The sequence below is a fragment of the Roseovarius sp. genome, assembly GCF_040219995.1.
Taxonomy (GTDB): Bacteria; Pseudomonadota; Alphaproteobacteria; order Rhodobacterales; family Rhodobacteraceae; genus Roseovarius.
Map to the genome: position 1 here is coordinate 728,020 of NZ_JAVJUC010000014.1, position 57,671 is coordinate 785,690.

Consider the following 57,671-nt stretch of genomic DNA (forward strand, 5'->3'; position numbering starts at 1 on the left):
CGGTGGCCGATTTGATCGTGTTGCCATGCATCGGATCACAAACCCAGAGCACCTTCGCGCCTTCTTCCTCGACTGTGCGGATGAGGCGCGGCAGGTTGTCGGCGACCTTGCCCGCGCCGAACCGCGCGATCAGCGTGAGCCGCCCCGCCTCATTGCCCGGATTGAGCGTCGCCAGCAGCCGCTTGAGATCCTCGGAGGTCATCGTCGGGCCGCATTTCAGGCCAATGGGGTTCTGCACGCCGCGCAGGAACTCGACATGTGCACCGTCGGGCTGCCGGGTGCGGTCGCCGATCCACAGCATGTGACCCGAGCCCGCCAGCCATTTGCCCGAGGTGGAATCGAGCCGCGTCAGCGCCTCTTCGTATTCCAGCAGCAACCCCTCATGCGAGGTGTAGAAATCCACCGTCTGCAGCGTGTGCGCCTGCGCGCTGTCGATCCCCGCCGCCGTCATGAAATCCAGCGCATCAGCGATATGGTTGGCCATTTCGCGATATTTCGCGGCCTTCTCGCTCTCGGTGAATCCCAATGTCCACTGATGCACCTGGTGCATATCGGCATAGCCGCCCTTGGAAAACGCGCGCAGCAGGTTCAGCGTGGCCGCCGCCTGGGTGTAGGCCTGCAGCATCTTTTCCGGGTTGGGGATACGGGCCTCCGGGGTGAAGGCCAGTTCGTTGATGATGTCACCCCGGTAGCTGGGCAGTTCCAGCCCCTCGACCGTCTCGGTGGGCGCGCTGCGCGGCTTGGCGAACTGTCCGGCCATGCGGCCAACCTTCACCACCGGCACCTTGGCACCGTAGGTCAGCACCATCGCCATCTGCAACATCACCTTGAACGTGTCGCGAATGGCATCCGCCGAGAATTGATCGAACGCCTCGGCGCAATCACCGCCCTGCAACAGGAACGCCTCGCCGCGCGAGGCCGCGCCAAGCTGCGATTTCAAACGCCGCGCCTCACCGGCAAAGACCAGCGGCGGATACTGTGTCAGACGGGCCTCGACCGCCGCGAGGGCGGCGGCATCGGTATAGTCCGGCATCTGCACCCGCGGCTTCGCGCGCCAGCCCGATTTCTGCCAATCCGTCATTTCTCAGTCTCCGCTTTATCGAATGTCAGGCCCGGTCTATACTAAAGCCATGCCCAAGAGGCCATACAGGAGTTGCAGGAATCGCCTGCAATCGACACCTCATGTCTTGTCATTCGCGACGTTTTCGTGACACAGGCGAAGGATGGCCGGACTGTCCGGGGATTCGGAAGAGCTATGAAACCTGAGACCGCGAAAATTGATGTCGATGCGCCAAAAGCGCCCAAGCGCTTTATCTTCGTGCTGCTCGACAATTTCACCCTGCTGAGCTTTGCCTCGGCGGTGGAATGCCTGCGCATAGCCAATCGCATGGCCGAGGCGGAACTTTACAGCTGGGCGCTGACCGGGGATACCGAAGATATCGTCACCTGCTCCAACGGCGTTCGCTTCCACGTGGATTTCCCGCTTTCGGAACTCGGCCGAGAGGATGTGGTGATCGTCTGCGGCGGGGTCGACATCCAGAAGGCCGCCACCAAGAAGATGCTCAACTGGTTGCGCCGGGAGGCGCGCCGGGGGCTGCGCATGGGCGGCCTCTGCACCGCCTCCTATGTGCTGGCCAAGGCCGGGCTGCTTGATGGCAAACGCGCGACGATCCACTGGGAAAACCACGACGCCTTTCTCGAGGAATTCGACGAGGTGCAATTGACCAAGTCGGTCTTTGTCATCGACGGCAACCGGATGACCACGGCGGGTGGCACCTCCTCCATCGACCTGATGCTCAATATCATCGCGGACGATCACGGCGAAAAGCTGGCCAATGCGGTGGCCGATCAGCAGATCTATTCCTCGATCCGCACCGATCAGGACACACAACGTCTGAGCGTGCCGACCCGGATCGGTGTGCGCCACCCCAAGCTGAGCCAGGTCATCCAGATGATGGAGGCCAATATCGAGGACCCGATCAGCCCCTCGATTCTCGCGCGCGAGGTGGGTATGTCCACGCGCCAGCTGGAGCGGCTGTTTCGTCGCTACCTCAGCCGCAGCCCCAAACGATATTACATGGAACTGCGCCTGCAAAAGGCGCGCAACCTGTTGATGCAGACCGACATGACGGTGATCAACGTGGCCCTCGCTTGCGGCTTTGCGAGCCCGTCGCATTTCTCAAAATGCTACCGCGCGCATTACAACACTACGCCCTACCGCGAACGCGGGGCGCACACGTCACGCCTGTCTGTGTGATGCCAGACGGTGCGGCGCTTTCTTGAAAAGAAAGCGAACCGAAATCTTTTGAAGATTTCGGTCACCCTCAGCGCGTGATCCGATAGGCCGCGCCCTGCCCCACACTCAGGAACCAGATCGCACCATCAGGGGCCTCGACAATGTCGCGCACGCGCGATGTCTCGGGGCTCTCGAACCGCTCAACCTCGCGCAGTGGTGTGCCCTTGAGCCGCGAGATCATGTCGAACTTGAGCGAGCCCACGAAGATATCGCCGCGCCAGTCGGGGAACATGTCACCCTGATAGATCATCATGCCCGAGGGCGCGATGGACGGGTCCCAGTAATGCGCGGGCTGCTTCATGCCCTCCTTGTGGGTGCCCTCGCCGATCTTCGCACCGGAATAGTGCCGTCCGTAGGAAATCACCGGCCAGCCGTAGTTTGCGCCTTTCTCGACGCGGTTCACCTCATCGCCACCACGCGCACCATGCTCGACAACCCAGAGATTACCTGACCCGTCCAGCGCCGCGCCTTGCGGATTGCGATGCCCGTAGGACCAGATTTCCGGCTGCGCGCCAGATGTGTCAACAAAGGGATTGTCCTGCGGCACAGACCCGTCGCGCATGATCCGGATCACCGAGCCGTTCTCGCGGCCAAGATCCTGTGCCGAAGGCCTGTCGCCGCGCTCCCCTATGGTGGCATAAAGATAGCCGTCTGGCCCCTCGACCAGACGCGAGCCGAAATGCCGCCCGCCGGAGGATCCCGGCTCCATCTCGAATATCACCGAGAGGTCACTCAACCGATCCGCACCGGGTGCCAGCCGCGCCCGGGCGATGGCGGTGCCCGCGCCGCCGGACTGAGGCTTGGAATAGCTGAAATAGACCTCGCGACTCTGCGCGAAATCTCGCGGGATCAGCAGGTCGAGCAAGCCACCCTGCCCGCGCGCGGCAATCTCCGGCAGGCCGTTGATCGCGCGGCTTTTCCCATCGTCGATGTGTAGGAGACGCCCGTCGCGCTCGGTGATCAGGAAGCCGCCATTGGGCAGAAAGGCCAGAGACCACGGCGCGTCGAGGCCATCGACCATCTTGGTCACATTGAGCGGTCCGGCGCTCGTATCGAGCGCATGGGCGGGTGCTGCTGCGACACCAATAGCGAAGATGAAAGCGGTGAAACGGGTCATGGAAATCTCCTTTCCCGTCTCAAGATAAGCACCTCAGGCGCGTTTGCCACTCACTTGCGCGATATCGAGCAGATCAAGCACACGCGCCTCGATATCGGACGCATTCAGACGCGCCACCGAGTACATATCCGCCGGGCTCGCCTGATCGATGAAGATATCCGGCAGTACCATGGCGCGGAACTTGAAGCCTTCATCAAACACTTTAGCTTCACTCAGGAAGTGGTTGACATGGCTCGCAAATCCGCCGATAGCGCCTTCTTCGATGGTGATCATCGCCTCATGGTTCTCAACCAGATCGAGGATCAGTGCCTCGTCGAGCGGCTTGGCAAAGCGGGCATCGGCCACGGTCGGCGTGATCCCGCGCGCGCGCAACCCTTCGCTCGCCTCCATCACCTCCTTGAGCCGTGTGCCATAAGACAAGATCGCAACGCGGCTGCCCTCTTGAATGATCCGGCCCTTGCCGATCTCCAGAGGCTCACCGCGCTCGGGCATCGTCACGCCCGCCCCCTCGCCGCGCGGATAGCGAAAGGCAATCGGGCCCTCGTCATGTACCGCCGCCGTGGCGACCATATGCACTAACTCGGCCTCGTCGGCGGCGGCCATCACGACAAATCCCGGCAGGTTGGCAAGAAAGGCCACGTCGAACGCGCCGGCATGGGTGGCGCCGTCCGCCCCCACCAGCCCGGCGCGGTCGATGGCAAAGCGCACCGGCAGGCGCTGAATGGCCACGTCATGGACAACCTGATCGTAACCGCGTTGCAGGAACGTCGAATAAAGCGCGCAAAACGGCTTCATCCCCCCCGCCGCGAGACCGGCGGAAAAGGTCACGGCATGCTGTTCGGCGATACCCACATCGAAACAGCGCGACGGGTAGCGCTCAGAGAACAGATCGAGGCCGGTGCCATCCGGCATCGCCGCCGTGATCGCGCAGATTTTGTCATCGCGCGCCGCCTGATCGAGCAGCGCAGTGGCGAACACCTTGGTATAGCTCGGCGCGTTCGACGGGGCCTTTTTCTGCTCGCCCGTCACCAGATCGAACTTGGCGGTGGCATGGCCGCCATCGCGAGCGTGCTCAGCCGGCGCATAGCCCTTGCCCTTCTTGGTCAGCGCATGAATAAGGATCGGCCCCGTCGCCCGCGCCTTGACCGTACGCAGCACCGGCAAAAGCTGCTCCATATCGTGCCCGTCGATTGGCCCGACATAGGAAAACCCCAACTCCTCGAAGAGCGTACCGCCCACCGTCATGCCCTTGAGCATGTCCTTGGCGCGCCGCGCACCTTCCTGAAAGGGCGGCGGCAGCAGGGAAATCGCCCCTTTGGCGGCAGCCTTGAATTCCTGAAACGGCTCGCCCGCGTAAAGCCGCGAGAGATAGGACGACAGCGCGCCCACGGGCGGCGCGATGGACATCTCGTTGTCATTGAGGATGACGATCAGCCGCTTGCCCAGGTGGCCCGCGTTGTTCATCGCCTCAAACGCCATGCCCGCCGACATCGCTCCGTCGCCGATAATTGCGATGGCGTCGCCATGCCCGGTAGGACAAGCCCCGCCCAGATCACGCGCCACGGCAAAGCCCAGCGCGGCACTGATCGAGGTGGAGCTATGCGCGGCACCGAACGGGTCATAGGGCGACTCGGATCGCTTGGTAAATCCCGAGAGCCCATCCTTTTGCCGGATGGTGCGCATACGGTCGCGCCGCCCGGTCAGGATCTTATGCGGATAGCTTTGATGCGACACGTCCCAGATGATCTTGTCGCGCGGCGCGTCAAAGACATGATGCAGCGCGACGGTGAGTTCCACCACCCCCAGCCCCGCGCCCAAATGCCCGCCGGTTTCCGATACCGCCGCGATGGTCTCGGCGCGCAGTTCCTGCGCAAGTGTCACAAGCTGCCCGTCGCTCAACCGCTTGAGGTCGGCGGGGCTCTCAACCTGATCGAGAAGCGGTGTGGTCGGGCGGTCTGGCATAGGACCCCTCCTTGGGGGAATTGGCTAGCTCTTGCGCGAGATAACGAAGCGGGCAAGCTCCCGCAAGCCGTCGGCACGCTCTCCATAGAAAGATAGAGCGTCACAGGCCAGATCAACAAGGGCTTCCGCGCGGGTTTTCGCCCCCTCAAGCCCCAGAAGGGACACGAATGTGGCCTTGCCCGCCGCGGCATCCTTGCCCACGGCCTTGCCCACCTGCGCGGCATCGCCGGTCACGTCGATCACGTCATCCTGGATTTGAAAGGCGAGGCCAAGCGCGCGGGCATAAGCCAGCAGTGGCGCCGGATCGGCGCGGCCCATGCGGGCCCCCGCCGTGGCCGACCATTCGATCAGCGCGCCGGTCTTGCCCTCCTGCAACGTGATGATCTCATCAAGGGTAAGCGGGGTCTCGGCACTCTCGGCGGAAATGTCGCGGGCCTGCCCCAGCACCATCCCCTGCCCGCCTGCGGCCCGCGCGAGCGTATGGGTCAGCTCGGCGCGCACATCCGCGCCGAGGCCGGTTTGCGGATCGCTCACCATCTCGAACGCCAGCGAGTGCAGCGCGTCGCCCACCAGGATCGCGGTCGCCTCGTCCCACCGCACGTGCACCGTGGGCTGGCCACGCCGCAGATCGTCGTCATCCATCGCAGGCAGGTCGTCATGCACGAGGGAATAGGCGTGCAGCGCCTCAATGGCGCAGGCAGGCCAAAGCGCCACCGCCGTGTCAACGCCATGCAGCCGCGCGCTCTCCATCACCAGAAAGCCGCGAATGCGTTTGCCGCCACGCGTGGCATAACCCATGCCCTCGGTCACCGGACCGGGCGGAAAGGTGCCCAGCACCAGATCAAGCTGCGCCTGAATGGCACCAGCATCGGCGGCGAGCCTTTGCTGCATCCGCGTCAATCGCCCGAAACGGGCTGCGTCCCGGTGGGTTGACCGTCGCTGTCGAGGGTGATCGCGGCAACCTTTTCCTCGGCCTCCTTGAGCTTGGCCTCGCAGCGCTTCTTCAACTCCGCTCCGCGCTCATAAAGCGTGATCGACTCGTCAAGCGCCACATCGCCACGCTCCAGCCGCCCGACCACCTGCTCAAGCTCTTTCATTGCCTGTTCAAAGCTCATCTCGCTGACGGGGGTATCGGGCATGGGAGATCCTGTTGCTGAATTTGCCAGCATCACCTTAGACGGGCCGTGCGGCGGGTGCAATTCGGTTGACGCCGATAGGGGGCTGGGAAAGATTGGTCGTCATGTCACAACCCGGCTATCCTTCTGCCTCTCGCGCGCCCGATCCGGCGGCGCTGATGGCCGTTCAGGCGCGGCTGGCCGAGGCGCGCGCGAGGGAACCAGCGCTGGAGGAGGCCGACATCGACGAGGTGCTGCGCGTCGTGCCCGGCAAGCGCGTGGTGCTGGCAGGGCTGTGGCAGGGGCGTCCGGCGATTTTTCGCATGGTCGAGCCCAACGAGGTCGAGTGGCAGGCGCGCGAATGGCGCGAGGCCACCCGGATCTGGCCCCATATGCAGGGCGCGCGCTACCGCGTGGCAGAGCCGCTGGCGCATCTGCCCGAGGTCGGTATCATGGTGGTAGAGCGGGTGCCGGGCACCCCGCTTCTGGAGCATCTGTGGTCCGCGCCCCCCGATAGCCGGGCCGCCCTCATGCCGCGTGCGGCGGCATGGTTGCGCCGCTACACGGATGTGACCGAGGCGTGGCGCGAAACCAACACGGCGGGCTGGCTGGCGCGCGCCGAGCGCGCGGCAGCGGCCCAGCCCTTTGCCCGTTTGCGCGGGATCGAGGCCGATATTCTCGCGCATCTGCGGCAGTTGGCCACGATGCTTAATGGGGCAGAGTGGCGGATCGCCATCTGCCACGGTGATTTCCACCCCAACAACCTCGTGCTCGACGGTGAGCGCCTGACCGGCATCGACCTCGGGGCGTCATCGCGCATGCCGGTCACCAAAGACATCGCGCGGTTCCTCGCCCATATGGGGCGGCGCGGCATGCTGCCCTCTGGCCAACGTTATCTGGGCGTAGACATGCAGGGCATCGAGGCTTTCGTCGAAACCTTTGCCCTGACCGAGACGGAGCGCACCCGCACCCTGCCCTTCTTTCTGGGCATAGAGGCGCTGATCCGCGTAGAGAACAGGCAGATGAAAAACGGACGCATCCGCCACGCGCAAGAGATGTATGCCGCCCTGCGCGATGATCTTGCCGCGTTAACAGCCTAGCAGTTACCGCACCATCCAGGTGCCGTTCGGCCAGAAGGCGTGAAAGGCGAAGGCGAACATCACGTCATGCGGCACGTCGCGCCCCTGCCCGTCACGCACCCGCACCGTGCCCACGTCGCGGCCCTTGGCGATGGTGCCATGATCGAGCGCCGAGGCCTGACCCTTTTCCCATGAAATCGAAACGCCCGCCTCTTGCACGCCGCTCGCGTCGCGGATGCGGGTCAGCGGCCAGGCCCGGTCGCCCACGCGCACCACGCGTTCCAGCGGCGGGATGCCATGCGGCGGGTTCTCGCCATTATAGAGGAACGGCCGCGCGAAACTGTCATAGCCCTGATAGGGATTGCGTCCGTAGGAGCGGTTGAAGTCGGGCTCCGCCATCACCAGCCCTTCAGGATTGCGGGCGCGGAACTGATCCCAGCTTTCCATCCAGCTTGGCAATTGCCGCAACTCCAACCCGGTCATCTGCCCCACAATCCCCTCGCCGATGGCCTGCTGCCACCAGCTCTGGGTTTCGCGGTCATACATCACCATGTCGGAATGGCGCAGCTTGCCCGAGACGCCAAAGCTCAACACCTTGCCCTGCACCCGCCGGTCAAAGGTGATGCCGGAATTGCATAAGGGGCAGAAGGTTACCGCCACCGGAATACCGCCGATCTGATCGTTGACGATCTCATGCCATGTCAGATAGCGGATCGGATAGGCGCGCGGGGTCTGGCCGTCGATCTCGACGGTGATCACAGGCTCGGTGCCCGAGATGCGCCGCTCGTCGCCTGCGCGCAGAAATTTCGGATCATCAATCGCCGGGATGCCGTCCTTGGGCGGCCCCCCCGACATGATCTCGGACCAGTTGTCGATGTTGTTCTTCTGGAAATTCGTCTCCGGCCATTCATGCCGCCATTGGCTCGGGTTGGCCGTGGCCAGACCGGCAATCAGCAGAAGCGGCGTCAAAAATCCAATAAAGCGGGCCATGCGGGCACCTCAGGCGGCGGTGGACGGTGCCACGATCATGCCGCTTGCCCAAGATTCGGGCCAGCCACCCCCACGCGATTGTGAGGCGACGTCAGCCCTTGCCCGCCTGTTTCTTCTTCGCGCGGCTCAGTTCCCGGTCCCACATCCGGTCGCGCAAGACGCGTCGAAAGGCGCGCTCCAACTCCACGACTCCGTTTTTCTCATAGCAGCGGCCATGCGCGAGGATGATCCGCTCGGGGGCCCAGCCGATCATCTCCTCGACGCTATCGGCCATGGCGCGCTTGTCGCGGAACAACCAGCGGATGCCCGGCGGCGTCTTGCCGTCGCTGTCGTCGATGCCCTTGATCCAGGCGAGGGGACGGTGACGGGTAGGCAGCTTGGCGGTCTCGATGGCGGTGATCAGATCGGTCAGGATCAGGCTGCGGCTGGCATGGTGAAAGAATACCGTTTCGTGAAAGCGCGCGCTGCCCTGCACGATGCGTTGCTCCAACTGCCCCGCCCAAGGCCCTTCGGCCTCATCCGCGCGCAACTCGCGGTCAAAGCTGAGGCTCACCCCGACTTTCGCCGCCCGGTCCACCACGCCCGGCGCGGCCCAGCTTTTCGCCTTGGGCCAGGCCGCCTGCCAGTCCGCGATATGCGCAAAATGAAACGGGTTCGGCGCCACCAGATGACGCACCTCCCCGAGCGCATCGAGCTCCGCGCGCAAGCCGTCCGTCAGCCGCGTCGGCGAATGCACCCAAAGGTTCCCGTTCCTGAGCCGCACCACCGTGGCTCGGGTCGGATAGGGAAAGCCCCGGCTGCGGATGGCCGGGCCGTCGATCAGCCATATCCCGTCCCCCCAGGGCTTGAGGGTATCGAGCGGCTCATATCCGGTCCCGGCCATGCGCGTTACTCGATCACCGTGACCTCTTGCATCACATCCGGCTGGCCGACCACGGCCCCGTTATTGCCGCGCCCGCGCTTGATCGCGTCAACCACGTCCATGCCATCGGTGACCTTGCCGACGACGGTATATTGCCCGTTCAGGAACTCACCCGCGTCGAACATGATGAAGAACTGGCTGTTGGCTGAATCCGGGTTCTGGCTGCGCGCCATGCCCACGACCCCGCGCAGGAAACGCTCGTCTGAGAATTCGGCTGGCAGATCGGGGCGGTCGCTGCCGCCCATGCCCGCGCGGCTCATGTCACCGTCATCCATTTTACCGAACTGCACATCGCCGGTCTGCGCCATGAAACCCTCGATCACGCGGTGAAAGACGACGCCGTCATAGGCGCCTTCTTCGGCCAGTGCGGTGATCTGCTCGACGTGGTTCGGGGCGATATCCTCGAAGAGGTCGATGGTAACGGTGCCGTTGGCCTCGCCAGCGACTTCGATCTGCAAGCCAGTCGCCAAGGCAGGGCTGGCCAGCAGGGAAAAGGCAAAGGCTAGTTTATGCATCGGCGGCCACCTTGACGCTGATCATCCGGTCGGGGTTCGCGGGCGGCTCGCCCTTGGTGATCGCATCGACATGCTCCATGCCGGAAATCACCCGACCATAGACCGTGTATTGCCCGTTGAGGAAATGGTTGTCCTTGAAGCTGATGAAGAACTGGCTGTTCGCCGAATTCGGGTTCTGGCTGCGCGCCGCGCCCAATGTGCCGCGATCGTGCGGGATCTTGGAGAATTCCGCCTTGAGATCGGGCAGATCGCTGCCCCCCGTCCCGGCCATGCGCGGGTTGTAGTCCTTTTCCATATTGGCATGCTGCACGTCGCCGGTCTGCGCCATGAAGCCGTCGATCACGCGGTGAAAGGCCACGTCGTCATACTGCCCGGCGCGCGCCAGCTCTTTCATCCGGGCGCAGTGGTCGGGGGCGATATCGGGCAAAAGCTCAATCGTGACGGTGCCGTCCTTGAGCTCTATCAGAATGGTGTTCTCGGGGTCCTTGATCTCGGCCATCGGGCGCTCCTTCATTGAAATCTACCCGATACCTAAGACGAACGCGCGCCCTTGCCAAGCACGCAGGTTGACCTCTGCGCGCCCCCGCGCCAATAGGGGCGCGACATGGGAACAACACGGAGGCCGCCGCGCCATGACCTGGAAAACCCTCGACGACATGGATCTTGCGGGCAAGCGCGTGCTGGTGCGCGTCGATATCAACGTGCCGGTGGACAAGGGCATGGTGACGGATGCCACACGGATCGAGCGGATCAAGCCGACGATCACCGATATCCTCGACAAGGGCGGCAAACCGATGCTGATCGCGCATTTCGGGCGGCCCAAGGGCAAGGTCGTGCCCGACATGTCGCTGCGCGTCACCGTGCCCGCGCTGGAGCAGGCATTGGGCCGCAAGGTGCGGCTGATCGAAACGCTGGAGGGCGCCGAGAACCTCACCGAAGAGGCGCGCGCCGCCGATGTGCTGCTGTTGGAGAACATCCGCTTTCATCCCGGCGAAGAGGGCAACGATCCTGCGCTGGCGCAGCGTCTCGCGGCGCTTGGCGATGTCTATTGCAACGATGCCTTTTCGGCGGCGCACCGCGCGCATGCCTCGACCACCGCGCTCGCCCATCTGCTGCCGTCCTGCGCGGGCCGCCTGATGCAGGCCGAATTGCAGGCGCTGGAGGCGGCCCTCGGCGCGCCCAAACGCCCCGTTATGGCGGTGGTCGGCGGCGCCAAGGTCTCGACCAAGCTCGACCTCTTGGGCAACCTCGTGGAAAAGGTCGATTGCCTCGTGATCGGCGGCGGCATGGCCAATACCTTTCTCGCCGCCATGGGGCTCGACGTCGGCAAATCGCTGTGCGAGCACGACATGGCCCCAACCGCCCGCGAGATCATGCTCAAGGCGGGCGCTGCGGGTTGCGAGATCCTGCTGCCCGCCGATGTGGTCGTGGCGCGCGAGTTTGCCGAAGGGGCCGCGCATGAGGTGGTGGGCGCGCATGCCTGCCCGCCCAACGCCATGATCCTCGATGCCGGACCACAGGCCGTGGCACGGATCATTGCTGCGATTGACGCGGCCAAAACCCTGATCTGGAACGGTCCGCTCGGGGCGTTCGAGATCGCGCCCTTTGATACGGCAACCAATGCCGCCGCGAAACACGCCGCCGGGCGCAGCCGCGATGGCGCGCTCATTTCGGTCGCAGGCGGCGGGGATACCGTCGCGGCGCTGAACAAGGCGGGCGCGGCAGAGGATTTCACCTATATCTCCACCGCAGGCGGCGCCTTCCTCGAGTGGATGGAAGGCAAGGACCTGTCGGGCGTCGCGGCGCTCAAGGGTGAGGGGTAAGGGCAGGCACTTTGCCGTCCTTCGGCCTTTTCCCGGTGCTGGACACGGCTTGGCTTGCACGCCATGCCCCCTGTTAGCGCCACCACGATTGCAGGGCGCGCGCCCCTCGCCTAAGAGGGCGCAAAACGTATCGTGATTCAGGGGGACCAGCCATGTCGCAGGCCGAGCAAAGACAGAAACTCCGCGAAGGACAGGGCTTTATCGCAGCACTCGATCAATCGGGCGGCTCCACCCCCAAGGCACTGCGGCTCTACGGCGTCGAGGAAAGCGAATACGCCTCCGATGCCGAGATGTTCGACCTGATCCACGCCATGCGCGCCCGCATCGCACAGGCCCCGGCCTTTACCGGCGACAAGGTGCTCGGCGCGATCCTGTTCGAGATGACGATGGACCGCGAGATCGGCGGCAAACGCGCGCCCGATTTCCTCTGGCAAGAGCGCGGCGTCGTGCCGTTTCTCAAGGTCGACAAGGGGCTGGCTGACGAGACCGACGGCGTCAAACTAATGAAACCGATGCCGGATCTCGACGCGTTGCTCGCGCGGGGCGTCAAGGCAGGCATTTTCGGCACCAAGATGCGCTCGGTGATAAACGCGGCAAACCCGGCGGGGATCGAGGCCGTGGTGGAGCAACAATTCAAGGTAGGGCGGCAAATCCTCGGTCACGGCCTCGTGCCGATCATCGAGCCAGAGGTCACCATCTCCATCGCCGACAAGGCCGAGGCCGAAGACATCCTGCGCGCCGCGATCTTCGCGCAGCTCGACGCGCTGCCCGAAGATCAGGAGGTGATGCTCAAACTCACCCTTCCCGAGACCGACAATCTCTACGAGGCGCTCGTCAATCACCCGCGCGTGCTGCGTGTCGTGGCGCTGTCGGGCGGTTACAGTCGGGAAGAGGCCAACGCGCGGCTCGGCCGGAACACGGGCGTGATCGCCAGTTTCAGCCGCGCCCTCACCGAAGGTCTCTCGGCACGCCAATCGGATGCGGAGTTCAACGCGACCATCGCCAAGTCGATCGACGATATTCACGCGGCATCGGTCGCAGGCTGACCGCTCAGCGCTCAGGCATAGCCCATGTCGCGCGCCAGCATCGCGGCATGGGTGCGGTTCTTTGCCCCCAGCTTGCGTGACAGCGTCTTGAGATGCAGCTTGACCGTCACCTCCTGAATGTCGAGGTCCCGGGCGATTTCCTTGTTCGACTTGCCTTCGGACACCCCCACCAGAACGTCGCGCTCGCGCGGCGTCAGGCGCGGGCCCTCCTCGACCGGGGCATCCTCTTCGAGAAAGTCGAGCGGCGCGTAATTCTCGCCCACCAGCATGTGATGCACCGCCGCGATCAACGATTGCGGATCGAGCGTCTTGGGCAGGAATCCCGCCGCCCCCGCGCGCAGCGCGCGCCGCGCAACATCAGGCGGTGCGGTGCCTGACAGGATCGCCACCGGACAGCGCGCCTGCGCCTTCATCCGTGAAAGCCCGGTCAGGCCGTCCATGCCCGGCATCTGGAAATCCAGCAAGACGAGGTCAAACGGCGTCGACCGTCCGACCAGCGAAATCGCAGCATCGAAACTATCTGCCACTTCGACGACAAATCCACCCTGAAGCCGAAGAAAATCGGCGATGGTCTCTCGCACGAGATCGTGATCATCCGCCAGCAAGAGCCTGCCCATGTCGTCCCTTTCCATTCCTTGGCGACGCGGCTCGACACGTGTCGCCGCCGCTGCGCATGCACTTATTATGCCGCGCGCAAAATGATCACAATCATTTGATCATATTCTGGCATCGCATCTATCAAAACCCCGGATTTCGCAATCGCGGAATACCACCATGGGCTGTGCGGCCTCTCCATCGGCATAGGGGGATGGTCAACGCGGTGTAATTGATGAGACTGACGCATATAATTTCCGGAGACAACCATGTTCAAGTCAGTTTTTCGCGCGGTGTGCACCGCGATCCTTACCGGTCTGATCATCACGGCGCCGCCCGCCGTGACGCAAGCCCAAACCGAACCCAACCTGACCATCACCCACCCGCGACTAGACGCGCCCGTCATCCTGAGCCGCACCGACCTGACGGCCCTGCCGCAGACCGAATACGTCACGACAACGATCTGGACAGAGGGGCCGCAGCGATTTTCCGGCGTGTCGCTTCACGATCTCATGAGTCACCTGAAGATCGAGGCGGAACTACTGGAGTTCAAGGCGATAAACGACTATTCCATTACCGTGCCTGTCTCCGAGATCGGGCAGGACAACCCGATGATCGCCTATGCGCGCAACGACGAGCCGATGAGCCTGCGGGAAAAAGGGCCATTCTGGCTGGTCTACAACTATGATGCCGATCCGGCCTTTCGGACCGAAACGGTATATTCGCGCAGCATCTGGCAGCTGGACCGAATCACCGCCCGCTGACCCCTGCACGCGCGGCCTGGAATGAAACCGAATGAGTGTCACGACCGCCGCAAGCCTGCCCGCCCGGGATCGCCTGGCACTCGCGATCCTGAGCGCGTTTGCCGCGGGCTGCATGCTCGCAGCCGCGTTGATGACCATGCAGGTGCTTGGGAAACTCGACCAATACGGCAGCGCCAAGCAGGACAATCTGCAATGGACGATGTCGCAACTCGAAGTGGATCAGTTGCGCTTTCGCCTGTCACTTGAACGCCTGAGCGAATCCGACCCCGCCTCGACACAGAATACGCGCCGACAGTTCGACCTGCTTTACAGTCGGGCCATGACCCTGCAGCGCGGAGACGTTTATCGCACGGTGATCCGCGATGGCGCGATGGAGGATGATCTCGATCTGATGGTGGCGCTGCTGGCGCAGATGGTGCCGATCATCGACGCCCCGGACACCGAACTGTACGCGGCGAGTGACCGGCTCGCGGCTCTGGCCGGGCGCTTGACCGCGCCGATCCGCGCCGTCGCCACGCAGGCGATCACTGTCGATGCGCGTCGTTCGGACGCCGAGCGCACGGTGCTGACCTCGCAGATTATCACGCTGACCATCCTGATCCTGCTGATGGTGACGGCACTCTTTACCCTGCTGATCACGCTTTGGCGGCTTTACCGCAGTCACCGTCTGCGCGCCGAGGAAAGCCGCCGCACCACGAACCGGCTGGCGACGATCCTCAACACCTCGCAGGACGCGGTATTGGTGATCGACGCCGACGGTTGCCTGCGTGATACCAATGCCAGTGCACAGCGCATGTTCGACCTGCCCCGCAACGCCGAGAGCAATGTGCGCCTCGACGCGCTGATCTCGGGGCCCGACGGCAATGCGGCCGGTCTCCGGCTTGACGCGGAGCGCCTGATGGCGGCCTGTCGCGACGGGCCATACCGGTCGGACAGGCTGACCGGGCACAGCCTGACGGGGCGGCATTTCGCGGTGGAACTTTCTGCCGATCTTGCGCCGCGTGGGGATACGGCGGTCTGCATCTGCTTCGTGCGGGACATCTCGGCCCGACGCGCCGCCGAGGCCGAGATTGCAACCTCCCGCGATCGTGCGCTCTCGGGTGAGCGGGCGAAAGCGCGGTTTCTCGGCATGATCAGCCACGAGATGCGAACGCCGCTGAACGGCATTCTAGGGGCGCTCGATCTGTTGGGCGACACCGGCCTTGATGCCGAACAGGAGCGCTACGCCCGCATCATGCGCTCGTCCGGGCAGTTGTTGCTGACCCAGATCACCGACGCGCTAGACATGACGCAGGCCGAGGCGGGCAAGCTGCGACTGCGGCGCGGCGCCTTCGACCTGGACCGGCTGCTCGCCGATCTGGTCGAAAGCCAGAGCGCCGCCGCCACCGCACGCGGCAACCGGCTGCGCCTGCTCGCGCCCACGCATGGGCTGGGCCCTGTGGAAGGTGACCGCGACCGTGTTCATCAGGTGCTGCTCAACCTCGTCTCGAACGCGATCAAGTTCACCCGCGATGGCGATATCACGCTCGAGGTGTCCCGCGATCCCGCGGCCGAGATGGTCGAATTTCAGGTGTCCGACACCGGCGTCGGCATCCCCGAAGCAGACCTGCCAAAGGTCTTTGACGATTTCGTGCGCGTCGAGCCACGGGACATGGAACAGCCCGAAGGCACCGGGCTCGGGCTTGGGATCGCGCGGCAACTGGCGACCCTGATGGGCGGCAGCGTCGGGGCGGAAAGCGTGCTGGGCGAAGGCAGCCTGTTCTGGGTGCGTCTGCCGCTGCGGCCCACGGATCGCACCGCCCCACCGTCGGGCCGGGTCATGCCGACGCCCGCCCCTGCCCGCAAGGCAAAGGTACTTGTGGTCGAGGACAACCCGACCAACCGGCTGGTGGTCGAGACCATGTTGAGCCGTGACGGACATCAGGTCACGCTCGCAGCGGACGGAATTGAGGGGGTGCAGGCGGCGCAAGCCGCGACCTTCGATCTCATCCTGATGGACGTGAACATGCCGCGGCTGGACGGGATAGCGGCAACGCAGGCGATCCGCGCAGGCACGGGCCCGAGCGCACGCACGCGCATCGTGGCGCTTACCGCCCATGCCGGGGCTGACACGGCCAAAAAGCTGATCGAGGCCGGGGTCAACGAGGTCGAGACCAAGCCGCTCAGCCGCGAGGCCCTGCGCCGCCTGATGGCGCGCAATGACACCGGTTTGCCCGTCACAGAGCTGCTGCTCGGGCAAGGGGAAACCACACCGCCCTGTCTCGACCATGGCTATCTCGATCAGCTGGGCCACAGCCTCTCGGCTGATCGTATCGCCGAAATCCTGCGCAGCTTCGAGGCGGAGGGTGCAGCGCTGATGGGCGATCTTTCCAGCGAGCGGTCTCTGCCGGACGACGCGCTGATCACGCGGCTGCACCGGCTGGCAGGCACCGCAGCAACCTGCGGCGCGCGCGCCTTTCAGGCACATCTGGCGGCGGCAGAGGCGGCCGTGCTCCGGCGCGATCATGCCGCCCGCGCCGCCCGTCTGGCCGAACTGCCACCCCTCTGGCAAGTGACCCTGGCCGAAATCGACCGCTACCGCGATGCGGCATGAGCAAACCAAGGGTCCGCACGAGAGGTGCGCAGGTCCGCGTCAGGCAAAACCAGCGCCGGTCCCACCCTCACGAAGAGTTGCCTTTCCCTTAGCATACGATAAGTTCGACAAAGGTCAGGGTTAAACCGACCGCGCGCCGGGCCGACGCCCGCGCCAATAAAACAAGGTGCGAACGCATGTCGATCCTGAAACAACTCATGGTGCTCTGCGTTCTGGGCGCGCTCGCCTATGGCGGCTATGAGTATTACCGCACCGAACTCGCCCCTGCCCCGCCCTCCGAGGCGGAGAGCGGCGGGCCACGCCCCGCCACAGTCGAGCTGGCCCTCGCCGAGACCCGCACCCTGCGCCGCACCGTCGAGGCCGTGGGCACCACCCGCGCCCTGCGTTCGATCGAGATCGTGCCCGAGGTCGATGGACGCCTTGTCGAACTGACAATCTCCCCCGGCACGCGCGTTGAGAAAGGCGATGTACTGGCCCGGCTCGAAGACACCATCGAGCGCGCCGATCTTTCGGAGGCCGAGGCCGTGCTCACCGAACAGCGTCAGGCACTCGAGCGTGCCCGACAGCTGCGCACGACAAATGCCGTCTCGCTCGCCACGCTGGAAGAGGCCATCGCCCGCCTGGCCGAGGCCGAGGCCGATGTCGACCGCGCCCGCCGCAGGCTGGAGGATCGCCGCATCACCGCGCCGTTCGGCGGCGTCGTGGGGCTAACCAACTACGACTCCGGTGCGCGCGTGGAAGAGGGGCAAGTCTTGACCCGCCTTGACGATCTGAGCGAAGTCGAGGTCGAGTTCTCGCTGCCCGAGACGGTCTTTGCCCAAGTGCACCACGGCCAGCAGGTGATCGCCCGCAGCGCCGCCTTTCCCGAGCGCGACTTCACCGGCACGATCGACGCGGTGGACAGCCGCATCGACCCGGTGAGCCGTGCCTTTCGCACCCGCGCATTGGTGCCCAACCCCGACAGCACCCTGCCCGCCGGCATGTTCCTGTCGCTCACCCTGATCCTGTCGCAGGACGACCGCGTCACCGTGCCGGAAGAGGCGATCATCTTTCAGGCCGCTGAAACCTATGTGTTTGTCGCCCGGGACAACGTCGCGCAGCGCCGCGTGGTCAAGACCGGACAACGTCAGGACGGGCGCATCGCGATCCTCTCGGGCCTCGACGAGGGCGAGGCCGTGGTGGTGCGAGGCCTGCAGCGGGTGCGCGACGGCAGCCCGCTCAAGGTTCTCGAAACCGACGATGCCGCCACCGCCTCTGCCGAGGCGGAACCGGAACAGCCGACATGACCCTCTCGGACATCTCGGTCCGCCGTCCCGTCCTTGCGGCGGTGATGAGCCTGCTGATCGTGATCTTCGGCCTCGCCGCACTGCGCTCGCTTCCGGTGCGCGAATTGCCCGATGTCGACAATGCTGTCGTCACCGTCACCACCACCTATCGCGGTGCCGCACCCGAGGTGATCGACACCGATCTGACCGAGACCATCGAGGGCGCCATCGCCACCATCTCGGGCATCCGCACGATCAGCTCCGAAAGCCGTCAGGGCCGCAGCCGCGTGACCATCGAGTTTGACAGCGGCGTCGATATCGACGTGGCCGCCAACGATGTGCGCGACGCCGTGGGCCGGGTGCGAGGAGAACTGCCGGAAGAGGCGGATGAGCCCGAGGTCGTCAAATCCGATGCCGATGCTGACCCGGTGATGCGCATCGCCGTCACCTCGGACCGGATGACCACCGCCGAGATCACCGACTACGTCGACCGGCTGGTCGTTGACCGTATTGCCACGCTCGACGGTGTGGCAAACGTGAATCTGGTGGGCGAGCGGCCCTTTGCGGTGCGCATCTGGATCGACCGGCGCGCGCTCGCGGCACGTAACCTCACCGTTTCGGATGTCGAGGCAGCGCTGCGGCGCAACAATATCGAACTGCCTGCGGGCGAGGTGGAATCGTTCAACCGTCAGCTCTCCGTGCGCCTCAACAGCCGCCTCGACAGCATCGAGGATTTCCGCGCCATCGTGCTCGACCGCGTGGCGGGCTACCCGGTGCGCCTGGGCGATGTGGCACGGGTGGAGCCGGGCGTGGCCGATGACACCACCGTCGTGCGCACCAACGGCACCGACGCCGTGGGCCTGTGGATCCTGCGTCAGAGCCAGTCGAACACGCTGGAAATTTCCAAGGCCGTGCGCGCCGAGATGAAGGCGATGGAACGCAGCCTGCCCGAGGGCATGAAGATCATCGTCGGCTCGGATGATGCGCTTTTCGTCGGGGCCTCGATCCGCGAAGTGGTGACCGCGCTCTTCATATCACTGGCGCTGGTGGTGGCGGTGATCCTGCTCTTTTTGCGCAGCATTCGCGCCACGCTCATTCCCGCCATTACCATCCCCGTCGCGTTGATCGGCAGCTTTCTTCTGATCGGCATCTGGGGATTTTCGCTCAACACCCTGACGCTTCTGGCGCTGCTTTTGTCGATCGGCCTTGTGGTCGATGACGCCATCGTCGTGCTGGAAAACATCCAGCGCCGGATCGAAGAGGGCGAAAGCCCGCTGGTCGCGAGCCTCAAGGGCGCGCGGCAGGTGACCTTTGCCGTCATCGCCACCTCGCTCACGCTGATCGCGGTCTTCGTGCCGCTCTCGTTCATGCCCGGACAGGTCGGGCGTCTGTTTGTGGAATTCGGCTGGGTCATGGCGGGCACCGTCGCGATCTCGACCTTCGTGGCGCTGACCGCCTGCCCTGCACTGGCCTCCAAGGTGCTGCGCGCGCGCAAGGCCCGCAAGGATGGCCGCGCGCATGGCACCCCCTTCATCCAGCGCGCCTATCGTGCGCTTCTGACTCGTGCCATCGGCATGCCGCTGGTGGTCTTGCCGGTCACCTTGGCCATCACGGCGGGCGCCGCGCTTTTCTACGACGGTCTGCCGCGCGAACTGGCCCCGCGCGAGGATCGCGGCGTCGGTTTCGTGCCGCTCACCGCACCGCAGGGCTCAACCGTGCCGCATTCCGACATGGCTGCGCGCCAGGTCGAGGAGCTGCTCGTGCCCTATGTCGAAAGCGGCGAGATTGAGACGGTGTTCACCTTCACCGGCTGGGGCGGGCGTGCGTGGCGTTCCTTCGTGGTGTTCCGCCTCGCGCCCTGGGAAGAGCGCGGCCGCCCGGTGTCGGCGCTGGTCGGCGATCTCGCCCCGCAAATGAGCCAGGTGACCATCGCGCACGGCTTTCCGGTGACACCTGCGGGCCTTGGGCTGCGCGGTAGTTCAACCCCCGTGCAGGTGGTGATCGGCGGACCGGATTTCGAAAGCATCGAAGGCTGGGCCACCGAATTTCTCAAACGCGCCGAGGGCGTCGAGGGGCTGGTGAACCCGGAAATCAACTTCGAGGAAAACCTGCCGCAGCTCGATATCGAGATTGACCGCGAACGCGCCGACGACCTGGGCATCTCCGCTGACGTGATCGCCACCACGCTGCAAACCATGCTGGCCTCGCGCGAGGTCACGACCTTTGTCAGCCGGGGCCGCGAATACCCGGTTCTGGTGCAGGCCGAGGACGAGGATCGGCGCACCCCCACGGATATCGAAAATATCTTCATCCGCGCTTCCGACGGCGAGACGCTGGTGCCCTTGGGCGCACTGGTGACGCTCAAGGAAAACGCTGCTGCCCCGTCATTGCGCCGCTTCGACCGGCTGCCCTCGATCCAGCTTTCGGGCGCGCTCGCCCCCGATGCGGAACTGGGCGACGTGCTGGCGCAGCTTGAAACCATCGCCACCGAAATCCTGCCCGCCGAGGCCAAGCTAGGCTATGACGGGCAGTCGCGCACCTACAAGGACACCTCGGGCGGGCTCGGCGTGGTGTTCGTGCTGGCGCTGGTGATCGTCTACCTTGTGCTCGCGGCGCAGTTCGAGAGCTTCCTGCACCCCGTTGTCATCATGCTCACCGTGCCCACCGGCGTGGCGGGCGCGATCTATGCCATGGTCGTGGGCGGGCTGTCGCTCAATGTCTACAGCCAGATCGGGATCATCCTGCTGATCGGCCTGATCTCCAAGAACGGTATCCTGATCGTCGAATTCGCCAATCAGCTGCGCGACGAAGGCCGCGAGGTGCGCGACGCGGTGATCGAGGCCTCGGTGCTGCGCCTGCGCCCGATCATGATGACCGCAATCTCTACCGTGCTGGGGGCGCTGCCGCTGGTTCTGGCCAGCGGCGCGGGTGCCGAGAGCCGCATTGCCGTGGGCACGGTGATCATCGCCGGGCTCAGCCTCGCTACGCTGCTGATGCTCTTCGTGACGCCGATCCTCTACGATCTTCTGGCACGGTTCACACAGCCAAGGGGGACCATCGAAAAGGCGCTGGAGGCCGAACTTGCGGACCATGCCCCACAGCCTGCTGAGTGAATTCCTGCCAGTTTTCAAAGCCGTTCAAAAATTCCCCTCGTCCCGGTCTGGCAATCCGCTACCTGCGATGCGATACCAAAGTTACTGGTGCCGGGGGGTATGCGTGACGTGAGAAAGTCCTGTTTTCCAAAGGCTGCACTGGTGGCGATCGCCCTGTGCCTTGGCACGGTACCAGCCGTGGCACTCGACTTCGGCTTTGCAGCACCGGGTGCGCCCGACAGGTTTGAGTCGCGCCTGCGCGACGCCTCGCTCAGCCTCTCCACAGCCCAGGCGGACGGCAGCACCGCCCAGGACCTGTTCGCCGCCGCACAGGCCGATTACGGACGCCTTACCGGCGTGCTCTATGCCGCGGGCTATTACAGCGGCGTGGTGCGTATCCGCGTCAACGGGCAGGAGGCGGCCAGCATCCCGCCACTGCGCGCGCCCGATCAGATCGACCGGATCGACATCATCGTCGAACGCGGCCCGGCCTTCTCCTTCAATCGCGCTCGGGTGGCCCCGCTCGCCCCCGGCACCCAACTGCCAGATGGTTTCGCCACCGGCCAGCCTGCCAAGGGCCAACTCATCGGCGACGCCACCCGCACCAGCATCAGCAACTGGCGGGATGCCGGTCATGCCAAGGCAGACGTGGACGCTCAGACCGTCATCGCCGATCACGCCACGCAATCGCTTGATGCCGATATCAGCCTCGATCCCGGGCCGCGCCTGCGCTTCGGCACCCTGCAGATTGAACAGGAGGGGCGCCCATCCCGCGTGCGCGAGGCGCGTATCCGCGAGATCGCGGGCCTGCCCACCGGCCGTATCTACTCGCCCGCCGAACGCGAACGCGCTGCAAACCGCCTGCGCCGCACTGGGGCGTTCCGCTCGGTGGTGATGCGCGATGCCGACGCCCCCAACCCTGACGGTACGCTCGACATGCGCACGCAGGTCGTGGACGCCAAACGCCGCCGCATCGGCGCGGGCGCGGAACTGTCATCGCTCGAAGGGATCACGCTCTCGGGGTTCTGGTTGCACCGCAACCTGCTGGGCGGTGCCGAGCGACTGCGCCTCGACGCGATGATCGGTGGGATCGGCGGCGATTCGGGCGGCGAGGATTTCCGACTCGGCGCGCGGCTTGACCGGCCTGCCACCTTCACCCCCGATACCGGGGCCTTTCTGCTGGCCAATATCGAGGACAACAACGAACCCGATTATAGCGAACGCAAGGCCGAAATTGGCGGCGGCCTGACCCATATCTTTTCCGACGAGTTGACCGGCGAGGCGGGCATCACCTACCGCTATTCCGAGATCACAGACGATCTGGGCAACCGCGAATTGCAGCATCTGCTCTTTCCACTGCGCGCCACATGGGATCGCCGTGACGACCCGCTCAACCCCACATCGGGGCTCTATCTCGACGTCTCTCTGACCCCGTTCATCGGGCTGGATGAAGGCGGCGGCGCGGGCACACGGCTCTATGTCGATCTGCGCGAGCATGTCTCCTTTGGCGCGAATGACCGCTTCACATTGGCAGGGCGCGCGCAACTGGGCTCTGTCACGGGGGCGGATATCGACGAGGTGCCTGCCGACATGCTGTTCTATTCAGGGGGTGCCGGCACGGTGCGCGGCCAGCGGTATCAATCGCTCGGGGTGGATCTGTCGCCCACCGTCACCGTCGGCGGGCGCTCCTTTCTCGGCTTCTCCGGCGAGGTGCGCACGATGGTCAGCGACAGCATTCAGGCCGTGGCCTTTGCCGATACCGGCTTTATCGGTCAGGACGCGTTCGGCACCGGCCGGGGCGAATGGCACAGCGGCGCGGGCATTGGCGCGCGCTACTTCACTGCCGTGGGCCCCATCCGGGTCGACCTCGCGACCCCCATCGGCGAGAATGCAGGCGAAAACCTCGAACTCTATATCGGGATTGGACAGGCATTCTGATGCGCGCGCTACGGCTCATATCGCTGGCTCTCACGCTTCTGGCAGCCCCCCTGCACGCGCAGGAGGACGAGGACGGGCGCGGCTTTCTGCAATCACTGATCGAGGACAATCTCTCGGTGGCGGGGCGCGAGGTGCGGATCACCGGCTTTGCCGGGGCGCTGTCGTCGCAGGCCACGCTCGAGACCCTGACCATCGCCGATGATGACGGTGTCTGGCTGCGCCTCGGCGACGTGACACTCGACTGGACGCGCTCGGCGCTTTTGGCCGGACGCGTCGAGGTCAACAGCCTGACCGCCGCCGAAATCACCCTCTCACGCCTGCCGGGCGGCGAGGCGCCGGTCACCCCCGAGGACGCCGAGGCCAAGCCCTTCGCCCTGCCCGAACTGCCCGTTTCGGTCAATATCGGCGAGATTTCCGCCGAGACGCTGACCCTCGGCGCGCCCATTCTTGGCGAGGAAATCCGGCTCGAACTCTTCGGCAGCCTGTCACTTGGCAGTGGCGAGGGCACGGTTGATATCGAGGTCAATCGCCTCGACGGGCGCGGCGAAATCTCGCTTGAGGCGGGCTTTGACAATGACAGCCGTGTGCTCGCCCTCGATCTCACCCTTGATGAGGCCCCGGGTGGGATCGCCTCGACGCTGCTGAAACTGCCCGACAGCCCGGCCATCGCCCTCACCGTTCAGGGCGAGGCCCCGCTTGATGACTACGCCGCCGATCTGCGGCTCGCCACCGACGGCACCGACCGGCTGACCGGGCGGCTGACCTTGCAAGGCACCGAAGACGGCATGCGCTTCAATGCCGGGCTCGACGGCGATCTGACCCCCCTCATGGCCGAGGAGTACCGTGCCTTTTTCGGCGGGCAAAGCACGCTCAACCTCACCGGGGCGCGCGCCCCCGATGGCGCGCTCGACATCGACCGGCTCAGCCTTTCGGCGGCGCAGCTTGCGCTCGACGGCACCCTGGCGCTCGATGCCGCAGGCTGGCCCACGCGGTTTGATCTCGACGGCAATATCGGCGATGGCACGACACCCGTACGCCTTCCCGTCGCGGGCCCGCCCGTGACACTTGAAGAGGCCACGCTCAGCGCCCGCTACGACGCGGCCCAAGGCGACCGCTGGCGCGCCACCCTGGACGTGACCGACCTCAATCAACCCGATCTCCGGCTCGACAGCGCCACGCTTTCGGGGCGCGGCACGCTGCGGCGCATGCCACCACGCGGGGTGACCGCGCTCGCCGAATTCGACATCTCCGGCCTTGATCTCGCCGATGCGGCACTTGCCGAGGCCGCAGGCACCACCCTATCCGGTCATGCCAGCATTGACTGGAGCGAAGGCGCACCGCTGCTGCTGCGCGCGCTGCGCGTGGCCTCGGGTGCCGCCACCCTTGCCGCCAATGGCCGGGTCGAGGCGCTTTCCGAGGGCTTTCCGATCTCCGGCTCCGCTCAGATAGAGGCGCCCGATCTGGCGCGTTTCGCCGCCCTTTCCGGGCAGGATCTGGCGGGGGCCGCCAATGCCACGCTCGCCGGATCCGGCAGCCTTCTGGGCGGCGATTTCGACATCACCCTCGATGCCTCGACTGACGGCCTTGCCGTTGGCATCCCGCAGGCCGATCCGCTGATCGCGCCCGAAACCACGCTTTCGCTCAAGGCCATGCGCGACACGACGGGCACCACGCTCGACCGCTTCGAGTTGGAAAACCGCCATCTCACCGCCAGCGCGTCCGGCAAACTCGACAGCACCTCCGGCAGCCTCGACGTTTCGGCCAACCTGTCCGACCTCAGCCTCGCCGACCGCCGCCTCGACGGCCCCGCCGAAACCCGCGCGCAGGTGACATGGGCCGCAGGCGACGATGTCACCCTCACCGATCTGGTAGCACAGGCCATGGGCGCGCGCATCACCGGCACGGCATCCCTCTCCCCCGAGGCCCCGGGCCTGCCCGCCTCCGCCCAGATCAAGGCCGAGGTGGCCGATCTCTCACGCTTTGCCGCGATCACCGGCCAACCGCTCGAGGGCCGCATCGACGCCACCTTCGGCGGCGGCGGCACGATTGAGACGCAAGCCGTGGACATCACGCTCGAGGCCACAACCTCGGGCCTCGCCACCGGCATCGCGCAGCTTGACGGGATCATCGCCAGCGACGGCACGCTTCTCATCGAGGCGGCACATGACGACGGCACAGTCACCCTGCGCGACCTGCGCCTCGCCTATGACGCCGCGCGCATCAACGCCTCCGGCTCGGGCATCATCGCCGAGCAAAGCGGACAGCTCGTGTTCGATGCGAACCTCTCCGATCTGGCACTGATCGACGAACGCCTCAGCGGTCCGGCCGAGGCGCGCGGTATGATCGCCCGCGACGCAGACGGTGCGATCACCGCCACCGGCTTGGCCGCGCAACTCATGGGCGCCACGCTCGACGCCACCGGCACGGTGCAACCTGATCCCGAGGCGTTTGCGGCCACTGGCAATGTCGCGGCCAGGATCAACGACCTTTCACGTTTCGCCGACCTTGCAGGCCGCCCCCTGCGCGGCAGCCTCGACCTGACGGCAGAGGGCGAAACCAGCGACAGCGGCGACGCGCTATCGCTCAGCACCACTCTGGAGGGTCGGAGCCTCGCCACCGGGATCGCCCAGTTGGACCAGATCATCGCGGGCCGCCTCTCCCTCACCGCCCAGGCAGGCCGCACGCCCGAGCGGATCGAGATCCGAAACATCGCGCTTGAAACACCTCAGATCAGCCTCACCGCAGCGGGAGACGGCGCGGGCGGCCCCTTGAGCATCGACGCGCGGCTCGCCAATCTTGGCCTCTTCGCGCCAGAGTTTTCCGGGCCACTGTCGGCCAATGGCACCGTCACGCTGGAGGGTCCCGAGGCGCGTCGCGTCAGCCTCGATCTCGACGCCACCGGGCCGGGCGGCACCACCGCCGCCGTCTCGGGGGATGTGATCGACCACGGCGCGCGCCTCGATCTGGCAGCGTCCGGCGCCCTGCCCCTCGCGCTGGTCAACAGCTTCATTCAGCCCAATGCGATCAATGGCACCGCCCGCTATGATCTGCGGGTGAGTGGCGCGCCCGCGCTGGCCTCGGTCTCGGGCACCGTGACCACCCAAGGCACGCGCGTGGCGCTCCCGGAAACCGGGCTTGCCATTGACGATCTGAGCGGCACCGCCAATCTCGGACAATCCCGTGTCCAGACCGACTTCACCGCCCGCATGCGCGACGGCGGGCAAGTCACGGTCACCGGTCCGGTCTCGCTGACGCCTGGCTTTGACGGCGATCTCAGCGTCGGTCTCGCCGGTCTGGTGCTGACCGATCAGCTGATCTACACCACCACCGCCAATGGCGAGGTGACGCTGAACGGCCCGCTGACAGGCGGCGCGCGCATCGGCGGCGCGATCACGCTGGACGAGACCAATATCCGTATTCCTTCCGGGCTTGGCCCCGCTTCGGTCTCGCTGCGCGACCTGCAGCACGTCAACGAACCCGCCGCGTCGCGCGCCTCCCGCGAGCGCGCGGGTCTGATCAAGACCGAGGACAGCGGTGGCCCCTCGCGCCCCTTCGCGCTTGACCTTTCGATCAGTGCACCCAATCGCATCTTCGTGCGCGGTCGCGGTCTTGACGCCGAACTGGGCGGGCGTCTGCGCATCCGGGGCACCACCGCCGACGTTGCCCCCGACGGGTTTTTCGAACTGATCCGGGGTCGGTTCGACATACTTGGCAAGCGCCTGGACCTCACCGAGGGGCGCGTCACCATGCAGGGCTCGCTCGACCCATACCTGCGCTTCGTGGCCGAAACCGAGGTCGAGGACACCGTGCTTCAGGTCATCATCGACGGGCTTGCCAGCGCGCCCGAAGTCACCTTCGCCTCCAACCCCGACCTGCCGCAGGAAGAGGTCGTCTCGCGCCTCATCTTTGGCCGCGGGCTCGACAATATCTCGCCCTTCCAGGCCGCGCAGCTTGCCTCGGCCGTGGCAACCCTTGCAGGCAATGAGAATGCCGATCTGGTGGGCAACCTGCGTGGGGCCATCGGCCTTGCCGATCTCGACGTCACCCAGACCGAAGAGGGCGACACGCAGGTCAGCGCCGGGGCCTATATCTCCGACAACATCTATACCGAGGTCACCGCCGACAGCACCGGCAAGCAGCGCATCAACCTCAATCTCGACGTCTCGGACTCGGTGACGGTCAAGGGCGGGGCCTCGAATGATGGCGACACCGGCGTCGGTATCTTCTTCGAAAGAGACTACTGACACGTCAATGCACGAAATTTGAGCGGAAAAGACTCGCCTCCTGGCAGCCCCATCTGCCACAGTGATCCGGTGCGACAGGGTTCAGGGAGGGTCTCTTGCGTTATATTCCGCTGCTCATCAGTTTACTGCTCGTGCCTGCAGGCATTGTTGTCGCTCTCTGGCTGCCGTTCTGGGGCGGGGTGCTTGCGGCCCTCGCAGCACTTGTGGCCGCCATCGGCCTCTACGATGTCTTTCAGACCAAGCGCGCGGTGCTCAAGAATTACCCGATTTCGGCCCGGCTGCGCTTTCTCTTCGAGCATTTTCGCCCCGAGATCCGCCAGTATTTCCTTGAAAGCGATCACGAAGAAACCCCCTATTCCAGAGAACAGCGCGCCCTCGTCTATCGCCGGTCCAAGGGCATCGAGGGACTGCGCCCCTTCGGCACGCTGCGCAATGTCAACGCGGTGGGGCATGAATGGATCAACCATTCCATGGCCCCTACCCATCTCGACAGCCACGATTTCCGCCTGCGCATCGGCGGCCCGGATTGCACGCAACCCTATGACAGCTCGCCGCTCAATATCTCGGGCATGTCCTATGGCGCGCTGTCGCCCAATGCCATCGAGGCACTCAACTGGGGGGCCAGGATCGGCGGTTTCGCCCATACCACCGGCGAAGGCTCGATCTCGCGTTTTCACCGCAAGCATGGCGGCGATCTGATCTGGCAGATCGGCTCGGGCTATTTCGGCTGCCGCACGCCCGAGGGCGCGTTCAATCCCGAGATGTTTTCTGAGACCGCCGCCGACGATCAGGTCAAGATGATCGAGATAAAGCTGAGCCAGGGGGCCAAGCCCGGCCATGGCGGCATTCTGCCCGGGGCCAAGGTGACCGAGGCCATCGCCGAAGCGCGCGGCGTGCAGGTGGGCGAGGACTGCATCAGCCCGCCCGGCCATTCCGAGTTCTCCACCCCCGAGGGGCTGTGTGCGTTCATCGCCCGCCTGCGGTCACTTTCGGGCGGCAAGCCGGTGGGCCTCAAGCTCTGCGTCGGCCATCCGTGGGAGTTCTTCGCCATGGCCAAGGCGTTTCACGAGACCGGCATCACCCCCGATTTCATCACCATCGACGGGGCCGAGGGCGGCACCGGCGCGGCACCGGCAGAGTTCGCCGACCACAAGGGCGCGCCGATCCGCGAAGGGCTGATGCTGGTGCATAACACGCTGGTCGGCATGGGGCTGCGCGACCGCATCCGGCTCATCGTCTCGGGCAAGCTGATCAGCGCTTTTGACCTTTGCCGCATGTTCGCGCTCGGCGCGGATGGCTGCAACATCGCGCGCGGCTTCATGTTCGCCGTCGGCTGCATTCAGGCACAGGTCTGCCATTCCGGCAAATGCCCCACGGGGGTGACCACGCAGGACCCGGGCCGCTACCGCGCTCTCGTGGTCACGGAAAAATACCAGCGCGTGGCCAATTTCCACCGCAACACCATGATTGCCCTGAAAGAGGCTGTGGAATCCTCTGGTCTGCGCGCCCCGCAAGAGTTCACGCCGCACCACCTGATGATCCGCGTGAACAGCCGCGAAGTACGCTCGGCGGCCAGCCAGTATCTCTGGCTGGAACCGGGTGAATTGCTCTCAGGCACCGTCGATCACCCGGCCTTCACCAAATATTGGGACCGCGCGCGCGCCGACACGTTCGCATTTGCGTGAGTTTGCCAGAGACCCGTACAGGTCTGGGTTGCAGACAGGCTTTGGCCTGTTGCTGCCGTTGCCGTGAGCCGCGCATCGACGGGCCGCGGTACGGCGATCCAACGATAGTTTCCTAGCACTTTATATCAGCCAAGCCCGAAAAACATACGAGCGCAGAGCAGGTTGCAGCCAAATCGCCGTGCCGGGGGGCGGCCCGGCGATGCGCGGCGGCCTTCGGCCTTGATTCCGCGCATGTGTGTAGCGGTCAACGGCAACAACAGGCCATAACCACCCCTACCCGTCCAGCGCCTGCGCCAGATCGGCGATCAGGTCGCCGGCATCCTCAATCCCCACCGACAGGCGAATGAGCGTCTCGGGTATGCCGGTATGCGGCTCGATGGTGTGGCGATGCTCGACAAGGCTCTCGACGCCCCCCAGCGACGTCGCCCGGTGAAACAGCCGCAACCGCCCCACCACGTCGAGCGCGCGCGCCTTGTCGCCCTTGACCAGCGCCGAGAGCAGATACCCATAGCCGCCCTGCATCTGCCGCGCCGCAATGGCATGCCCCGCGTGGCTGGCCAGCCCCGGATAATAGACCGCCTCAATATCAGCGCGCCCCTCCAGATACTCCGCCACTGCCATCGCATTCTCGCACATCCGCTCCATTCGGAGCGGTAATGTCCGCATCCCGCGCATCAAGAGCCACGCCTCGAACGGGCCGATGATGGCACCCGCGTCATGCCGGTCAGTGGCGATCTCCTGCCACATCGCCTGCCCCGGCTCGCGGCAGGACAAGACCCCCGCCAGCACATCCGAATGCCCGTTCAAGGCTTTCGTCGCCGAATGCATCACGATATCGGCCCCCAGATCGAGCGCCCGGGTCAGCACCGGCGTCGCCGCCGTGCCATCGACCACAAGCACCGCGCCCGCCTTATGCGCCATACCCGCCGCCGCCGCGATATCCACGGTCTTGAGCCACGGGTTCGACGGCGTCTCGATCCAGACCATGTCGGCCGAGGACCGGCACGCCTCGGCCAAGGCAGCAGGATCCGCCGCGTCGATCTCATCGAGTATGATCGCGCGGCGCACGCAATAGTCACGCACCCATTTCAGCGTGCCCCAGTAGATGCCGTTCTGCATCACCACCCGCGCGCCCGAAGGCAGCGCCCGAAAGACCGCTGCGATGGCCGCCATGCCACTTGGAAACAGCAGGCTCGCCGCCGCAGCTTCCAATGCGCGCACCACCTCCTCGCACTGCCGCACCGTGTCGTTCTGATCGCGGCCATAGACATTGTCGGGCCGCATCAGCCCATAGTCGGCATCGCGCAAATAGGTCGTGGCCAGGCTGATCCCCGGCACCACGCCCCCGGTCTGCGCCTCCACCGCGCCTGCCGCCTGTGCGGCGATGGTCGCGGGCTTTTGGTCTTTCTCGGTCATTCAGTCTTCTTTCCGTCCCTCTAGATCAAACAGCCGTCCCGGCCCCCATCCGAGCGCATCCACATCGGCGCGCCGCAACATGTCCCACAATAGCGCCTGATTGGAGCTGATCACCGGCAGTCCAAGCTCTTGCTCGACCGCCTCGATGATCCCGAAAGTGCGCAGATTGGTGCAGCTTGTAAAGACCGCCTGAACACCCGTCGCCCCCCCGGCCTGCACCATCGCGGCCCGGGTCGAGCTTTCGGCGATGCGCGCCACCGTCCAGTCCTCCTTCTGACCGAAACTCGCCTCGCTCACCACGGTGATCCCTTGCGCGGCCAGCGCGTGGCGCATCGGGCCGTTCACCTCGGCCACATACGGCGTGACCATCGCCACGCGGGTCACTCCAAGCGCCTTGAGCGCCGCAATCACGGCGCTCAACGGGTTGGTGACGGGCGTGCCGGGTTGCGCCTTCTGCATGCGCCGCGCCACCTCCTCGGGGCCGATTACGGCACTGGCAGAGGTGCAGCCATAGCCAAGCGCCGACAGCCCCTGCGGCAAAAGGGCGGCGGTACATGTCATCTGCGGTGCCATCGCCTGCAGATCCTCGGGCGTGACATCGGCCTGCGCCGGAATGCGGGTGTGCAACAGATTGACGTCGCGCCCCGCAAGAATGCCGCGCGCCTCGTATTCCAGCGTCTCGTCGGTGCTCAGCACGATCAGCCCAAGCCGCCGCCCGGCCCCTGCGCCCAGATCAAGATCATAGTCCATCACATGCCCTCCGGTCGGCTGATCGTCCCGCCCGACACGGCGGCGCGCACACCCGTCGTGCCAGCACAGGACGTGGGCAAACCGCGCGCCACCCGCACCGCCAAATGCGCGAAAGCCTGCGCCTCCAGCATGTCGCCGTCAAGCCCCACCGCCTCCACCGGTTCCACCGGGCAATCGAGCGAGGCCGCCAGCATGCGCATCATAACCGGATTGTGCCGCCCGCCCCCGGTCACCAGCAGACGCGCGGGTGGCTCCGGGCAATGCTCCATCCCGCGCAACACCGCCGCTGCCGCCATGCCGGTGAGCGTCGCCACCGCATCGGCATCGCCCAGTTCCGAAACCAACCCGATCATCTCGGAAAACGTGTCGCGATCCAGCGATTTTGGCGGCATGCGCAGGAAATACGACTCGTCCAGAAAGAGTTCCAGCGCGCCCTGCGCCACCTGCCCCCGCCGGGCGAGCGCGCCGTCCCGATCATAGGGCTCACCGCGCCGCGCCATCATCAGATCGTTGATCGGCGCATTGGCCGGGCCGGTGTCAAAGGCCAAAAGCGCGCCCTCCTCCTCAGGCCGGGTCCGGCGCGGATCGACCCATGTCAGGTTACCCACCCCGCCAAGGTTGAGAAACGCCAGCGGCGCCTCGGCCCCGATCCAACGCGCGCAGGCGAAATGAAAGAACGGCGCCAACGGCGCGCCCTCGCCGCCCAGCCGGATATCGGCGCTGCGGAAATCCCAGACCACCGGCAGGCGCAAAGCCTCGGCCAGCCGCGCGCCATCCCCCAACTGATGCGTGCCGCGCCCCTGCGGCTCATGCGCCAGCGTCTGACCGTGAAACCCGACCAGTGCAGCCCCTGAAAGACTGCTCAACACCTCGAGATGCGCGCGCTCCACCAGCGCCCCGGCCTCGGCCAGATCCTCTCCGGGCCATTTGCCGAGGGCGGCGGCCAGCACGGCCTGCTCCCCCGGCAAATAGGCGCGATAGGCGCTCGGGCCAAAGCCAAAGATCACCTCGCCATCGGTCTCGACCATGGCCGCATCCACCCCGTCAAGCGAGGTGCCCGACATCGCCCCCAAAGCCCAAAGCCGCCCCGCCTTCAACATGGCCTTTTCCTTCGCCCAATGACTGCATATACATGCCGCGCAACGACAAGCGGGACAAGCCTTATGACCTACCACCCCAAATCCGATTTCATGCGCGTGATGATCGAGCGTGGTTACCTCTCGGATTGCACCGATTATCAGGGGCTGGACGAGGCGCTGACCAACGGCACGGTCACCGCGTACATCGGCTATGACGCCACGGCGAAATCGTTGCATGTCGGGCACCTGCTGAACATCATGATGCTGCGCTGGCTGCAAAAGACCGGGCACCGGCCGATCACCCTGATGGGGGGCGGCACAACCAAGGTCGGCGATCCCTCGTTCCGCTCTGATGAACGGCCCCTCCTCGGCCCCGATCAGATCGCCGAAAACATCACCGGCATGAAACGCGTCTTCGCGCGCTACCTCGCCTATGGGCAGGGGCCGACCGATGCGCTCATGCTCGACAATGCCGAATGGCTTGACGGGCTGAACTATCTCGAATTCCTGCGCGATATCGGGCGGCATTTCTCGGTCAACCGGATGCTCTCGTTCGAATCCGTCAAATCCCGGCTCGACCGCGAGCAATCGCTCAGCTTCCTCGAATTCAACTACATGATCCTGCAAGCCTATGATTTCCTTGAACTCAACCGCCGCTACGGCTGCGTGTTGCAGATGGGCGGCTCGGATCAATGGGGCAACATCGTCAACGGCATCGACCTTACCCGCCGGGTGATCGACCATGAGGTTTACGGCCTGACCTCACCGCTGCTGACCACCTCGGACGGGCGCAAGATGGGCAAATCGGCGGGCGGCGCGATGTGGCTCGATGCCGAGATGTTGAGCCCCTACGAATTCTGGCAATTCTGGCGCAACACCACCGATGCAGATACCGGGCGGTTCCTCAAGCTCTACACCGAATTGCCGGTCGAGGACTGCGAGCGTTTGGGCGCGCTTGCGGGGTCGGAGATCAACGAGGCCAAGATCATCCTCGCCAACGAGGTAACGACGCTGCTGCACGGGGCCGACGCGGCGCAGGCCGCCGAGGCGACCGCCCGCGAGGTGTTTGAGAAAGGCGGCGTAGGTGATGACCTGCCCACGGTCGAACTGACACCTGCGGAATTGGGCGACGGGCTCTCGATCGTGCAACTGATCGTGCGCAGCGGGCTCGCCAAATCCGGCAAGGAGGCGAAGCGCCTGATCGCCGAAAACGGCGCGCGCCTCGACGACGCGCCCCTCACTGATGCCGGGCTGATGATCGACGCCACCGCCCTCGCCGCGCCGATCAAGCTCTCGGCCGGCAAGAAGCGCCACGCGCTGATCAAGCTCATCCCCTAAGCGGGTCGCGCGACCAAGGGATTTTGAAATCCCTTGGTCAAGCCGCTTTCAAGCGGCTTGCAACGCGGTTTCGAAACCGCGTCTAAAGGCGTTTGCAAACGCCTTTCCCCTACCGTCCATCTCAGCCACGCGCCGCGAGCGCGTCATCAAGAACCGCGCGTACCACCTCGGAGGGCACATCAGACGTCACGAAAGCGTCACCGATGCCGCGCGCGAGAACAAAGTGCAGCGCCCCATCAACGACTTTCTTGTCCTGCCCCATCAGCGTTATTAGCCCATCCGCATCCGGCAATTCTCCCTCAATATCAGACAGATCAACCTTCATCTTCATGTCGCGAAGATGGGCGCGCACGCGGCTCGGCTCCTCCTGCGGACACAGCCCCAGACGCGCTGACAGCTCGAAGGCCAGCGCGCAGCCGATCGCCACCCCCTCGCCATGCAGCAGCCGCGCGCCATCATAGCGGGTCGCCGCCTCCAGCGCATGACAGAAAGTGTGGCCAAGGTTCAGCAGCGCCCGGTCGCCCTGTTCGGTCTCGTCGCGCATCACAATCTCGGCCTTCATCTCGACCGAGCGTTTCACGGCATGGATCCGCGCCGCCATATCGCCCGAGGCGGCACATGAAGCATTTCCCTCAAGCCATTGGAAAAAATTACGATCCCCCAACAATCCGTATTTCACCACCTCGCCGTAACCGGCGAGGAAATCGCGCTCCGGCAGGCTGTCCAGGACCTCAGTATCGGCCAGCACGAGGCTCGGCTGATGAAAGGCTCCGATCAGGTTCTTGCCCTGCGGCGCGTTGATCCCGGTCTTGCCGCCCACCGAACTGTCGACCTGCGCAAGCAGGCTTGTCGGCACCTGCACGAAGCGCACCCCGCGCCGCAGCACGGCGGCGGCAAAGCCCACCAGATCGCCGATCACGCCGCCGCCCAGGGCGACCACCACATCGTTGCGCTCGACCTTCTGCTCCAGCAGCCATTCGACTGCGCGCTCGAAATGCGGCCAGGATTTCGTGGCCTCGCCCGGTGGCAGGCTTAGCGCTACGGAAGAAATACCGTGCTCGGTCAATCCCGTGCGGAACGTCTCGAGATGCAGTGCCGCGACGGTCTCGTCGGTGATGATCGCAACGCGCGGCCGCCGCAGCAATGGCCCGATCAATGCGCCCGCGCGTGCCAGCAGACCCGGACCGATGTGAATGTCATAGGCCCGCCCCTCAAGACCCACATGCACGACCTCGCTCATTTCACTGCCTCCAGAACATCCCTGCGCGTCACCAGCGCCGCCTCGACCTCAGCCGCCATGTCGTCGATCGAATATCCCGGATCGCCGGCCACGCTCAAATCCGCCAATGCATAGATCGGCGCACGCGTTTCATATATCTCCCGAAGCGTCTCATATGGATGAGCTGTGCGCAGCAAGGGTCTGGTATTCTTTCCTTTTACCCGTGACCACAGCAAGCTCAGATCGGCATTCAGCCAGACCGAGACGCCCTTGTCGGACATCATCTGCCGGTTCCTCTCGGACAAGAAGGCGCCCCCACCGGTCGACAGGATACCGCGCTGTGTGTCGAGCAACCGCTCGATCACCTCGCTTTCGCGCGCACGAAAGAATGTCTCGCCATCCCTTTGGAATATCTCGGAAATCGTCATGTTGGCGGCTTTTTCTATTTCTGCATCCGAATCCAGAAACGGCACAGAAAGCCGGGTGGCCAAGGCCTTGCCCACGGCTGTCTTGCCTGCCCCCATCATGCCCACCAGCACGACAGTTTTCTTCAGATTCCAATGCGTTCCGCCCGACACGCTCGGCGCTCCCCTGCCAATTCACACAGTTTTTCACTCAATGACGTGATCTTGCGCAAAAGGCCAGTTATAACTTGGTCAAAACTCACATCCGAGCAGACAGAGGTTTCCATGTTGCGATTGATCAAATGGCTGTTTTATCTGGCCATTCTGGGTTTCATCGCCCTGGTGGCCTATGCCTATATCGGGCCCTTTTTCGGGGCCGACTTCTCGCCGCCGCAAACCGAGATTCGCGAGGATGTCATTCTTGAGACGCAGTAGCCTCACGCTGCTTGCCACGCTTTGGGCAACCCTCGGCACAGCACAAGAGCCGCTCTCGGCGATTGACTGGTTGAACGATGCCGAGACCGTGGCCCTCGGCAGGCCCTATGCCAAACCAGACGAGCCACCCGCCGCCGATCGCGTCGTGGTGCCCGGTGTCACCGTCACCGCGCTCGACGCACCGCGCGCGGATGCGGTCGGTCTCTTGCCGGGCTCGACCACGGGACTGCCCTCCACGCTTTGGCAAGACAGCGCGACCGAGGCGATTCTAGAACGGCTGAACGATCTGCCGGACGTGCCGCTGCCCGCTGTCCAGGCGCTCTATTACACGCTCCTTCTGGCAGAGGCCCACGCCCCTGAAGATGCTGGCAGCGGCGCACCTTTCCTCTCCGCCCGCCTCGCCGCGCTGCGCCGGTTCGGCGCGGTGGAACCCGCCCTCGCGCTGGTCGAGCGGGCCGGTGGGGCAACCCCGGCGCTCTTTGATCAGTGGCTCGACCTGGCGCTGCTTGATGGCAGCGAGGAGCGCGCCTGCGCGGCACTGAGCGAGGCACCGCATCTGAGCCGACGGCTCGCTGCGCGCATCTATTGCACCGCGCGCGATGGTGATTGGGACACGGCGGCGCTCACCTATCACGGGGCCACCGCCACGGACGGGCTGAGCGAGACCGATGCCACGCTCCTCGCCCTGTTTCTCGATCCCGGGATGATCGAGGATATCGAACCGCCTGCCCCGCCCGCACAGATCAGCCCCCTGCAATTCCGACTGTTCGAGGCGATTGGCGCTCCGCTCTCGACGCGCAACCTGCCGCGCGCCTTCGCGATGGCCGATCTGCGCGGCACTGCAGGCTGGAAAGCGGAACTCGAAGCCGCCGAACGCCTCGCCCGGACCGGAGCCTTGCCTGGTGCGCAGCTTCTGGGCCTCTATACTGCGCGCAAACCGGCCGCCTCCGGCGGGGTCTGGGACCGGGTCTCGGCGGTGCAGCGTCTGGACAATGCGCTCACCGATGGCGATCCCGCCGCCGTCGCGCGGGCCATCCCGGCTGCGTGGCAGGCTGCACGCGCGGTGCGGCTTGAGACCATCTTTGCCGAACTCTTTGCCGAACGCCTCCTGAAGGTTGATCTCCCCCCCGAGCTTGAGGCCCAGGCCTTTGACATCGCGCTCTTGTCCAGCATCTACGAGACAGCGGCACAGACCCTGACACCAACCAACGCCCGCCAGCGCTTCGCGGCCGGGCTGGCCCGCGGTGCCCCGTCCGAGGCCGACGCCACGCGCCCGGTCGAACAGGCGGTCGCGCGCGGTTTTGCCCGCGTGGCCGCCGCGCCTGCACATCAGGTGCTGATCGAAGAGGGACGGCTGGGCGAAGCGATCCTGCTTGCGGCCCGAGAGCTGGACAGCAACGCAGGCAGCGGCCGCGAGACGCTCAGCGCAGCACTCGGGACACTGCGTGCCGTCGGGCTGGAGGATACGGCACGGCGTGCAGCTCTCCAGATGCTCTTGCTGGAGCGCCTGAGTTGAGCAGCGCAACACATTGGATTTCCACGTTTCTCGAGGCGCAAGCCGCAGAGCTCGGAGCCGCCGCCAACACCCTGTCGGCCTATCAGCGCGACCTGCGCGATTTCGAGGCATGGATGAGCGGGCGGGCACATGATCTTTCCTCGGCCACGCAGGACGATATCGAAGCCTACCTGATCCACTGCGATGCGCAGGGGCTTGCGCAATCGACCCGCGCGCGCAGGCTCTCGGCGATCCGTCAACTCTACCGCTTTGCCTTCGAAGAGCGGCTGCGCAGCGACAATCCGGCAATCCGCATCAAGGGACCGGGGCGCGCACAGCGCCTGCCCAAGACGTTGAGCGAGGACGAGGTCAGTCGCTTGCTCGACACCGCACCGCAATTCGGTCGCAACCCGTCGGACCGCTGCCGCAATGCCTGTCTGATGGCGCTGCTCTATGCCACCGGCATGCGGGTGAGCGAATTGGTGACGCTGCCCCTGTCGGCGGCACGTGGCGACCCCGACATGCTTCTGGTGCGCGGCAAGGGGGGCAAGGAACGCATGGTGCCGCTGTCGCCGCCCGCGCGCCACGCGCTCGCCGACTGGCTGGCGCTGCGCAACGCGCAAGAGGATGAAAAACGCGCTCAGGGGAAGACTGCCTCGGCCTATCTCTTTGCCTCGAGCGGAAAGGCCGGACACCTGACACGTCACCGGTTTTATCAACTGATCAAGCGCTTGGCGGTCAAGGCTCATGTCGATCCGGGCAAGGTGACACCCCACACCCTGCGCCACGCCTTTGCCACGCATTTGTTGGCCAATGGTGCCGATCTGCGGGTCATCCAGACGCTTCTGGGGCATGCTGACGTCGCGACGACCGAAATTTACACCCATGTGCTGGAGGCACGGCTACAGGCCCTCGTTGAGGACCATCACCCGCTCGCGACCGCCGCACGGCGCAAGGCGGGTGGAAGCACCTCTTCCGACGGCCAATAGCCTGTGCCAAGCGCCGTGTCATAGCCCTGCGTCAGACCCGCCGCCCGCATCGCCGCCTGCGTGCCTTCGTGATCGTAGGGCAAGCGGTGCAGCGTCGCACCCCCTCCGTCCAGAATGGCAAAGGCGGTCTCAGATCTGCCGTCATTGGGCGGCATGCCGATCGCACCTGCATTGATCCAGTCCACAGGACCGATCCGCCGGGTGAATGCAAGGCCGCAATGTCCCGCCAAAACACATGAGATATCGCCAATAACACTCTTTATATAATTAATTTCCTCGATGAAGTCGTCATCATGCGACACCGGCCAGAGAAAGCGGCTGATGTCACGGGCACCGCCGTGAATGACCGCATGCCGCCGCCCGTGATGGGCAAAGGTGATCATGTCCGGAAGCGCCGCCATCCAGTCGCGTGCCGTGTCGCTGATCGCCGCCTCAGCCTGCGCATACCATCCGGCCGAAAGCCTGTCACACAGCGTGCCCGCTTCGAAGCCACAGCCGCAATCACCAGCACGCGCGGCCAGTTGCCGCTCGCAATTGCCGGCAACCACGGCGCAACCAAGATCGCGAATGGCAGCCACCGTCTCGGCGGGCTGCGCGCAATAGGCAACAACATCGCCGGTGCAGATCACATGCTTCGTCGCAATTGCACGCCGCGTCGCTTCGGCGATCAAGGCCTGCGTGGCCTGCAGGTTCGAGTACGGCCCGCCAAAAATCAGCAGCGGGCCGTCCAATTCGCCCAAATCCCGCACCTGCATCACGCCTGCTCCCTTGATTGCGGGCCGATCAGCCCCCATAACCCGATCAAGCATAAGGAATATCACGCAAATGGAAGCGACGCATCCCGTTCTCGACCTGACCTTCTGGATCACGGCAGGGTCCATCCTCTGCCTGCTGGTCCTGTCGGGGTTTTTCTCGGGCAGTGAGACGGCACTCACTGCTGCCTCACGCGGCAAGCTGCGTGCGCAGGCCGAAAAGGGCTCTCGCGGGGCGGATACCGCGCTCAAGATCACCGAGGACAACGAACGCCTGATCGGCTCGGTGCTTCTGGGCAACAACCTCGTCAACATCCTCGCCGCCTCGCTCGCCACGGCGCTCTTCACCCGGCTCTTTGGCGAAAGCGGCGTGGCGCTGGCAACGCTGGTGATGACGCTGCTTGTGCTGATCTTCGCCGAGGTGCTGCCCAAAACCTACGCCATCACCAATGCCGAGGTCGCGGCCTCGCGGACAGCCCCGATCATCGTCTGGGTGGTCAAGGTGTTCTCGCCCGTCGTCTCGGCGGTGCGCTGGCTTGTGCGGCTGATCCTGCGCGGCTTTGGCGTGCAGACCGATCCCGACAGCCATATCCTCGCGGTGCGCGACGAAATCGCAGGCGCGCTCTACCTCGGTCAATCCGAAGGCGTCGTCGAGAAAGAAGACCGCGACCGTATCCTGGGCGCGCTCGATCTGGGCGAGCGCGCGGTCGAGGAAATCATGCTTCACCGGTCGCGGATCGAGATGATCAATGCCGAGGCCGACCCCGAGGCGATCCTCGATCAGTGCCTCAAGAGCAACCACACCCGCCTGCCGCTCTATCGCGATGATCCCGACAACATCGTCGGCGTGGTCCATGCCAAGGATCTCTTGCGCGCAATGCACAGCCTTGTCACCTCGTCCGAGGAAGGCGCCGCCGAGGCGTTGCGCGCCTTTGACGTCCAGAGCATCGCGCGCGAGCCCTATTTCGTGCCTGAAACCACCACGCTCGACGATCAGATGCGGCAATTTCTGCGGATGCGCAGCCACTTCGCGCTGGTGGTCGATGAATACGGCACGCTGCAAGGCCTGATCACCCTGGAGGATATTCTGGAAGAGATCGTCGGCGAGATCACCGATGAATTCGATCCCGACGCCGAACACCCCATTCGCAAGACCGAGGATAACCAGTTCCTGATCGACGGCGCGATGACGATCCGCGACCTCAACCGCGCGACCGACTGGACCCTGCCGGACGATGCCGCGAATACCGTGGCGGGGCTGGTGATCCACGAGGCGCAGATGATCCCGGCAATCGACCAGACGTTCATCTTTCACGGCTTCCGCTTTCAGGTGGTCGCGCGCAAGGACAACCGGATCACCAAGCTGAAGATCCGCAAGCTCTGAGCAAATCCGGCGGGTCGTATTTGCGTCACGCGCTCCGTGTGGTGGAGTGACCGGTCTCTGGCGCAGGTGTTGCCCCCTCCGAGAGTGAACAGCGCCCGGTTTGCGCCATCGCCGCGCTCAACTCGGTGCTCAGCACGTCCCACAGACGCCGAAGCCCCTCCTCGCCGGCCGCCGCAATGGCGAATTGCAGGATGCGGCCCAAAAAGGTGAAATCCGCCCCCTGGCTCAGCGCCTTGAGCACATCCTCGCCCGAGCGCAGCCCGCTGTCATAGAACAGCGGCATGTCAGGGCCCACAGCACTGCGGATGCGTGCGAGCGCGTCGATAGGCGGCGGCGCGCTCTCCAACTGCCGAGACCCGTGGCTGGAGACCTGAATGGCATCCACACCCGATGCGGCCAGCCGCACCGCATCCTCAACATCCAACACCCCCTTGACCACCAGCTTGCCCGGCCACATCTCCCGCAGCCGCGCCAGCGTGTCCCAGGTGGCGCGCGCGCGGCTTTCGGTGCGGTCGAAGGCATAGCCCGGCATCTGGAAATTCGCCATCTCCGGGCGGCCATGCAAAAGCGTGCGCAGTGACCATGACGGGTGCAGCGCGAAATCGAGAAATTGCCGGGGGCCAAGACGGAACGGCATGGTAAAGCCGTGGCGCAATTCGCGCGGGCGGCGGCCCAGTTCCGGCACGTCCACGGTGAGGATCAGCACCTCGTAGCCCGCATCGCGCGCCCGCTCGGCCAGGCGAAACGTGCCGCTGCCATCGCCACTGAAATAGAGCTGGAACCACGCCTGCCCCTCGGCCACTTCAATCAGCCTTTCCAACGGGGTAGAGGCCACAGTTGACACGCCCAAAGGCACCTTTTCGCGCGCTGCCAAACGCGCCAGCATCAGGTCGGCACCGGGGCCAGACAGGTTACACATACCCATCGGCGCAATGCCGAAGGGCCGCCCGGCCCGCCCGGCAAACAGGGGCACGCTCAGATCACGCGCGCTCACATCGCGCAGGATGCGCGGGGTGAGCGGGATCGCATCCAATGCCGCGCGATTGCGCACGGCCCCCGTCTCGCGCCCCGCCACTCCGTCGATGTAGTCGAACACCATCCACGGCAGACGACGGCGGGCCAGACGCCGCGCATCCTCGGCGCTGTGGATATGCGCGGCACGCCCCAACAGATCAGCGCATCACATGCACCGCGCAGGGCGCATGCCGCACGACCCGCGCGGCGGTGGAGCCGAGAAAGTAATCCCGCAGCCCCGGCTTGTGCGAGCCGATGACGATGCAATCCGCCTTTATCTCGGTGGAATAGTCCACGATGGTCCGATAACTGTGGCCCTTCTTGAGCACCGGTTTGACCTCCGGATGCTCCGCCAGCTTTTCGGCCATGCGCGTGCGCGCCATCTCGAACCCGGCGCGCACCATCTCTTCGTCAAGATAGGCCCCGACCGCGCCACTCGGCGTCTCGTAGACGTGCAGCGCAATGATCTCGCCGCCGTCGTGTAGCAGCGCACGGGCGATCTCCAGCGTTTCCGGCGAAAGCCCATGGTCGAGCGCCATCGGAACGAGAATACGTTTATACATGCTGTCAGCTCCTTTTGCAGATGCCCCGCGCTATCCGGCAGGGTCGAGAACGATCTTGGGCGCGGCCACCCGGCCCGCGCGCAGATCGGCAAAGGCGGTGGTGCCGTCAGACAACCCGCGCGCCTCGATCCAGTCGAGCGGGCCGAGCCGCCCGTCATAGATCGCCTGAGCGGTGTCGCGGAAATCCTGCGCGGTGTAGGTATAGGTCCCGATGAAGGTGATCTCCTGCAAGGTCATCCGCCGGATATCGAGCCCGCCTGCATCCTCACCCAGCCCGACATGCGCGATCACCCCGCCTGGTGCGGCACAGGCCGAGGCGGCGGCACGGGTCGCGGCATAGCCCACGGCGTCGATCACCAGACCGAACTGCCCGCGCGCCTCGTCCACCACATGCAGCCCGCAGCGCTCGGCCAGATACGCCCGGCGCGCCGGGTTCGGCTCGGACAGGGTGACATCCGCCACCCCCTGCGCCACCAGCGCCAGCGCCGCCGCCAGCCCGATGGCCCCGCCACCGATCACCAATGCTGCCTCAGGCACGCCCTCTTTGCGCGCCGCAATCGCCAGCCGCACCGCGTGCCAGCTGACCGCCAGCGGTTCGGCCAGCGCGGCCTTGGCCAGTGGCACATCCGGCGGCACCGGGACAAGATTGCGCGCAGGCATCGCGACGTATTCGGCAAAAGCCCCCTCGCGCGGCGGCATCGAGATGATCTGGCGGGCCGCGCACAGGTTCTCGCGCCCCGCACGGCAAGCGTCGCAGGCCCCACAGGTCACCAGCGGATTGATCGTAACCCGCTCGCCTTCGCGCGGTCCGCCCACGATCACCCCCGCCGCCTCATGCCCGAGGATAAGCGGCGCAGGGCGGCGCGCGTCATGGCCCAGATAGGCGTGCATGTCCGACCCGCAAATGCCCACGGCCAAGACCCGGATCAACTCCTCGCCCGCACGCGGCTCAGAATCCGGCACCTCGCGCAGCACGAGGGTTTCGGGGCCTTCATAGATCAGTGCCTTCATTTCGCGGTGAACCCCCCATCGACCATCAGAACCTGCCCGGTCACGTAGCGCGATGCCTCGGAGCAGAGGAAAAGCAGCGGCCCGTCCATATCCGACAGGTCTCCATTGCGCCCGATGCAGGTCTGCGCCGCGTTCCTTGCCGCGCGGTCCGAGTCGCCAAAGACCGCCTGTGTCAACTCGGTCGGGAAAAACCCCGGCCCGATGGCATTGGCGGTGATCCCATCGCGCGACCACGCCTCGGCCATGGCGCGGGTCAGTTGCCCGATGCCCGCCTTGCTCGCCCCGTAGGCAATGCCACCGGGAAAGGCGCGCGTGGTCTGGAGAGAGGCGAAATTGACCACCCGCCCCCAGCCATCCGCGCGCATGCCGGGAACCAGCGCCTGCGTCAGGAAAAACGGCGCGGTGAGGTTGAGCGCAAGCGTGGCGTCCCAGCCCTCGGGTGTCACCTCATCGGCAGCCTGCCGTGTGTTCACCCCGGCGGCATGCACCACGATCTGCGGCGCACCAAAAGGCGCGCGAATGGCGGCCACCGTCTCGGGTAGCGCGTCGCGGTCCGCCACATCGGCCACGACATAGGCTGCATGTTCCCCTGCCTCCGCCGCCCAATCCCGCAAGGCGTCCTCGCGCCGGGCGACACCCACGACGCGGGCACCCGCGCGGGCCAGCACCAGCGCCGCATGCCGGCCCAGACCGGAACTCGCCCCGGTGACGCAGGCGACCCGGCCCTTCACACTGAAGAGGTCGTCAGCCATTGGCGGTCAGATCAAAGGTCTCATCGGGGAAATACTTGGCCAGCCGCACATCGGCGGCGCGGGCATGCCCCTCCATCCCTTCGAGACGCGAGATGCGCGCCGTCGCCTCGGCGATGGATTTCGCACCTTCGCGCGTGGCCCGCTGCCATGTGACGATCTTCATGTATTTATGCACGCTCAACCCGCCGGTATAGCGCGCCGCGCCCGAGGTGGGCAGCACATGATTAGTCCCCGCCGCCTTGTCACCATAGGCCACCGTCGTTTCCTCGCCCAGAAACAGCGAGCCATAGCAGGTCAGCCGATCCAGCCACCAATCAAGATCGCCGGCCTGCACCGTCAGGTGTTCGGGCGCGTAGGCGTCGGAGGTGGCCGCCATCTCCTCACGGTCGGCACAGAGGATCACCTCGGCATAATCGCGCCAAGCGGCTGCGGCGTTTTCGGCGTTCACCTCCGGCAGATCAGCGATCAACCCCGGCACCCGCGCCATCACGTCCTCGGCCAACGCGCGATCGTCGGTCACCAGCCAGACCGGCGAGTTATAGCCATGCTCGGCCTGGCTCACCAGATCGGTCGCCACGATATGCGGATCGGCGCTGCTGTCGGCAAGGATCAGGCTATCGGTCGGCCCGGCGATCATGTCGATCCCCACCCGGCCGAACAGAATACGCTTGGCCTCGGCGACGAACTGATTGCCGGGCCCCACGAGGATATTGGCACGTGGCAGGCCAAAGAGGCCAAAGGTCATCGCCGCCACCCCCTGTACCCCGCCCATGGCAAGGATCTGATCCGCCCCGCAGATATGCGCGGCATAGACAATCGCCGGGTTCACGCCCACATCCGGGCGCGGCGGTGAACAGGCGGTGATATGACGGCAGCCCGCAACCTTGGCGGTGGTCACGGTCATGATCGCGCTCGCGATATGGCTATAACGCCCGCCCGGCACGTAGCAGCCCGCCGCATCCACCGGGATCGCCTTTTGCCCCGCGATCATCCCCGGCACCACCTCGTGCTCGACATTGGCGACAGTGGATTTCTGCATCTCGGCAAAACGGCGCACATTGTCATGGGCAAAGCGGATATCGGCCTTGAGCTTTTCAGGGACCAAGGCGCAGGCCGCCTCGATCTCGGCTTGCGTCATCAAGACATTGCCCTCGTATTTGTCGAACTTGGCGGCATAGTCCAGCGCCGCCGTGTCGCCCCCCGCCTCGATATCGTTGAGAATGGCAATCACCGTGTCATGCACATCGCCCGCGTTCGAGCCGGAGGTGAGGCGAGCTTTCTTGAGGTATTCCAGAGCCATATCGCAGAGGTCCTATTTGTAGATGTCAGGCAAAAGCGTGGTTGAGACGGCGGGCACATAGGCGATCAGCAAGACCACCACGAACATGCCCAACACGAAGGGCACCGCGCGCCATGCGATCCGCAGGATCGACTCGCCGGTGATGCCCGAAACGACGAAGAGATTGAGACCAAGCGGCGGCGTGATGAACCCCACGCCAAGCGCCGTGATCATCATGATGCAGAACTGGATCTCGTTCATGCCGATATTGTCGGCGAGCGGCTTCAGGATCGGCGCGAGGATCACGATATTGGGCGTCGTCTCCATCACACAGCCCGCCGCGATCAGGATGCCGATCATCAAGAGAATCAGCAGCCAGGGCTCATCGGTCAGGCCGGTGACGGCGGTGACAAACCCCTGCGGCACACCCATGATCGCCAGCGCCTCGGCCAGCGGGGCCGAAAAGGCGATGATCGGCAGGATCACCCCGTTCACCTTGGCCGAACTCACCAGCATCGCCGGAAAATCCGCAAGGCTCAGCGTGCGCAGGATGAACCCCATGAGGATCGTCACCACCACTGCCGTCGCCCCGGCCTCGGTTGGCGTGAGCCGCCCGGAAAAGATGCCGTAAAAGATGATTCCCGGCACGATGAACGCATACCAGCCCGAGCCGAGCGCGCGCCCCAGATTGCCCAGCCACTCGCCAAAGGACAGCTTGCCGCCACCCTCGTAATCGTAGATCCGGTTGACGATGATATTGGTCACCAGGATCGACACGAGGATCGCAAGCCCGGGAATGAGCGCCGCCATGAAGAGGGTCGAGGCCGAAATGCCCAGCACGAGGCCGATGATGATATAAGCGATCGAGGGCGGGATAAGGATGCCGGTGCAGGCCCCTGCCGCCACCAGCGCGCAGGCATAGGGGCGCGGATAACCCGATTCAACCAGACGTTCGATGGTCATCCGCCCGACCGCCGCCGCCCCCGCCGCGTCCGAACCGGAAATCGCGGCGAACATCCCGCAGACCAGCACCGTGGCCGAGCCGAAGCCCCCCTTGGCAAAGCAGGTGAGCGCCTCGGCCACGTCGAGGAATTTGCGGCTCAGCCCGGTGCGCACCAGCACGTCGCCGGTCAGGATGAAGAGCGGCACGGCGGTCAGCGCAAAGGCGTCGATGCCAGTGAACAGGCTCTCGCCCACAAGGCTGAGCGGCAGATCGCCCGACATCACCAGCATGATGATCGCCGCCGATCCGATGGCGGCCCAGACCGGCACGGCGAGCGCGATCAGACCGACAAAAAGAATTACCGGGAGGTAGAAATCCCACCCCAGCTCCACGGTTTGTTCCATCGCACCCCAAAGCATCGCGCACCCTCAATCAAAGAGTTTGTCGCCCTCGAAGACGGGCGTGCCGTCCCGAAGCGATCTGAAATCCCGAAACAGCGATTGCACGAGACGAAACAGCATGAGCGAAAAGCCGACGGGCACCGCCATGATGAACCACACCATCGAAACCCTCAGCCCGGCGCTGACCGAGCCGAATTTGGCCGAGACCAGCACCGCCTCCCACGACCAGTAAAGCGCGACCATCGCCACCGCGACCATCACCAGATCGCCGAAGATATAAAGCAGCGCCTTGAGCCGTGGCCCGAGGTAATGCATCACCACGTCGATGCGGATATGTGCGCGTTCCTTGACCGCCGCAGCGGCCCCGATCCAGGCGAGATAGATGAAGGAATAGCGCACGATCTCCTCGCCCCAGACCGAGGAGTAGGAGAAGACTTCACGCCGGATCACCTCGACCGCCATGGTCACGACCAGCATGACGTAAAAGACCAGAAGCAGCCAGCGTTCGGCGTCGCGGTCCAGGCGGCGCAGGATGGACATGGGGGTTCTCCTCGGGCGTGGTCAGTCAGGACCCGCCCGCGCGACATTGCCGGCGCGCGGGGGCACGTACATCGGGCGTTCGAGGCGCGCAACCGCGCGCCCCGCAGGGCTCAGGCGTCGTGAACGTAGTAGCGGCTCTGCGTACCAGCAGCTTCGACCAGCTTGTCGAACACCTCCATCGAGCCCGCGAGTTCGGTCTTGTAGCCGTCCCATTCGGAACGCTGATAGCCCACCGTGTCCTGCCACTCGGCCAGTTGGTCGTCGCTCAGCGAATGGAACTCCACGCCCGACTTGCGCATTTCGGCCATCGCATAGGTCCGCGCCGAGGGCACCTTGGCGAGGTTCTGCTGGAAACTCATCTCTGAGGCCCATTCGATCGCTTCCTGCACGTCGCCGGGCAAGCCGTTGAACCATTCCAGATTGCAGGCATATGCTTGGCTGTCGGGCACCGCCTGGGTAAAGGTCACGTGGCTGAGAATGTCTTTGAACCCGAAGGCATAAAGCGCGCCCACCGCCGGGTCGAGCGCATCGGCCACGCCCTGCTTGATGGCCGAAGGCGTCTCGCCCCAGGCCACCGGTGTCGGGTTGGCCCCGCCCATGCGGTAGAATTGCTGCAGCATCTTGGAGCCGGGCACGCGGAACTTGATGCCCTGAAGGTCGCCGGGCGTCATGATCGCACCGCCGCCGCCCTTGCGCACCGCCATCACGCGCGGGTCGATGCAGAAATAGAACATCGGCTTGAAGCCGCGCTCCTCGACCAGCGCGTTGACCTCCTTCTTCCAGATATCCGAGGTCACCAGGTTCACGAACCGCTGATTGGCGCCGCAGAAATAGGGCATATTGATCAGGTCCACCGCCGGCGCGAAGGGCGCGAAATTCGACAGCGAGAACTGACCGGCATTGACCGTCGCCCCCTGTACCTTCTGCGCCAGCGCCGAACCGACGCCAAGCTGTCCACCGGGGGCCAGCTTGACGTAGATCTTGCCGTTCGAGGCGTTCTGAAGGTTCTCCTTCACATCAAGCTGCATCATCGGATAGGCGCGCGACGTGCCGATCACATATTCGGTCGCCAGCGTCATGATGTGGTCAGCGGCGCGCTCGCGCTCGCTTTCCTCCTTGGCGGTCTGTGCCACGGCCTCGGTCGACCAGAGCATGCCCCCCGCACCGGCCACGAGGGCTGCGGTAAAGCTGCCGGTGCTTGCCAGCTTCAGGAAATTCCGGCGCGCGGCCGACTCGAGTTCCTTGCGTTCAATATCCAAGATCATCTCCTCCCATTTCGACGATCAGCCGTCTGACCTGTTCCGCCTGTCGGCTTCTTTTTTCAGGATCGCCACGACGAAAAACGTCGACGCGGCCAGCAGAACCAGCATCTCTCCGACATCGCTCAGCGGCACGGCCACGCCCGATGCGCCAAGCGCGACATTCGCGGTAAAGGCGGCAAAACTCAGGATCGCAAGCACGAGCGCCATGGATGTTCCTCCCGGACGGAATCGGTTCTTGCCTTGATGTAAGCGCTTGCATTACGATATTGCAAGCGCTTTCATTTGAGTTTCCCGTGATCGGGCGCTAAAGGCTGCTTGTTCAGAAATCGCGCATGAGGGATTTGGAAAATCCGAAGATGACCACGATCACCAATCCCCACCCTGCCCCGACGCTCGAGGATGTCGCGCGCGCAGCACAGGTCTCGACCGCGACGGTTTCGCGCTGTCTCAACACGCCCGACAAGGTCTCCGAAAGCACCCGCCTGCGCGTGATGGAGGCCGTGGGCAGGCTCGGCTACGCGCCGAATTTCGGGGCGCGCGCCATGGCGTCGCGGCGCACGCGCACCATAGGCGCGGTCATCCCGACGATGGAGAACGCGATTTTCGCACGCGGGCTTCAGGCCTTTCAGGAAGAATTGCGGACGCTTGGCTATCAGTTGCTCGTCGCCTCCTCGTCCTACCGACAGGACATCGAGGAGGAACAGATTCGCTCGCTGGTCGCGCGCGGTGCCGACGGGCTCCTGCTGATCGGCCACGACCGCGCGCCGCAGGTGACCGAGTTCCTGCAGCAACGCGGCCTGCCGGTGCTGGTCACATGGGCCTATGATCCGGCGCAGGCTGGCGTCTCGGTCGGCTTCGACAATCGCCGCGCGATGCGGGCGCTTGCGGAAAAAACTCTGGATCTGGGCCATCGCACCATAACGGTGATCACGGCACCGCTGGCCGATAACGACCGCGCCCGCGCCCGCGTCGATGGCATCCGCGACGCCATCACCGCGCGCGGGCTATCGGTCGCGGGGTTGCCGGTGATCGAGACCGACTACGGCATCGAAACCGGTGGCGTCGCCTTCGAGACACTGATGCAGGCCCACCTCCGCCCCACGGTGGTGATGTGCGGCAATGACGTGCTGGCGGTGGGCGCGGTAAAACGCGCGCGCATGCTCGGCCTCTCGGTGCCGCGGGATGTTTCGATCACCGGCTTTGACGATATTGACATTGCCTCGGTGGTCGATCCGGCCCTGACGACGGTGCATGTGCCGCATCGCGCGATGGGATCTGCGGCGGCGCGGCTCTTGATCCGCATGATCGAAGAACACGGGGCCGTCACGTCACAGGAACTCGACGCGCATGTGACCTGGCGCGACTCGCTCGCGGGGCCACCGGGATAGGAGCCGTATCGAGGAAGGAGGCTGGCAGGGGCCTTGAGCGGACATAGCACTCCGACAGAAGGTGCCGCGTGATCGCAGGGCCGGGGACTGGCGATGCAGCGGTCGTGGCGGGCACTTTATCCCAGCCAAATCATTCTAAACTCAACACGTTGCGCCACCCCTCAAATCGCCAGGCCGCGGGACGGCCCGGCGATCGCGCGGCACCTTCGGTGCGTTTCGCGCGGCCTACGGCAACGGCAGCTTCAGGCCATAATCCACCCCCTCACAAAAGGCCAACCTCCAACAAGATACTCGGAATCCGTTTCTTGACCTTGAAGAACCCCGCCGTCGCATGCGGCCAGATCGCCCGATCCCAATCGCGTTGCCATTCCGCCAGCACAATCCCGCGCGCCTCCAGCGTGGCCTGCGCCTCATCCAGCCAGTCGCGCAAGGGACCGACCGGCACATAGGGCGTCACGATCTGCCGCGCCCCGCACCGTTCGGCCCATGCCGCAAGATCCCCCGGCACGCCCGCACGCATCGCCTCGGCCTGCCACCCGCCCCGCGAAACCGTATCCGCCAACGCCTTCGTCTCGAACCGCGCCACATGCTCAGCCACAGGGCGCACCGAGCGCAGGTGACTGCCCGCAAGCGTCGCCACCCCGCGCAGATCAAGCGCATCGGGCGCAAAACCCTCCGGGCAACAGTCCTCCTCGGTCAGCAAGAGAACCGAGGGCAGCCCCGGAAAGGGCGCACGCGGCACCCGCAAGGGCAGCACCGGCGGCAACCCCTCGGGCTCCTCGCCCTCCAGCCCGGTCACATCCTGCGCCAGTTCAATCGGGCGCGGCGCGAACCGTCCGCCGGTATAGGTTTCGATATTTCCAACCCGCGCCACGTAAGGCTTGCCCCGCGTGTGCAGCCCGGCCACCCACCGCCAGCCAAGCGTGTTGGAGGCCGGATCGCCGTCCAGCAGATGCCGCAAAAAGAAATCCGCGCCTACCCGCCATGGCAAGCCGAAGGTGAAGATCCAGATCGAGGCGAACCACATGCGGGCGTGATTGTGCAGATACCCGGTCTCCACCAGTTCCTGCGCCCAGGCGTCAAAACAGGCAAGCCCGGTCTCTCCGGCCTCGGCTGAGGCAACCTCGCGGCGCAGGCGGCGGTCGTCGTCCATCCGCTCCAGATCACGGCAAAGCCCGTCGCGATAGCTCTGCCAGATGCCGGGGCGATGCTCCAGCCAGCCCTTGAAATAGCCGCGCCAGATGACCTCCTGAATGAACTTCTCGGCCCCCGCATGGCCATGCGCGCCAAACGCCGTCGCCACCGCCTCTTGCTCCAGCACCAGCCGCCGGCGCAGATAGGGAGAGAGCATCGAGACGTCATTATGCGCCCCCGCGCCCCGGTCGAAATTGCGCCCCTTGGCATAGCGCCGCCCCATGCGCGGGGCAAAACCCCGCATGATCTCCAAGCCGCTTGCGCGCGTCGCCTCCTGCACCGCCGGTCCCCCTGCTCTGTCCATCGTCAGGCAGGACAGATGGACCGACAGTGCTGGATTTCAATCGGCGGTCAGTCGGGCAGCACCTCCCATTTCAGCCCGGGCAGATAGCGCCCGGCAACCTGCCCGTCCTCCAGCGCCAGCAGATGCAGCCAGCCATTATCGAACAGAGCGCGCACCCCGTCATGCCGCCGCAAGACATCCCTGATCGCCTCTTTCGGGGCCTCGATCAGCACCGTCAGCCGCAGCGGCTCGTGCCGCAGCGTCGCACCATCATGCACCGCCTGCCAAGGCAGACCGGGGCGCAACAGCCCGCCATTGCCCTGCACCACGCCGATCCCGCCAGTGACGTTATGGATCAGCTTGTTGCCTCCGCCAAACTGCGCCAGGGCGACGCTCGACCCGTAATATTGCAGGCTGATCCAGCTTGCCACGACAACCGGCGCGGTCAGGATCAGCTCCAGCGTGGCAAACCCCTCATCCGCCCGCCAGTCATAGCTGTGCAGGAATGTGCGCCCCGCCAAATCGACCCCCGAGGTCACCGCGCGCGGTGCCGCGATGAACGAGGCACAACCCGCCAGTCCCCATTCCGGGCGCAGTTCCGCCCAGTCCGAGGACCGCGCCGCCACGGTCCGCGCGACGGCACCCGGCAGGCTGAGCGCACGCTCGCCCCGCGCCAGCGCCCCGGCGCGGGCCAGCCAAGCACCGGCCTTCTTGATGTCCTCGGCATGCTCCGGCGCGGCGCTGTCGGGGTAAAGCGCCACCTCGTCGCGCGTGGTGTCATGCAGCCCGGCCATGAAATGCGTGTCCTGCGGCAGGTCTATGCCCTGCGCGGGCAGGCCCGTCCGGGTCTCGGGATCGTTCAGCAACTGCGCCAGCAGCCGCGCCGAGACCTCGCCAGTATGCCCGCCGCAAGCGCCGCAATGATAGGCGCTCTCATGCGGATTATTCGTCACCTTCGCACCGTGGCCCAACAGCAGCACCAGCCGCGCATGCCCCTTGGCAAGGCCCATGGCGCGCAGCACCTTGGCCGCCGTCTCGGCCTTTGCCTCGGCATCAAGCGCCGGGTCGAGCCGGGGTGCGGGCCCCTCGGCTGGGCTCGCCCCTTTCAACCCAAGCGCATCCTTGACCAGCTTCGCCCCGTAGAACGGCCCCGCCGCCTCGACAAAGGCAAAAGACGACACCGCCGCCTGCCGGAACCGGCCCCAGGCGCGGGTCGCGCGGGCGCTGATACGGGTCGCCTGCTCGACCTCGGGCGCGGCGTGGCTCGTGGCGCTCATCGCGGGCTGCAACAGCACCGGCAGATGCGCCTCAATCACGTCCGAGCCATGCGCGCAATGCGCCACCGGCAGGCCGAAGAACCCGGCAAAGCCGATGGTCTCTACCCCCGGATCGAGACTTTCGAGCGCGCGGCGGAACACCTCGGAGCGCACGTCGATACAGAACGCCGCCTGCAGCACGGGCCGTGCCGCCATCGGCGCGGGCACCCGCAGATCCGCCGCCAGCCGCCGCTGATAGGCGCGCTCGGCGGCATCCTGCAAAATGCTGTCGATCACCTGATCGGGTGAGGGCGCGAGCGGTGCTTCATGCGCCGCCACCGTCTCGGCCCAGGGCCCGGCCACGCCCGACACCTGCGCAAAAATCGCCTCTTCCCAGATCAGCCGGATCGCCAGCAGATCGGTCAGCGTGTGATCGCTCTGCCCCGCCGCCTCGGCCTGCCACAAGAGCCACCGGGCATGCTGCGCCCATCCGGCCATATCCATGTAGAGCCGGTGAAACGCCGTTTCCGCCGCCGCCTCACTGATCCCCAACCGCTCGCAGGCGCGCAGGATGGCGCGGTCGGCGGTGTCGGGCGCCTCGGTCACATGCGCGCAAAAGCCCGACAGCCCGGCGATTTCCGGCGTCAGATCATGCATCGCCCATTCGCGCCAGGCGGCAAAGGCCCCGCGCCCCGGCGCAGGCGTCCAGAGCGCCTGCCCCCGGTCGAAATGCCCCCCGGCCCAGAGGCCGAAACTGCGCCCGAAGATCGCGGGCCAGTCGGTGCCATCCGCTTGCGCGGCCAGATCGGCCACGGTCGGCAGCGCCTGCGGCTCCGCGCTCGGGCCGGTGATCCGCGCCTTGAGATAGGCCAGATCGACCGGCTTGACCGGCGATTGGCTGGCGTAAAGCGCGGCGGCCAGATCGTCCTCACCCATCTCGCCGCGCGCCAGCATGGCGGCATAGTCGGCGCGCGCCCGCGTCAGGCGCACGCCACCCACCCGCGCCAGCCGGGCCGAGGCGGTGGCCAGATCCTCACCTGTCTGACCAAGGAAGGGATTGACCGCGACGGTCGCTTCCAGCGGAAAGGCGGGCGGCAGGGCACGCGCCGCCCCCTCCGCCGCGCTCAGCAGGTCCGCAATGCGATCCGGTGCGATTTCGGTGTGCTTGAGAAACATGGCTCGTGCTCCTTCTCAGGTCCGGTTGGAGGGATGTGTGACGCGCAGCCCGCCGATCAGGCGATCCAGCAGCGTGTTGAGGTAGAGGCCATTGGCCAGGTGCACGCGCCATCCGGCACTCGCCGGGTGATGCGCCCAGAGCGGAAAGAGAGCCTGCGCCACCGCGACAAGGCCGAAGGACATCAGCGCCAGCACGATCAGCGCCCATTCCAGCGCACCGGGCACCGGCGGCGCGGGCAGGTTCGCGCCCCAGAGCGCGCCCGCGATGATCTGGAAGATGAAATAGGCCAGCGTTGCGGCCACCGAGGCCAGCGCCGTGCGCTTGGTCAACTCTGCCGGTGCTGCGTCGGCAAGGCCCTGCGCCACCAGATAGGCCACCCCGAAGATCAGGATCGTGCCAAGCGCCAGCGCTTGTGCCGATTTCGGCCCGATCAGCAAGGCAAAGCCCACCGCCACCGCGCCATAGAGCAAGAGTGCCAGGGCAAAGGCGCGCGCCACCGCCTTGAGGTCGGGCACCGCCACCGGGCCGGGCCGCCGGATCTCGGCCACCGCGCGCACCGCCCCGCCCGAGGCCAGGAACCCATGCGCCTTGTAGAGCGAATGCGCCACGATATGCAGCAGCGCCAGCGGCCATAGGCCCAGCCCGCATTGCAGCAGCAAAAAGCCCATCTGCGCCACCGTCGACCACGCCAGCGCGGTCTTGATCGCGCTTTGCGTCAGCATCACCACCGCGCCGAAGATCGCCGTTAGCCCGCCCAGCATCACCAATGCTGCCATCGCGCCGGGGCTGGCCTGCACTGCCTCGGCCAGCCGGATCAGGATCAGCCCGCCGGAATTGATGATCCCGGCATGCAGCAGCGCCGAAACCGGCGTCGGGGCCTCCATCACCTCGGTCAGCCAGCCATGCAGCGGGAAGGCCGCGGTCTTGAGCGCCGCCGCGATGACCAGCAGCCCCACTGCCCCCTGCCCCGCCAGCGGCAGGCCGGATTGCGCCGCCGTACCGATGCCGCCCAGATCGAGCGTGCCGAAGGCCAGCCAAAAGAGGCCTGCCGCCCCGATCAGCGCCAGATCGCCCGCGCCCCAGACCAGCGTGAACTTGGCCGCCGCGCGCCGCGCCTCGGGCCGCTCAGGATAGAACAGCAGCAGGTGCCGCAGCCCCATCCCGACCGCGCCGAAGGCGAGGATCATCAGCACCAGCCCGCCCGACAGCACCACCATCAGCACCGCCGCCAAAGTGGCCAGCATCAGCGCGTGAAACGGCGCCTCGCGCGGCTCGCCATCAAGATAGCTGCGGGCATAGCGCATCACGATCCAGCCCACGAAACTGACCAGCAGCCCCATCGTCACGCTGACCGCGTCAAGCCGCAGCGACAGCCCCGCCGCCTCGGACCCAAGCACCAGCGTGCCCGGGCCCGCCACCAGCAAATGCACCAGCGCCGCGCCCATGATCGCCAGCACCGCCAGCGCCGCTCCTTCCGGCAGGCGCGGACGGCGCACGGGCTGTAGGAGCGTGTGAACGGCCACGCCGAGCAACAGAACGGGTGGCAGCAGCAGAAGCGACGACAGCAGGGGCATGATATATCTCCTTCGAATCCGGTTTCGACAGGAGATACCCTCAGCACTCAGTTTAAAAAATTACATATTATATCCGTATTCATTCTATATAATAGAACTATGGCATATCTGAACCTGCATCACCTCCGCCTCTTTCGTGCCGTCGCCCATGACGGCACACTGACCGGCGCGGCCCGCGCGCTCAACCTGTCGCAATCAGCATTGTCCACGCAAATCAAGGCGTTGGAGGCCGCGCTTGGGCAGGACCTCTTCGAACGGCGTGGCCGCCGTCTGATCCTGACCGAGGCCGGGCGCATCGCGCTCGACCATGCCGAATCGATTTTCCGCACCGCCGAGGATCTGAGCGCCACCCTGCGCGAGCGCGGCGGCGGTCGTCGTGCCTTGCGCGTGGGCGCACTCGCCACGCTGTCGCGCAATTTCCAGATGCAGTTCCTGCGCCCGCTGATCGGGCGGCGCGATGTCGAGGTTGTGCTGCGCTCGGGCTCTCAGCCCGAATTGCTGCGCGGGCTCGAGGCGATGGCGCTCGACGTGGTGCTGACCAATCTCGCCCCTGCACGGGATGCCGCCAGCCGCTACCTGATCCAGCGGATCGACGAACAGCCGGTCAGCCTGATCGGCACACCCGAACGGCTTGGCCCGACACCACGCCCCTTGCCCGCCCTGCTGTCAGACATGCCGCTCATCCTGCCCACGCCAGAAACGGCGTTGCGCGCAGGCTTTGACGCGCTCATCGCGCGGCTCGGGATCAGCCCGCAAATCGCCGCAGAGGCCGATGACATGGCGATGCTGCGCCTGCTGGTGCGCGAGGATGCGGGGCTCGCCGTAATCCCGCCCATCGTCGTGCGCGACGAGCTGGGCAGCGGACGCCTGACCGAGGCCGCACGCCTCGACGGGATCACTGAGACTTTCCTTGCGGTGACGCTGGAGCGGCGCTTTCCCAATCCGCTGCTGGCCGATCTGCTGGCATAGGCGAACCTGCCGCCACTTGCCGGGCGACAGCGCGGACAGTCCGGCCCGCCACCCCCTTACCCCGCGCGCGTTTCGGCGTTAGCTTCACGCGCCAGCATGTGGAAGGTGTTGAAACCCGGATGTTTCAAGCTGCGGGTCTTGCCCTTCCAGATACCGAAATTCTCCTGGAAATAACGCACCCCGTAGTAATCCGCCGAAAGCCGTCCAAAACCATCACATTCGGACAGGTTGAGAGACTCCGGTAGCCGCCCGAGATCCTGTCCGTCCACGAAGATCGGGACGGATTTCTCTTCCCGCCTCCGTCCACTCCAGCGAATACCCGTTCCGTTTGACGCCAGGTTGCCCGATAGCCAGATATCATCAACCGACCAGAGAACGGCGGGAATGGAAAATACCATGTCGGTGAAGAATGACGGCCGGACCAACACCCCGCCAAAACCCTGAGCGATGTCGGCCTCCTGCCACTTGTCGGTATGGTAGGGCCGGAACTTGCCGAGCGACAGGGCCTTCTTGACCTTGTAGCGCAAGTCCTTGCGGGGATAGTGATACCGATACAGTATCGAGTTGATCGACACACACTCATCGCAAATCGCGCGATCGGGGGTGCGCCCCGACGCTGTTACGAGATTGTGGACCCAATTCTTGTCGTAGACCCTGTCATCGTCGCAATAGATGATACGCACATCGCTGTCGGCATATCTCTTCAGCGTCGGCAATACTTTCGTGGCGGGCCCGAAATCCTCGCACTCATATACATCGAAGTCACTGGGTATCAGTGACCTGTCGACCTTGCCCAGGCTTCTCTTGTGGTATTCCGCAGGAAGATTAAGCTCGATCCTCGACGGCAAGATCGTCTGATGGTTGATACAATCCAGAAACTCGGCGAGATGACCCGCCCTGCTCGGGATCGTGGTAAGCGATATTACGACTTCACTCATGCGGATAAGAGCTCCTTGTAGTCGGCACCGTCTGCTTTTCGACGGGCCGGTATTCGCAAGATCACATGTGCTTGTCGTGATCTCGACGGGCTGACTTGCTGGCTCAACGCCGCTCGCCCGGTTGCGGTGCGGCCATCGGGCACGATGTCATGGCATCCCATGGGTGCAAGCTGGGCTGTCACGCAGGGGAGATTTAATCGCGGAGGTGGGCGGCGCATGCCCCCGCCCTGGAAGCGGGGGCATGCCGTCACGGTCAGACCGGCAGCAGGTAGTCGTGCTGCACGTTCAGCACCACATCCTGGAAGTCGTTGTCGCCACCGATTAGGTCCTCGAAGCCAAGCTGGAGAGAGTTCGCGTCGAGCGCACCGGAGAGCACGTGCTGCGCCCCATCGGGGTTCAGCCCCGCGTCGAGGCTGTGGAAGATCGTCGCCCCATCGAGTGCCGCGCCATTGACCTGCAACACGAAACCGCCGTCATCGACATCGGCTGGCGAGCCGTCGGTGCTGTCGACAAAGACCAGCGTGTCTTCGATCGACAGATCCGCAAACCGCGACGCCCCGTCCTGGATCATGAAGAACCCAAGCTTGGAGCCTGCCGCGATCTCCGCATTCTCCAGCGTGAAGCTGGAGGCAGACGGGTCGAGCGTGCTGTCGAAGATGATCTGCGCATCCGAAACCGCCCCGCTGGCATCCACTTCGTAGATGCCAAGGATGTTGTCGAAGTCCGCGCCGATCTTGCCGGTATCGAGATTGATGACGATATCCGACTGCCCGGTCCCGGTGAGGAAATCCTCAAAGGCGATACCGTTGATATCCCCGTCCGCGAC

Annotated in this window: 48 protein-coding genes (2 of these 48 only partly in view); 18 read left to right on the forward strand and 30 right to left on the reverse strand. The window is 65.2% G+C overall.

What is annotated here, in order from left to right; genetic code table 11:
• A protein-coding gene (locus tag RID11_RS07815; RefSeq protein WP_350137284.1) for a class II 3-deoxy-7-phosphoheptulonate synthase crosses the window boundary here: on the reverse strand, positions 1–1,081 show its 5' portion. It extends 290 nt beyond the left edge of the window; only the first 1,081 of its 1,371 coding nucleotides appear in the window; it begins with the start codon at positions 1,079–1,081; the stop codon falls past the left edge of the window.
• A gap of 174 nt (positions 1,082–1,255) precedes the next feature.
• On the opposite strand from RID11_RS07815, the gene RID11_RS07820 reads away from it, so the two are divergent.
• A complete protein-coding gene (locus RID11_RS07820; RefSeq protein ID WP_350137287.1) occupies positions 1,256–2,257 on the forward strand; it encodes a GlxA family transcriptional regulator in 1,002 nt (333 codons plus the stop codon).
• A gap of 67 nt (positions 2,258–2,324) precedes the next feature.
• On the opposite strand, the gene RID11_RS07825 is transcribed toward RID11_RS07820, so the two are convergent.
• The 4 genes from RID11_RS07825 to RID11_RS07840 are packed head-to-tail and all read right to left on the reverse strand — an operon-like array spanning position 2,325 to position 6,514.
• The gene (locus RID11_RS07825; RefSeq protein WP_350137290.1) at positions 2,325–3,413 is read right to left on the reverse strand and encodes a PQQ-dependent sugar dehydrogenase; all 1,089 of its coding nucleotides are present in this window, start codon (positions 3,411–3,413) and stop codon (positions 2,325–2,327) included.
• Positions 3,414–3,446: 33 nt separating this feature from the next.
• Positions 3,447–5,375: a 1-deoxy-D-xylulose-5-phosphate synthase gene (gene dxs / locus RID11_RS07830; RefSeq protein WP_350137293.1), complete on the reverse strand. Its 1,929-nt coding sequence runs from the start codon at positions 5,373–5,375 to the stop codon at positions 3,447–3,449.
• Positions 5,376–5,399: 24 nt separating this feature from the next.
• The gene (locus RID11_RS07835; protein ID WP_350137296.1) at positions 5,400–6,266 is read right to left on the reverse strand and encodes a polyprenyl synthetase family protein; all 867 of its coding nucleotides are present in this window, start codon (positions 6,264–6,266) and stop codon (positions 5,400–5,402) included.
• A 5-nt stretch (positions 6,267–6,271) separates the two neighbouring features.
• Positions 6,272–6,514, reverse strand: a complete 243-nt coding sequence (locus RID11_RS07840) for an exodeoxyribonuclease VII small subunit (protein WP_350137299.1) — start codon at positions 6,512–6,514, stop codon at positions 6,272–6,274.
• Positions 6,515–6,615: 101 nt separating this feature from the next.
• On the opposite strand from RID11_RS07840, the gene RID11_RS07845 reads away from it, so the two are divergent.
• The gene (locus RID11_RS07845; RefSeq protein WP_350137302.1) at positions 6,616–7,590 is read left to right on the forward strand and encodes a phosphotransferase; all 975 of its coding nucleotides are present in this window, start codon (positions 6,616–6,618) and stop codon (positions 7,588–7,590) included.
• A gap of 3 nt (positions 7,591–7,593) precedes the next feature.
• On the opposite strand, the gene RID11_RS07850 is transcribed toward RID11_RS07845, so the two are convergent.
• The 4 genes from RID11_RS07850 to RID11_RS07865 form a co-directional block, all read right to left on the reverse strand.
• Complete coding sequence (locus RID11_RS07850; protein ID WP_350137304.1) at positions 7,594–8,559, reverse strand: DUF3179 domain-containing protein; 966 nt, start codon at positions 8,557–8,559, stop codon at positions 7,594–7,596.
• 91 nt (positions 8,560–8,650) lie between these two features.
• Positions 8,651–9,442, reverse strand: a complete 792-nt coding sequence (locus RID11_RS07855; RefSeq protein WP_350137306.1) for a DUF4336 domain-containing protein — start codon at positions 9,440–9,442, stop codon at positions 8,651–8,653.
• 5 nt (positions 9,443–9,447) lie between these two features.
• On the reverse strand, positions 9,448–9,996 hold the full coding sequence (locus tag RID11_RS07860; protein ID WP_350137309.1) for a peptidylprolyl isomerase: 549 nt from the start codon (positions 9,994–9,996) through the stop codon (positions 9,448–9,450).
• Positions 9,989–10,495, reverse strand: a complete 507-nt coding sequence (locus RID11_RS07865) for a peptidylprolyl isomerase (RefSeq protein WP_350137310.1) — start codon at positions 10,493–10,495, stop codon at positions 9,989–9,991. The genes RID11_RS07860 and RID11_RS07865 overlap by 8 nt, the downstream gene beginning before the upstream one ends.
• A gap of 133 nt (positions 10,496–10,628) precedes the next feature.
• On the opposite strand from RID11_RS07865, the gene RID11_RS07870 reads away from it, so the two are divergent.
• Both RID11_RS07870 and RID11_RS07875 read left to right on the forward strand, forming a co-directional pair.
• Positions 10,629–11,819 (forward strand): phosphoglycerate kinase, encoded by a 1,191-nt coding sequence (locus RID11_RS07870; protein WP_350137313.1) that lies wholly within the window; start codon positions 10,629–10,631, stop codon positions 11,817–11,819.
• 152 nt (positions 11,820–11,971) lie between these two features.
• Positions 11,972–12,865 carry a fructose bisphosphate aldolase gene (locus tag RID11_RS07875; protein WP_350137315.1) on the forward strand — a complete coding sequence of 298 codons (894 nt, stop codon included), beginning with the start codon at positions 11,972–11,974 and terminating at the stop codon, positions 12,863–12,865.
• Between the two features lie 11 nt (positions 12,866–12,876).
• Here the strand turns inward: RID11_RS07875 and RID11_RS07880 are convergent, their stop codons facing one another.
• Positions 12,877–13,482 carry a response regulator transcription factor gene (locus tag RID11_RS07880; RefSeq protein ID WP_350137771.1) on the reverse strand — a complete coding sequence of 202 codons (606 nt, stop codon included), beginning with the start codon at positions 13,480–13,482 and terminating at the stop codon, positions 12,877–12,879.
• 246 nt (positions 13,483–13,728) lie between these two features.
• Between RID11_RS07880 and RID11_RS07885 the strand changes: the two genes are divergently transcribed.
• The 7 genes from RID11_RS07885 (at position 13,729) to RID11_RS07915 (ending at position 29,040) form a co-directional block, all read left to right on the forward strand.
• Positions 13,729–14,223, forward strand: a complete 495-nt coding sequence (locus tag RID11_RS07885) for a putative pterin-binding protein (protein ID WP_350137316.1) — start codon at positions 13,729–13,731, stop codon at positions 14,221–14,223.
• Positions 14,224–14,254: 31 nt separating this feature from the next.
• Complete coding sequence (locus tag RID11_RS07890) at positions 14,255–16,816, forward strand: hybrid sensor histidine kinase/response regulator (protein WP_350137319.1); 2,562 nt, start codon at positions 14,255–14,257, stop codon at positions 16,814–16,816.
• A gap of 176 nt (positions 16,817–16,992) precedes the next feature.
• Positions 16,993–18,102, forward strand: a complete 1,110-nt coding sequence (locus tag RID11_RS07895) for an efflux RND transporter periplasmic adaptor subunit (protein ID WP_350137322.1) — start codon at positions 16,993–16,995, stop codon at positions 18,100–18,102.
• Entirely contained in the window at positions 18,099–21,194 is a 3,096-nt protein-coding gene (locus RID11_RS07900; RefSeq protein WP_350137324.1) for an efflux RND transporter permease subunit, read from the forward strand. Before RID11_RS07895 ends, RID11_RS07900 begins: the two co-directional genes overlap by 4 nt.
• Positions 21,195–21,335: 141 nt before the next feature.
• Entirely contained in the window at positions 21,336–23,111 is a 1,776-nt protein-coding gene (locus RID11_RS07905) for an autotransporter assembly complex protein TamA (protein ID WP_350137326.1), read from the forward strand.
• The gene (locus RID11_RS07910; RefSeq protein WP_350137328.1) at positions 23,111–27,355 is read left to right on the forward strand and encodes a translocation/assembly module TamB domain-containing protein; all 4,245 of its coding nucleotides are present in this window, start codon (positions 23,111–23,113) and stop codon (positions 27,353–27,355) included. Before RID11_RS07905 ends, RID11_RS07910 begins: the two co-directional genes overlap by 1 nt.
• A 95-nt stretch (positions 27,356–27,450) precedes the next feature.
• The gene (locus RID11_RS07915) at positions 27,451–29,040 is read left to right on the forward strand and encodes an FMN-binding glutamate synthase family protein (protein WP_350137330.1); all 1,590 of its coding nucleotides are present in this window, start codon (positions 27,451–27,453) and stop codon (positions 29,038–29,040) included.
• A 273-nt stretch (positions 29,041–29,313) separates the two neighbouring features.
• Here RID11_RS07915 and RID11_RS07920 read toward each other — a convergent pair whose 3' ends face one another.
• Genes RID11_RS07920 through RID11_RS07930 form a run of 3 tightly spaced genes read right to left on the reverse strand, consistent with a single transcriptional unit; the run spans position 29,314 to position 32,306 of the window.
• A complete protein-coding gene (locus RID11_RS07920) occupies positions 29,314–30,456 on the reverse strand; it encodes a trans-sulfuration enzyme family protein (RefSeq protein WP_350137332.1) in 1,143 nt (380 codons plus the stop codon).
• On the reverse strand, positions 30,457–31,206 hold the full coding sequence (locus tag RID11_RS07925) for a maleate cis-trans isomerase family protein (protein ID WP_350137334.1): 750 nt from the start codon (positions 31,204–31,206) through the stop codon (positions 30,457–30,459).
• Positions 31,206–32,306: an anhydro-N-acetylmuramic acid kinase gene (locus RID11_RS07930; RefSeq protein WP_350137336.1), complete on the reverse strand. Its 1,101-nt coding sequence runs from the start codon at positions 32,304–32,306 to the stop codon at positions 31,206–31,208. Before RID11_RS07930 ends, RID11_RS07925 begins: the two co-directional genes overlap by 1 nt.
• A gap of 63 nt (positions 32,307–32,369) precedes the next feature.
• Here RID11_RS07930 and tyrS point away from each other — a divergent pair, with 63 nt between their 5' ends.
• Entirely contained in the window at positions 32,370–33,623 is a 1,254-nt protein-coding gene (gene tyrS, locus RID11_RS07935) for a tyrosine--tRNA ligase (protein WP_350137339.1), read from the forward strand.
• Positions 33,624–33,744: 121 nt separating this feature from the next.
• Here tyrS and aroB read toward each other — a convergent pair whose 3' ends face one another.
• Together aroB and RID11_RS07945 are read right to left on the reverse strand one after the other, a co-directional pair.
• Entirely contained in the window at positions 33,745–34,863 is a 1,119-nt protein-coding gene (gene aroB, locus RID11_RS07940) for a 3-dehydroquinate synthase (protein ID WP_350137341.1), read from the reverse strand.
• Positions 34,860–35,441, reverse strand: coding sequence for a shikimate kinase (locus RID11_RS07945; RefSeq protein WP_502949346.1), 582 nt, complete (start codon positions 35,439–35,441; stop codon positions 34,860–34,862). The genes aroB and RID11_RS07945 overlap by 4 nt, the downstream gene beginning before the upstream one ends.
• A 90-nt stretch (positions 35,442–35,531) precedes the next feature.
• Here RID11_RS07945 and RID11_RS07950 point away from each other — a divergent pair, with 90 nt between their 5' ends.
• Genes RID11_RS07950 through RID11_RS07960 form a run of 3 tightly spaced genes read left to right on the forward strand, consistent with a single transcriptional unit; the run spans position 35,532 to position 38,165 of the window.
• Entirely contained in the window at positions 35,532–35,681 is a 150-nt protein-coding gene (locus RID11_RS07950) for a hypothetical protein (protein ID WP_350137342.1), read from the forward strand.
• Complete coding sequence (locus tag RID11_RS07955) at positions 35,668–37,197, forward strand: hypothetical protein (protein WP_350137344.1); 1,530 nt, start codon at positions 35,668–35,670, stop codon at positions 37,195–37,197. The genes RID11_RS07950 and RID11_RS07955 overlap by 14 nt, the downstream gene beginning before the upstream one ends.
• On the forward strand, positions 37,194–38,165 hold the full coding sequence (locus RID11_RS07960; RefSeq protein ID WP_350137346.1) for a tyrosine recombinase: 972 nt from the start codon (positions 37,194–37,196) through the stop codon (positions 38,163–38,165). The genes RID11_RS07955 and RID11_RS07960 overlap by 4 nt, the downstream gene beginning before the upstream one ends.
• Here RID11_RS07960 and RID11_RS07965 read toward each other — a convergent pair.
• A complete protein-coding gene (locus tag RID11_RS07965) occupies positions 38,102–38,920 on the reverse strand; it encodes a metallophosphoesterase family protein (protein WP_350137347.1) in 819 nt (272 codons plus the stop codon). The genes RID11_RS07960 and RID11_RS07965 overlap by 64 nt on opposite strands.
• A gap of 70 nt (positions 38,921–38,990) precedes the next feature.
• Between RID11_RS07965 and RID11_RS07970 the strand changes: the two genes are divergently transcribed.
• On the forward strand, positions 38,991–40,301 hold the full coding sequence (locus RID11_RS07970) for an HlyC/CorC family transporter (protein ID WP_050663280.1): 1,311 nt from the start codon (positions 38,991–38,993) through the stop codon (positions 40,299–40,301).
• Between the two features lie 25 nt (positions 40,302–40,326).
• Here RID11_RS07970 and RID11_RS07975 read toward each other — a convergent pair whose 3' ends face one another.
• The 9 genes from RID11_RS07975 to RID11_RS08015 form a co-directional block, all read right to left on the reverse strand.
• Positions 40,327–41,469, reverse strand: coding sequence for an alpha-hydroxy acid oxidase (locus tag RID11_RS07975; RefSeq protein ID WP_350137350.1), 1,143 nt, complete (start codon positions 41,467–41,469; stop codon positions 40,327–40,329).
• 4 nt (positions 41,470–41,473) lie between these two features.
• The gene (locus RID11_RS07980; RefSeq protein ID WP_350137353.1) at positions 41,474–41,878 is read right to left on the reverse strand and encodes a universal stress protein; all 405 of its coding nucleotides are present in this window, start codon (positions 41,876–41,878) and stop codon (positions 41,474–41,476) included.
• A gap of 30 nt (positions 41,879–41,908) precedes the next feature.
• A complete protein-coding gene (locus tag RID11_RS07985) occupies positions 41,909–42,889 on the reverse strand; it encodes a zinc-dependent alcohol dehydrogenase (RefSeq protein ID WP_350137355.1) in 981 nt (326 codons plus the stop codon).
• A complete protein-coding gene (locus RID11_RS07990; RefSeq protein WP_350137358.1) occupies positions 42,886–43,641 on the reverse strand; it encodes an SDR family NAD(P)-dependent oxidoreductase in 756 nt (251 codons plus the stop codon). The genes RID11_RS07985 and RID11_RS07990 overlap by 4 nt, the downstream gene beginning before the upstream one ends.
• Positions 43,634–44,941 (reverse strand): histidinol dehydrogenase, encoded by a 1,308-nt coding sequence (gene hisD, locus RID11_RS07995; RefSeq protein WP_350137360.1) that lies wholly within the window; start codon positions 44,939–44,941, stop codon positions 43,634–43,636. Before hisD ends, RID11_RS07990 begins: the two co-directional genes overlap by 8 nt.
• Before the next feature lie 12 nt (positions 44,942–44,953).
• The gene (locus RID11_RS08000; RefSeq protein WP_350137363.1) at positions 44,954–46,282 is read right to left on the reverse strand and encodes a TRAP transporter large permease; all 1,329 of its coding nucleotides are present in this window, start codon (positions 46,280–46,282) and stop codon (positions 44,954–44,956) included.
• Between the two features lie 9 nt (positions 46,283–46,291).
• Positions 46,292–46,804, reverse strand: coding sequence for a TRAP transporter small permease (locus tag RID11_RS08005; protein ID WP_350137365.1), 513 nt, complete (start codon positions 46,802–46,804; stop codon positions 46,292–46,294).
• A 110-nt stretch (positions 46,805–46,914) separates the two neighbouring features.
• Positions 46,915–48,063 carry a TRAP transporter substrate-binding protein gene (locus tag RID11_RS08010; RefSeq protein ID WP_350137367.1) on the reverse strand — a complete coding sequence of 383 codons (1,149 nt, stop codon included), beginning with the start codon at positions 48,061–48,063 and terminating at the stop codon, positions 46,915–46,917.
• 24 nt (positions 48,064–48,087) lie between these two features.
• Positions 48,088–48,273 carry a hypothetical protein gene (locus RID11_RS08015; RefSeq protein ID WP_350137368.1) on the reverse strand — a complete coding sequence of 62 codons (186 nt, stop codon included), beginning with the start codon at positions 48,271–48,273 and terminating at the stop codon, positions 48,088–48,090.
• A 125-nt stretch (positions 48,274–48,398) separates the two neighbouring features.
• On the opposite strand from RID11_RS08015, the gene RID11_RS08020 reads away from it, so the two are divergent.
• Entirely contained in the window at positions 48,399–49,454 is a 1,056-nt protein-coding gene (locus RID11_RS08020) for a LacI family DNA-binding transcriptional regulator (RefSeq protein WP_350137370.1), read from the forward strand.
• 262 nt (positions 49,455–49,716) lie between these two features.
• On the opposite strand, the gene RID11_RS08025 is transcribed toward RID11_RS08020, so the two are convergent.
• The 3 genes from RID11_RS08025 to RID11_RS08035 are packed head-to-tail and all read right to left on the reverse strand — an operon-like array spanning position 49,717 to position 54,938.
• Positions 49,717–50,952, reverse strand: a complete 1,236-nt coding sequence (locus tag RID11_RS08025) for an FAD-binding domain-containing protein (RefSeq protein WP_350137373.1) — start codon at positions 50,950–50,952, stop codon at positions 49,717–49,719.
• Between the two features lie 47 nt (positions 50,953–50,999).
• On the reverse strand, positions 51,000–53,363 hold the full coding sequence (locus RID11_RS08030; protein ID WP_350137375.1) for a YbcC family protein: 2,364 nt from the start codon (positions 53,361–53,363) through the stop codon (positions 51,000–51,002).
• A 15-nt stretch (positions 53,364–53,378) separates the two neighbouring features.
• Positions 53,379–54,938 (reverse strand): proton-conducting transporter transmembrane domain-containing protein, encoded by a 1,560-nt coding sequence (locus tag RID11_RS08035; RefSeq protein WP_350137377.1) that lies wholly within the window; start codon positions 54,936–54,938, stop codon positions 53,379–53,381.
• A 99-nt stretch (positions 54,939–55,037) separates the two neighbouring features.
• Between RID11_RS08035 and RID11_RS08040 the strand changes: the two genes are divergently transcribed.
• Positions 55,038–55,907, forward strand: coding sequence for a LysR family transcriptional regulator (locus RID11_RS08040; protein WP_350137379.1), 870 nt, complete (start codon positions 55,038–55,040; stop codon positions 55,905–55,907).
• Between the two features lie 56 nt (positions 55,908–55,963).
• On the opposite strand, the gene RID11_RS08045 is transcribed toward RID11_RS08040, so the two are convergent.
• Together RID11_RS08045 and RID11_RS08050 are read right to left on the reverse strand one after the other, a co-directional pair.
• On the reverse strand, positions 55,964–56,845 hold the full coding sequence (locus RID11_RS08045) for a hypothetical protein (RefSeq protein WP_350137382.1): 882 nt from the start codon (positions 56,843–56,845) through the stop codon (positions 55,964–55,966).
• A gap of 253 nt (positions 56,846–57,098) precedes the next feature.
• On the reverse strand, positions 57,099–57,671 hold the final stretch of the coding sequence (locus RID11_RS08050; protein ID WP_350137385.1) for a choice-of-anchor I family protein. 3,936 nt of this gene lie beyond the right edge of the window; only the last 573 of its 4,509 coding nucleotides appear in the window; its start codon lies beyond the right edge, outside the window — the gene reads right to left on this strand; its stop codon occupies positions 57,099–57,101.

What these genes read in the sequence shown, in the direction of transcription:
- RID11_RS08045 (WP_350137382.1), bottom strand. Translation starts at nt 56,845, where the DNA reads ATGAGTGAAGTCGTAATATCGCTTACCACGATCCCGAGCAGGGCGGGT.
- RID11_RS07885 (WP_350137316.1), top strand. Translation starts at nt 13,729, where the DNA reads ATGTTCAAGTCAGTTTTTCGCGCGGTGTGCACCGCGATCCTTACCGGT.
- RID11_RS07895 (WP_350137322.1), top strand. Translation starts at nt 16,993, where the DNA reads ATGTCGATCCTGAAACAACTCATGGTGCTCTGCGTTCTGGGCGCGCTC.
- RID11_RS07845 (WP_350137302.1), top strand. Translation starts at nt 6,616, where the DNA reads ATGTCACAACCCGGCTATCCTTCTGCCTCTCGCGCGCCCGATCCGGCG.
- tyrS (WP_350137339.1), top strand. Translation starts at nt 32,370, where the DNA reads ATGACCTACCACCCCAAATCCGATTTCATGCGCGTGATGATCGAGCGT.
- RID11_RS07925 (WP_350137334.1), bottom strand. Translation starts at nt 31,206, where the DNA reads ATGGACTATGATCTTGATCTGGGCGCAGGGGCCGGGCGGCGGCTTGGG.
- RID11_RS07865 (WP_350137310.1), bottom strand. Translation starts at nt 10,495, where the DNA reads ATGGCCGAGATCAAGGACCCCGAGAACACCATTCTGATAGAGCTCAAG.
- RID11_RS07855 (WP_350137306.1), bottom strand. Translation starts at nt 9,442, where the DNA reads ATGGCCGGGACCGGATATGAGCCGCTCGATACCCTCAAGCCCTGGGGG.
- RID11_RS07850 (WP_350137304.1), bottom strand. Translation starts at nt 8,559, where the DNA reads ATGGCCCGCTTTATTGGATTTTTGACGCCGCTTCTGCTGATTGCCGGT.
- RID11_RS08020 (WP_350137370.1), top strand. Translation starts at nt 48,399, where the DNA reads ATGAGGGATTTGGAAAATCCGAAGATGACCACGATCACCAATCCCCAC.
- RID11_RS07870 (WP_350137313.1), top strand. Translation starts at nt 10,629, where the DNA reads ATGACCTGGAAAACCCTCGACGACATGGATCTTGCGGGCAAGCGCGTG.
- RID11_RS07965 (WP_350137347.1), bottom strand. Translation starts at nt 38,920, where the DNA reads ATGCAGGTGCGGGATTTGGGCGAATTGGACGGCCCGCTGCTGATTTTT.
- RID11_RS07860 (WP_350137309.1), bottom strand. Translation starts at nt 9,996, where the DNA reads ATGCATAAACTAGCCTTTGCCTTTTCCCTGCTGGCCAGCCCTGCCTTG.
- RID11_RS07880 (WP_350137771.1), bottom strand. Translation starts at nt 13,482, where the DNA reads ATGGGCAGGCTCTTGCTGGCGGATGATCACGATCTCGTGCGAGAGACC.
- RID11_RS08000 (WP_350137363.1), bottom strand. Translation starts at nt 46,282, where the DNA reads ATGCTTTGGGGTGCGATGGAACAAACCGTGGAGCTGGGGTGGGATTTC.
- dxs (WP_350137293.1), bottom strand. Translation starts at nt 5,375, where the DNA reads ATGCCAGACCGCCCGACCACACCGCTTCTCGATCAGGTTGAGAGCCCC.
- RID11_RS07980 (WP_350137353.1), bottom strand. Translation starts at nt 41,878, where the DNA reads ATGTATAAACGTATTCTCGTTCCGATGGCGCTCGACCATGGGCTTTCG.
- RID11_RS07990 (WP_350137358.1), bottom strand. Translation starts at nt 43,641, where the DNA reads ATGGCTGACGACCTCTTCAGTGTGAAGGGCCGGGTCGCCTGCGTCACC.
- RID11_RS07910 (WP_350137328.1), top strand. Translation starts at nt 23,111, where the DNA reads ATGCGCGCGCTACGGCTCATATCGCTGGCTCTCACGCTTCTGGCAGCC.
- RID11_RS07950 (WP_350137342.1), top strand. Translation starts at nt 35,532, where the DNA reads ATGTTGCGATTGATCAAATGGCTGTTTTATCTGGCCATTCTGGGTTTC.
- RID11_RS08015 (WP_350137368.1), bottom strand. Translation starts at nt 48,273, where the DNA reads ATGGCGCTCGTGCTTGCGATCCTGAGTTTTGCCGCCTTTACCGCGAAT.
- RID11_RS08035 (WP_350137377.1), bottom strand. Translation starts at nt 54,938, where the DNA reads ATGCCCCTGCTGTCGTCGCTTCTGCTGCTGCCACCCGTTCTGTTGCTC.
- RID11_RS07820 (WP_350137287.1), top strand. Translation starts at nt 1,256, where the DNA reads ATGAAACCTGAGACCGCGAAAATTGATGTCGATGCGCCAAAAGCGCCC.
- hisD (WP_350137360.1), bottom strand. Translation starts at nt 44,941, where the DNA reads ATGGCTCTGGAATACCTCAAGAAAGCTCGCCTCACCTCCGGCTCGAAC.
- RID11_RS07970 (WP_050663280.1), top strand. Translation starts at nt 38,991, where the DNA reads ATGGAAGCGACGCATCCCGTTCTCGACCTGACCTTCTGGATCACGGCA.
- RID11_RS07985 (WP_350137355.1), bottom strand. Translation starts at nt 42,889, where the DNA reads ATGAAGGCACTGATCTATGAAGGCCCCGAAACCCTCGTGCTGCGCGAG.
- RID11_RS08040 (WP_350137379.1), top strand. Translation starts at nt 55,038, where the DNA reads ATGGCATATCTGAACCTGCATCACCTCCGCCTCTTTCGTGCCGTCGCC.
- RID11_RS07825 (WP_350137290.1), bottom strand. Translation starts at nt 3,413, where the DNA reads ATGACCCGTTTCACCGCTTTCATCTTCGCTATTGGTGTCGCAGCAGCA.
- RID11_RS07920 (WP_350137332.1), bottom strand. Translation starts at nt 30,456, where the DNA reads ATGACCGAGAAAGACCAAAAGCCCGCGACCATCGCCGCACAGGCGGCA.
- RID11_RS08025 (WP_350137373.1), bottom strand. Translation starts at nt 50,952, where the DNA reads ATGGACAGAGCAGGGGGACCGGCGGTGCAGGAGGCGACGCGCGCAAGC.
- RID11_RS07890 (WP_350137319.1), top strand. Translation starts at nt 14,255, where the DNA reads ATGAGTGTCACGACCGCCGCAAGCCTGCCCGCCCGGGATCGCCTGGCA.
- RID11_RS07930 (WP_350137336.1), bottom strand. Translation starts at nt 32,306, where the DNA reads ATGTTGAAGGCGGGGCGGCTTTGGGCTTTGGGGGCGATGTCGGGCACC.
- RID11_RS08005 (WP_350137365.1), bottom strand. Translation starts at nt 46,804, where the DNA reads ATGTCCATCCTGCGCCGCCTGGACCGCGACGCCGAACGCTGGCTGCTT.
- RID11_RS07835 (WP_350137296.1), bottom strand. Translation starts at nt 6,266, where the DNA reads ATGCAGCAAAGGCTCGCCGCCGATGCTGGTGCCATTCAGGCGCAGCTT.
- RID11_RS07900 (WP_350137324.1), top strand. Translation starts at nt 18,099, where the DNA reads ATGACCCTCTCGGACATCTCGGTCCGCCGTCCCGTCCTTGCGGCGGTG.
- RID11_RS07875 (WP_350137315.1), top strand. Translation starts at nt 11,972, where the DNA reads ATGTCGCAGGCCGAGCAAAGACAGAAACTCCGCGAAGGACAGGGCTTT.
- aroB (WP_350137341.1), bottom strand. Translation starts at nt 34,863, where the DNA reads ATGAGCGAGGTCGTGCATGTGGGTCTTGAGGGGCGGGCCTATGACATT.
- RID11_RS07840 (WP_350137299.1), bottom strand. Translation starts at nt 6,514, where the DNA reads ATGCCCGATACCCCCGTCAGCGAGATGAGCTTTGAACAGGCAATGAAA.
- RID11_RS08030 (WP_350137375.1), bottom strand. Translation starts at nt 53,363, where the DNA reads ATGTTTCTCAAGCACACCGAAATCGCACCGGATCGCATTGCGGACCTG.